Origin of the sequence: Pseudomonas sp. MYb185 (assembly GCF_002979975.1) — a bacterium.
Lineage (GTDB): Bacteria > Pseudomonadota > Gammaproteobacteria > Pseudomonadales > Pseudomonadaceae > Halopseudomonas.
The window spans coordinates 1-57,193 of sequence record NZ_PCQD01000010.1 but is presented as its reverse complement, the minus strand read 5'-3'; the positions used below and the strand labels follow the sequence as shown (position 1 = coordinate 57,193).

General features: G+C 61.9%; 51 protein-coding genes and 2 tRNA genes (1 of these 53 cut by a window edge). 32 read left to right on the top strand and 21 right to left on the bottom strand.

Annotated elements, in window-relative coordinates; all coding sequences use genetic code 11:
- The 3 genes in view from carB to CQ007_RS14855 are tightly spaced (at most 23 nt apart) and all read left to right on the top strand, a layout consistent with a single transcriptional unit that may run on beyond the window.
- Nucleotides 1-2,283, top strand: partial view of a carbamoyl-phosphate synthase large subunit gene (gene carB / locus CQ007_RS14865; protein ID WP_105646621.1) — the 3' portion only. Its footprint begins 933 nt before the window's first position; the window shows 2,283 of its 3,216 coding nt (coding positions 934-3,216); the start codon falls outside the window, past its left edge; it ends in the stop codon at nt 2,281-2,283.
- Nucleotide 2,284: 1 nt separating this feature from the next.
- The gene (gene greA, locus CQ007_RS14860; protein ID WP_105646620.1) at nt 2,285-2,761 is read left to right on the top strand and encodes a transcription elongation factor GreA; all 477 of its coding nucleotides are present in this window, start codon (nt 2,285-2,287) and stop codon (nt 2,759-2,761) included.
- Between the two features lie 23 nt (nt 2,762-2,784).
- Complete coding sequence (locus CQ007_RS14855) at nt 2,785-3,183, top strand: DUF4149 domain-containing protein (RefSeq protein ID WP_105646671.1); 399 nt, start codon at nt 2,785-2,787, stop codon at nt 3,181-3,183.
- Nucleotides 3,184-3,316: 133 nt separating this feature from the next.
- On the opposite strand, the gene yhbY is transcribed toward CQ007_RS14855, so the two are convergent.
- A complete protein-coding gene (gene yhbY / locus CQ007_RS14850; protein WP_105646670.1) occupies nt 3,317-3,631 on the bottom strand; it encodes a ribosome assembly RNA-binding protein YhbY in 315 nt (104 codons plus the stop codon).
- A 100-nt stretch (nt 3,632-3,731) separates the two neighbouring features.
- On the opposite strand from yhbY, the gene rlmE reads away from it, so the two are divergent.
- From rlmE to pnp, 15 genes are all read left to right on the top strand, one after another.
- Entirely contained in the window at nt 3,732-4,355 is a 624-nt protein-coding gene (rlmE, locus tag CQ007_RS14845; protein ID WP_105646669.1) for a 23S rRNA (uridine(2552)-2'-O)-methyltransferase RlmE, read from the top strand.
- A gap of 146 nt (nt 4,356-4,501) precedes the next feature.
- Nucleotides 4,502-6,439: an ATP-dependent zinc metalloprotease FtsH gene (ftsH, locus tag CQ007_RS14840; protein WP_105646668.1), complete on the top strand. Its 1,938-nt coding sequence runs from the start codon at nt 4,502-4,504 to the stop codon at nt 6,437-6,439.
- Between the two features lie 7 nt (nt 6,440-6,446).
- Complete coding sequence (gene folP, locus CQ007_RS14835; RefSeq protein WP_105646667.1) at nt 6,447-7,304, top strand: dihydropteroate synthase; 858 nt, start codon at nt 6,447-6,449, stop codon at nt 7,302-7,304.
- Nucleotides 7,305-7,358: 54 nt separating this feature from the next.
- Nucleotides 7,359-8,705 (top strand): phosphoglucosamine mutase, encoded by a 1,347-nt coding sequence (glmM, locus tag CQ007_RS14830; protein WP_105646619.1) that lies wholly within the window; start codon nt 7,359-7,361, stop codon nt 8,703-8,705.
- A gap of 66 nt (nt 8,706-8,771) precedes the next feature.
- Nucleotides 8,772-9,530 carry a triose-phosphate isomerase gene (gene tpiA / locus CQ007_RS14825; RefSeq protein ID WP_105646618.1) on the top strand — a complete coding sequence of 253 codons (759 nt, stop codon included), beginning with the start codon at nt 8,772-8,774 and terminating at the stop codon, nt 9,528-9,530.
- The gene (secG, locus tag CQ007_RS14820) at nt 9,530-9,904 is read left to right on the top strand and encodes a preprotein translocase subunit SecG (RefSeq protein WP_105646617.1); all 375 of its coding nucleotides are present in this window, start codon (nt 9,530-9,532) and stop codon (nt 9,902-9,904) included. The genes tpiA and secG overlap by 1 nt, the downstream gene beginning before the upstream one ends.
- Nucleotides 9,905-9,916: 12 nt before the next feature.
- Nucleotides 9,917-10,001: transfer RNA gene (locus CQ007_RS14815), tRNA-Leu, on the top strand.
- 102 nt (nt 10,002-10,103) lie between these two features.
- Nucleotides 10,104-10,180, top strand: a tRNA-Met gene (locus CQ007_RS14810).
- Nucleotides 10,181-10,297: 117 nt separating this feature from the next.
- Nucleotides 10,298-10,753, top strand: coding sequence for a ribosome maturation factor RimP (rimP, locus tag CQ007_RS14805; protein WP_158256783.1), 456 nt, complete (start codon nt 10,298-10,300; stop codon nt 10,751-10,753).
- Nucleotides 10,754-10,805: 52 nt separating this feature from the next.
- Complete coding sequence (nusA, locus tag CQ007_RS14800; protein WP_105646616.1) at nt 10,806-12,287, top strand: transcription termination factor NusA; 1,482 nt, start codon at nt 10,806-10,808, stop codon at nt 12,285-12,287.
- Between the two features lie 64 nt (nt 12,288-12,351).
- Nucleotides 12,352-14,883 carry a translation initiation factor IF-2 gene (gene infB, locus CQ007_RS14795; protein WP_105646615.1) on the top strand — a complete coding sequence of 844 codons (2,532 nt, stop codon included), beginning with the start codon at nt 12,352-12,354 and terminating at the stop codon, nt 14,881-14,883.
- 98 nt (nt 14,884-14,981) lie between these two features.
- Nucleotides 14,982-15,368, top strand: coding sequence for a 30S ribosome-binding factor RbfA (gene rbfA / locus CQ007_RS14790; protein ID WP_105646614.1), 387 nt, complete (start codon nt 14,982-14,984; stop codon nt 15,366-15,368).
- 2 nt (nt 15,369-15,370) lie between these two features.
- Nucleotides 15,371-16,291 (top strand): tRNA pseudouridine(55) synthase TruB, encoded by a 921-nt coding sequence (gene truB / locus CQ007_RS14785; protein ID WP_105646613.1) that lies wholly within the window; start codon nt 15,371-15,373, stop codon nt 16,289-16,291.
- Between the two features lie 147 nt (nt 16,292-16,438).
- Entirely contained in the window at nt 16,439-16,708 is a 270-nt protein-coding gene (gene rpsO, locus CQ007_RS14780; protein ID WP_105646612.1) for a 30S ribosomal protein S15, read from the top strand.
- 95 nt (nt 16,709-16,803) lie between these two features.
- Nucleotides 16,804-18,912: a polyribonucleotide nucleotidyltransferase gene (gene pnp, locus CQ007_RS14775; protein ID WP_105646611.1), complete on the top strand. Its 2,109-nt coding sequence runs from the start codon at nt 16,804-16,806 to the stop codon at nt 18,910-18,912.
- Nucleotides 18,913-19,004: 92 nt separating this feature from the next.
- Here pnp and CQ007_RS14770 read toward each other — a convergent pair whose 3' ends face one another.
- A complete protein-coding gene (locus CQ007_RS14770) occupies nt 19,005-19,490 on the bottom strand; it encodes a hypothetical protein (RefSeq protein WP_146114593.1) in 486 nt (161 codons plus the stop codon).
- A 132-nt stretch (nt 19,491-19,622) separates the two neighbouring features.
- Between CQ007_RS14770 and CQ007_RS14765 the strand changes: the two genes are divergently transcribed.
- Nucleotides 19,623-19,988, top strand: a complete 366-nt coding sequence (locus tag CQ007_RS14765) for an STAS/SEC14 domain-containing protein (RefSeq protein WP_105646609.1) — start codon at nt 19,623-19,625, stop codon at nt 19,986-19,988.
- On the opposite strand, the gene CQ007_RS14760 is transcribed toward CQ007_RS14765, so the two are convergent.
- Both CQ007_RS14760 and CQ007_RS14755 read right to left on the bottom strand, forming a co-directional pair.
- Complete coding sequence (locus tag CQ007_RS14760; protein WP_105646608.1) at nt 19,989-20,558, bottom strand: hypothetical protein; 570 nt, start codon at nt 20,556-20,558, stop codon at nt 19,989-19,991.
- Between the two features lie 137 nt (nt 20,559-20,695).
- On the bottom strand, nt 20,696-21,391 hold the full coding sequence (locus CQ007_RS14755) for a pseudouridine synthase (protein ID WP_105646607.1): 696 nt from the start codon (nt 21,389-21,391) through the stop codon (nt 20,696-20,698).
- Between the two features lie 44 nt (nt 21,392-21,435).
- Here CQ007_RS14755 and thpR point away from each other — a divergent pair, with 44 nt between their 5' ends.
- On the top strand, nt 21,436-21,966 hold the full coding sequence (gene thpR, locus CQ007_RS14750) for an RNA 2',3'-cyclic phosphodiesterase (protein WP_105646606.1): 531 nt from the start codon (nt 21,436-21,438) through the stop codon (nt 21,964-21,966).
- Nucleotides 21,967-21,975: 9 nt separating this feature from the next.
- On the opposite strand, the gene CQ007_RS14745 is transcribed toward thpR, so the two are convergent.
- The 11 genes from CQ007_RS14745 to dksA form a co-directional block, all read right to left on the bottom strand.
- Complete coding sequence (locus CQ007_RS14745; protein ID WP_105646605.1) at nt 21,976-23,157, bottom strand: acetyl-CoA C-acetyltransferase; 1,182 nt, start codon at nt 23,155-23,157, stop codon at nt 21,976-21,978.
- 73 nt (nt 23,158-23,230) lie between these two features.
- Nucleotides 23,231-25,174 carry an acetate--CoA ligase gene (gene acs / locus CQ007_RS14740; RefSeq protein ID WP_105646604.1) on the bottom strand — a complete coding sequence of 648 codons (1,944 nt, stop codon included), beginning with the start codon at nt 25,172-25,174 and terminating at the stop codon, nt 23,231-23,233.
- Nucleotides 25,175-25,351: 177 nt separating this feature from the next.
- The gene (gene panC / locus CQ007_RS14735) at nt 25,352-26,203 is read right to left on the bottom strand and encodes a pantoate--beta-alanine ligase (protein WP_105646603.1); all 852 of its coding nucleotides are present in this window, start codon (nt 26,201-26,203) and stop codon (nt 25,352-25,354) included.
- A 4-nt stretch (nt 26,204-26,207) separates the two neighbouring features.
- Nucleotides 26,208-27,002 carry a 3-methyl-2-oxobutanoate hydroxymethyltransferase gene (gene panB / locus CQ007_RS14730; RefSeq protein ID WP_105646602.1) on the bottom strand — a complete coding sequence of 265 codons (795 nt, stop codon included), beginning with the start codon at nt 27,000-27,002 and terminating at the stop codon, nt 26,208-26,210.
- Between the two features lie 151 nt (nt 27,003-27,153).
- A complete protein-coding gene (gene folK / locus CQ007_RS14725; RefSeq protein ID WP_177424371.1) occupies nt 27,154-27,654 on the bottom strand; it encodes a 2-amino-4-hydroxy-6-hydroxymethyldihydropteridine diphosphokinase in 501 nt (166 codons plus the stop codon).
- Nucleotides 27,654-29,036: a polynucleotide adenylyltransferase PcnB gene (locus tag CQ007_RS14720; RefSeq protein WP_105646600.1), complete on the bottom strand. Its 1,383-nt coding sequence runs from the start codon at nt 29,034-29,036 to the stop codon at nt 27,654-27,656. Before CQ007_RS14720 ends, folK begins: the two co-directional genes overlap by 1 nt.
- 918 nt (nt 29,037-29,954) lie before the next feature.
- Entirely contained in the window at nt 29,955-31,370 is a 1,416-nt protein-coding gene (locus CQ007_RS14715; protein WP_105646599.1) for a sigma-54 dependent transcriptional regulator, read from the bottom strand.
- A 32-nt stretch (nt 31,371-31,402) separates the two neighbouring features.
- Entirely contained in the window at nt 31,403-34,345 is a 2,943-nt protein-coding gene (locus tag CQ007_RS14710) for a sensor histidine kinase (RefSeq protein ID WP_305888514.1), read from the bottom strand.
- Nucleotides 34,335-34,511, bottom strand: a complete 177-nt coding sequence (locus tag CQ007_RS14705; RefSeq protein ID WP_036993100.1) for a hypothetical protein — start codon at nt 34,509-34,511, stop codon at nt 34,335-34,337. Before CQ007_RS14705 ends, CQ007_RS14710 begins: the two co-directional genes overlap by 11 nt.
- 51 nt (nt 34,512-34,562) lie before the next feature.
- A complete protein-coding gene (gluQRS, locus tag CQ007_RS14700) occupies nt 34,563-35,459 on the bottom strand; it encodes a tRNA glutamyl-Q(34) synthetase GluQRS (RefSeq protein ID WP_105646597.1) in 897 nt (298 codons plus the stop codon).
- Between the two features lie 65 nt (nt 35,460-35,524).
- A complete protein-coding gene (dksA, locus tag CQ007_RS14695; protein WP_105646596.1) occupies nt 35,525-35,968 on the bottom strand; it encodes an RNA polymerase-binding protein DksA in 444 nt (147 codons plus the stop codon).
- Between the two features lie 313 nt (nt 35,969-36,281).
- Between dksA and CQ007_RS14690 the strand changes: the two genes are divergently transcribed.
- On the top strand, nt 36,282-37,460 hold the full coding sequence (locus tag CQ007_RS14690) for a pyridoxal phosphate-dependent aminotransferase (RefSeq protein WP_105646595.1): 1,179 nt from the start codon (nt 36,282-36,284) through the stop codon (nt 37,458-37,460).
- Nucleotides 37,460-38,164 carry a DNA/RNA nuclease SfsA gene (sfsA, locus tag CQ007_RS14685; RefSeq protein ID WP_105646665.1) on the top strand — a complete coding sequence of 235 codons (705 nt, stop codon included), beginning with the start codon at nt 37,460-37,462 and terminating at the stop codon, nt 38,162-38,164. Before CQ007_RS14690 ends, sfsA begins: the two co-directional genes overlap by 1 nt.
- Before the next feature lie 12 nt (nt 38,165-38,176).
- On the opposite strand, the gene CQ007_RS14680 is transcribed toward sfsA, so the two are convergent.
- Together CQ007_RS14680 and CQ007_RS14675 are read right to left on the bottom strand one after the other, a co-directional pair.
- A complete protein-coding gene (locus CQ007_RS14680) occupies nt 38,177-38,515 on the bottom strand; it encodes a Rieske (2Fe-2S) protein (RefSeq protein WP_105646594.1) in 339 nt (112 codons plus the stop codon).
- A 101-nt stretch (nt 38,516-38,616) separates the two neighbouring features.
- Nucleotides 38,617-39,261 (bottom strand): TetR family transcriptional regulator, encoded by a 645-nt coding sequence (locus CQ007_RS14675; RefSeq protein ID WP_105646593.1) that lies wholly within the window; start codon nt 39,259-39,261, stop codon nt 38,617-38,619.
- Nucleotides 39,262-39,483: 222 nt separating this feature from the next.
- Between CQ007_RS14675 and CQ007_RS14670 the strand changes: the two genes are divergently transcribed.
- From CQ007_RS14670 to CQ007_RS14660, 3 genes are read left to right on the top strand one after another with little or no spacing between them, the layout of a single operon-like run.
- On the top strand, nt 39,484-40,626 hold the full coding sequence (locus CQ007_RS14670; RefSeq protein ID WP_105646592.1) for an efflux RND transporter periplasmic adaptor subunit: 1,143 nt from the start codon (nt 39,484-39,486) through the stop codon (nt 40,624-40,626).
- 6 nt (nt 40,627-40,632) lie between these two features.
- Complete coding sequence (locus tag CQ007_RS14665; RefSeq protein ID WP_105646591.1) at nt 40,633-43,764, top strand: efflux RND transporter permease subunit; 3,132 nt, start codon at nt 40,633-40,635, stop codon at nt 43,762-43,764.
- On the top strand, nt 43,761-45,194 hold the full coding sequence (locus tag CQ007_RS14660; protein ID WP_105646590.1) for an efflux transporter outer membrane subunit: 1,434 nt from the start codon (nt 43,761-43,763) through the stop codon (nt 45,192-45,194). The genes CQ007_RS14665 and CQ007_RS14660 overlap by 4 nt, the downstream gene beginning before the upstream one ends.
- 217 nt (nt 45,195-45,411) lie before the next feature.
- Here CQ007_RS14660 and CQ007_RS14655 read toward each other — a convergent pair whose 3' ends face one another.
- The 3 genes from CQ007_RS14655 to CQ007_RS14645 form a co-directional block, all read right to left on the bottom strand.
- Entirely contained in the window at nt 45,412-46,209 is a 798-nt protein-coding gene (locus CQ007_RS14655; RefSeq protein WP_105646589.1) for a cyclic nucleotide-binding domain-containing protein, read from the bottom strand.
- A gap of 119 nt (nt 46,210-46,328) precedes the next feature.
- Entirely contained in the window at nt 46,329-46,595 is a 267-nt protein-coding gene (locus CQ007_RS14650; RefSeq protein WP_105646588.1) for a TfoX/Sxy family protein, read from the bottom strand.
- A 181-nt stretch (nt 46,596-46,776) separates the two neighbouring features.
- The gene (locus CQ007_RS14645; RefSeq protein WP_105646587.1) at nt 46,777-48,324 is read right to left on the bottom strand and encodes a bifunctional aminoglycoside phosphotransferase/ATP-binding protein; all 1,548 of its coding nucleotides are present in this window, start codon (nt 48,322-48,324) and stop codon (nt 46,777-46,779) included.
- A 121-nt stretch (nt 48,325-48,445) separates the two neighbouring features.
- Here CQ007_RS14645 and mrcB point away from each other — a divergent pair, with 121 nt between their 5' ends.
- From mrcB to CQ007_RS14630, 3 genes are read left to right on the top strand one after another with little or no spacing between them, the layout of a single operon-like run.
- On the top strand, nt 48,446-50,770 hold the full coding sequence (gene mrcB / locus CQ007_RS14640) for a penicillin-binding protein 1B (RefSeq protein ID WP_105646586.1): 2,325 nt from the start codon (nt 48,446-48,448) through the stop codon (nt 50,768-50,770).
- Between the two features lie 17 nt (nt 50,771-50,787).
- Entirely contained in the window at nt 50,788-51,441 is a 654-nt protein-coding gene (locus CQ007_RS14635) for a tetratricopeptide repeat protein (protein ID WP_177424369.1), read from the top strand.
- On the top strand, nt 51,441-51,770 hold the full coding sequence (locus CQ007_RS14630; protein WP_105646585.1) for a YqcC family protein: 330 nt from the start codon (nt 51,441-51,443) through the stop codon (nt 51,768-51,770). Before CQ007_RS14635 ends, CQ007_RS14630 begins: the two co-directional genes overlap by 1 nt.
- Here CQ007_RS14630 and CQ007_RS14625 read toward each other — a convergent pair.
- Nucleotides 51,767-52,207, bottom strand: coding sequence for a DUF4124 domain-containing protein (locus CQ007_RS14625; RefSeq protein ID WP_105646584.1), 441 nt, complete (start codon nt 52,205-52,207; stop codon nt 51,767-51,769). The genes CQ007_RS14630 and CQ007_RS14625 overlap by 4 nt on opposite strands.
- Before the next feature lie 430 nt (nt 52,208-52,637).
- Here CQ007_RS14625 and CQ007_RS14620 point away from each other — a divergent pair, with 430 nt between their 5' ends.
- The 4 genes from CQ007_RS14620 to pssA all read left to right on the top strand — a co-directional run bounded on the left by CQ007_RS14620 (nt 52,638) and on the right by pssA (nt 56,890).
- A complete protein-coding gene (locus tag CQ007_RS14620; RefSeq protein ID WP_105646583.1) occupies nt 52,638-54,362 on the top strand; it encodes an acetolactate synthase 3 large subunit in 1,725 nt (574 codons plus the stop codon).
- 1 nt (nt 54,363) lies between these two features.
- The gene (ilvN, locus tag CQ007_RS14615) at nt 54,364-54,855 is read left to right on the top strand and encodes an acetolactate synthase small subunit (RefSeq protein ID WP_105646582.1); all 492 of its coding nucleotides are present in this window, start codon (nt 54,364-54,366) and stop codon (nt 54,853-54,855) included.
- Nucleotides 54,856-54,902: 47 nt separating this feature from the next.
- Entirely contained in the window at nt 54,903-55,919 is a 1,017-nt protein-coding gene (gene ilvC, locus CQ007_RS14610; protein WP_105646581.1) for a ketol-acid reductoisomerase, read from the top strand.
- A gap of 128 nt (nt 55,920-56,047) precedes the next feature.
- Complete coding sequence (gene pssA, locus CQ007_RS14605; protein ID WP_105646580.1) at nt 56,048-56,890, top strand: CDP-diacylglycerol--serine O-phosphatidyltransferase; 843 nt, start codon at nt 56,048-56,050, stop codon at nt 56,888-56,890.
- Nucleotides 56,891-57,193: the final 303 nt, after the last annotated feature.

Below are 57,193 nucleotides of genomic sequence, written 5' to 3'. Positions count from 1 at the left end.
TCCAAGGCCACCGGCTTCCCGATCGCCAAGATCGCCGCCAAGCTGGCAGTCGGCTATACCCTCGACGAGCTGCAGAACGATATCACCGGTGGCCGCACCCCGGCGTCCTTCGAGCCGTCGATCGACTACGTAGTGACCAAGATTCCGCGTTTCGCCTTCGAGAAGTTCCCCAATGCCGACGCCCGCCTGACCACCCAGATGAAGTCGGTGGGTGAGGTCATGGCCATCGGTCGTACCTTCCAGGAGTCGCTGCAGAAAGCACTGCGTGGTCTGGAAGTGGGCTCCTGCGGCTTCGATCCGCAACTGGACCTGAATGCTGCCGACGCCGCCACCACGCTGACCCGCGAGCTGACCGTGCCGGGTGCCGAGCGCATCTGGTATCTCGGCGACGCTTTCCGCTCCGGCATGAGTGTCGAGCGCATTTTCGAGCTGACCAAGATCGATCCCTGGTTCCTGGTGCAGATCGAGGATCTGATCAAGGATGAAAGCCGTATCAGTGAGATGGGCCTGGCCGAGATCGACCGTGATCTGATGTACCGCCTCAAGCGCAAGGGTTTCTCCGATATCCGCCTGGCACAGCTGCTGGGCGTGAGCGAGAAGAACCTGCGTTCGCAGCGCCACAAGCTGGGCGTGTTCCCGGTGTACAAGCGGGTGGATACCTGCGCCGCCGAGTTCGCCACCGACACCGCCTACATGTACTCGACCTACGAGGAAGAGTGCGAAGCCAGCCCGTCGACCCGCGACAAGATCATGGTGCTGGGTGGCGGCCCGAACCGCATCGGCCAGGGCATCGAGTTCGACTATTGCTGCGTGCACGCCGCGCTGGCGATGCGCGAAGACGGTTACGAGACCATCATGGTCAACTGCAACCCGGAAACCGTGTCCACCGACTACGATACCTCCGACCGCCTGTATTTCGAGCCGGTGACGCTGGAGGATGTGCTGGAAATCGTCCGTGTCGAGCAGCCCAAGGGCGTGATCGTGCAGTATGGCGGCCAGACCCCGCTGAAACTCGCCCGCGCCCTCGAAGAGGCCGGTGTGCCGATCATCGGTACCAGCCCCGAGGCCATCGACCGCGCCGAAGACCGCGAGCGCTTCCAGCAGATGGTCGAGCGCCTGAAACTGCGTCAGCCGCCGAACGCCACCGTGCGCAGCGAAGATGAGGCGATCAGCGCCGCCGCGAAGATCGGCTACCCGCTGGTGGTGCGTCCGTCCTATGTACTGGGTGGGCGGGCCATGGAGATCGTCTATCAGGAAGACGAGCTCAAGCGTTACCTGCGTGATGCGGTGAAAGTGTCCAACGACAGCCCGGTGCTGCTGGATCACTTCCTCAATTGCGCGATCGAGATCGACGTGGATGCGGTATCCGACGGTACCGACGTGGTGATCGGCGCCATCATGCAGCATATCGAGCAGGCCGGTGTGCACTCCGGTGACTCGGCATGCTCGCTGCCGCCGTACTCGCTGTCGGCCGAGATCCAGGACCAGATGCGCGATCAGGTCAAGCGCATGGCGCTGGAGCTGGGTGTGGTCGGTCTGATGAACGTGCAGCTGGCGCTGCAGGGTGACACCATCTATGTTATTGAAGTGAATCCGCGCGCCTCGCGTACCGTGCCCTTCGTCTCCAAGTGCATCGGTCAGTCGCTGGCGCAGATCGCCGCCCGCGTGATGGCTGGCAAGACGCTCAAGGAACTGGGCTTCACCGAAGAGGTGATTCCGAACTTCTACAGTGTCAAGGAAGCGGTATTCCCGTTCGCCAAGTTCCCTGGTGTCGACCCCATCCTCGGGCCGGAAATGAAATCCACCGGCGAGGTGATGGGTATCGGCGACAGCTTCGCCGAGGCGTTTGCCAAGTCGCAACTGGGCGCCAGCGAAGTGCTGCCAACCTCTGGCACCGTGTTCATCAGTGTGCGTGAAGACGACAAGCCTTTCGTCGCCGAGATGGCTGGCGAGCTGATCGAGCTGGGCTTCGAGGTAGTGGCGACCACAGGTACGGCCAAGGTCATCGAAGCGGCCGGCCTGCCGGTACGCCGGGTGAACAAGGTCACCGAAGGCCGCCCGCACATCGTCGACATGATCAAGAACGACGAGATTCGCCTGGTGATCAACACCACCGAAGGCCGGCAGTCGATCGCCGACTCCTATTCCATTCGTCGCAATGCCCTGCAGCACAAGGTCTACTCCACCACCACCCTGGCGGGTGGCCAGGCGGTATGCATGGCATTGAAATTCGGACCGGAGCGCGCTGTGCGCCGCCTCCAGGACCTGCACGAGAGATTATAAGATCATGAAATATCCCATGACCAAGCAGGGCGCCCAGGCCCTGGAAGACGAGCTCAAGCACCTGAAATCGGTGATGCGGCCACAGATCACCCAGGCCATCGCCGAAGCGCGGGAGCTGGGAGATCTGAAGGAAAATGCCGAGTACCATGCTGCCCGCGAACAGCAGGGCATGGTCGAGGCGCGCATCCGTGATATCGAGGGTCGCCTGTCGGCGGCCCAGGTGATCGATGTCACCGCCATTGCGCATACCGGCAAGGTAATCTTCGGCACCACGGTGAATATCGCCAACGTCGATACCGACGAAGAGGTGCAGTATCGGATCGTCGGTGAGGATGAGGCGGAGATCAAGGAAGGCAAGATCTCGGTGACCTCACCGATTGCCCGGGCGCTGATCGGCAAGGAAGAGGGCGATGTCGTGGCGGTGAGGACCCCGGGCGGCGTTGTCGAGTATGAAATCGTTGAAGTTCAGCACCTTTGAACTTCGCTGCCGCTCTGCCGGCCATGCGTAGCGGCAGGGTAGCCTGGCAGCTGGCCCAGACGTTATGGGTCGGTGGTATCTGGATGCTGCATTTCGTCATGCTGCCGGCGCTGGAGCGGTTCGGGCTGGCGCCACTGCTGATCGACGAGATCGCCGGTTTCATGCGTCCGCTGTTGGTCGGGTTTGCCGCGGTGTGTGCGCTACTGCAATATATGGTCGCTTGCTCGGTGCTGGGGGTGGCGATCTGGCGTGATCTGCGCGGCCAGTTGCTGCTGCTGGTGATGTTGGCAGCGGCTGCCTTCTTCCTCGTGGGCCAACTGCCTAACGGTGTCTACTGGCAGCTGTTCAGTTATCTGGTGCTGGCCTTTGCCGGGTTGGTGCTGATATTGCAGCCGCGGCCGGATGAGACAGTGTCCCGCTGAGTTTGGTGTGGTGGTTGCAACTATCTATCGCGCCGGGGTGACGCTCCTACAGCTGGATGTGCAGCTGTGTTCTGATTGTAGGAGCGCCGCCTCGGCGCGATCAGCGGTTTCGCTGTAAAGGCGGGCAGAAGGGTCAGAAATCCTTGAAACGCACCAGGTTGGACAGGTTGGGGTTGGGCTTCTTGTTGCGCCGCAGCAGGACAACCATCTTGCCGATTACCTGCACCAGTTCTGCGCCCGCGGCCTGGCAGAGTTGGCCAATCAGCGCCTGCTTGGTCTCGCGGTCGCCCACCGTGATGCGTATCTTGATCAGTTCATGATCGCTCAGGGCGCGATCGAGTTCGGCCAGAACGCCTTCGCTGGCACCCTGCTCGCTGACAATCACTACCGGCTTGAGGTGGTGGGCGATGCGTTTGTAGGCTTTTTTCTGTTCGGAGCTGAGCGCCATAATGATCCGTATGAGTTCCTGTTCGATGAGTGTCGATAGATGAGTATCGATAAAGGAGCCTAGTATAACCGGCGGCGCGATCCGCTGCATGAGGTATTCCGTGGCAAGATCAAAGACCAGCAAGGGCTGGCTGAAAGAACATTTTGACGATCACTATGTCAAACAGGCACAGAAGGACGGCTACCGCTCCCGGGCCAGCTACAAGCTGCTGGAAATCCAGGAAAAGGATCGTCTGCTGCGGCCGGGCATGACCGTGCTCGACCTGGGTTCGGCACCGGGTGGCTGGTCGCAGGTCGCCAGTCGGGTGATCGGCGAGAAGGGACGGATCATCGCATCCGACATCCTGCCCATGGACAGCATCGCGGATGTGGTCTTCATCCAGGGCGACTTTACCGAGGATGCGGTGTTCGAGGCGATCCTCGCGGCGATCGGCGGGCACCCGGTGGACCTTGTTATTTCCGATATGGCCCCCAATATGAGTGGTACGCCTGCCGTCGACCAGCCTCGCGCCATGTATCTGTGTGAGCTGGCGCTGGACATGGCCGGCAGGGTATTGCGCCCGGGTGGCGACTTCCTGATCAAGGTGTTCCACGGTGAAGGGTTCGACGAGTACTTCAGGGAAATGCGCGGCCGGTTCGACAAGATCGTCACGCGCAAACCGGGAGCATCCCGGGATCGCTCCCGGGAAACCTACCTGCTGGGCAGGGGCTTCAAGGGTGAATGACGGGCAGAGGTGACATAGCGCGTTACACAGCTGGAACTGCCGTGGTGGTGGAATCTGGTGTAAGGTAGACAGGCCGGATAAACGACGAATACAGCCAGGCTCCGATCATCCAGATGGCGGGGCAAGAGGATAGCAATTTGAACGATATGGCGAAAAACCTCATTCTGTGGTTGATCATCGCTGCAGTGCTGGTGACTGTGATGAATAATTTCAGCAGTCCCGCCGAGCCGCGTACGCTGAATTACACCGAATTTCTCGAGCTGGTGAACGATCGCCAGGTCGAACGTGTGACCGTGGACGGTTTCGTCATTACCGGCAAGCGCCGTGATGGCGAGACGTTCAAGACCGTACGCCCGGCCATTCAGGACAACGGGCTGATCGGCGATCTGCTGGACAACAATGTTGTGGTCGAAGGCAAGCAGCCGGAGCGTCAGAGCATCTGGACCCAGTTGCTGATCGCCAGCTTCCCGATCCTGATCATCATCGCCATCTTCATGTTCTTCATGCGCCAGATGCAGGGCGGCGGCGGTGGCCGCGGCGGGCCGATGAGCTTCGGCAAGAGCAAGGCGCGGATGCTGTCCGAGGACCAGGTCAAGACCACCTTCGCCGATGTCGCCGGTTGCGACGAGGCCAAGGAGGAAGTCAGCGAGCTGGTGGAGTTTCTGCGCGACCCGGGCAAGTTCCAGCGCCTCGGTGGGCACATTCCCCGCGGTGTACTGATGGTCGGGCAGCCGGGTACCGGTAAGACACTGTTGGCCAAGGCGGTTGCCGGCGAGGCCAAGGTGCCGTTCTTCACCATCTCCGGTTCGGATTTCGTGGAAATGTTCGTCGGTGTCGGCGCCAGTCGTGTGCGTGACATGTTCGAACAGGCCAAGAAGCACGCGCCCTGCATCATCTTCATTGATGAGATCGATGCCGTGGGTCGGCATCGTGGTGCCGGTCTGGGTGGCGGTCACGACGAGCGTGAGCAGACCCTGAACCAACTGCTGGTGGAGATGGACGGCTTCGAGGCCAACGATGGCATCATCGTGGTCGCAGCGACCAACCGTCCCGACGTACTGGACCCGGCACTGCTGCGCCCGGGCCGTTTCGACCGTCAGGTCGTGGTCGGACTGCCGGATATCCGTGGTCGTGAGCAGATTCTCAAGGTGCACATGCGCAAGGTGCCGCTGGGTGATGACGTGGTGCCGTCGGCGATCGCCCGCGGTACGCCCGGCTTCTCCGGTGCCGACCTGGCCAACCTGGTCAACGAGGCCTCGCTGTTCGCTGCCCGGGCCGGCAAGCGCCTGGTTGAAATGAACGAGTTCGAGATGGCCAAGGACAAGATCATGATGGGCGCCGAGCGCAAATCGATGGTCATGTCGGATAAGGAAAAACTCAATACCGCCTACCACGAGTCGGGCCACGCCATCGTTGGCCGCCTGGTGCCCGAACACGACCCGGTATACAAGGTCTCGATCATTCCGCGCGGACGTGCCCTGGGTGTGACCATGTTCCTGCCCGAGGAAGATCGCTACAGCCTGTCCAAGCGCGCGCTGATCAGCCAGATCTGCTCGCTGTTCGGCGGTCGTATCGCCGAGGAGATGACCCTGGGCTTCGATGGGGTGACCACCGGTGCCTCCAACGACATCATGCGTGCCACCCAGCTGGCGCGGAACATGGTGACCAAGTGGGGGTTGTCGGAGAAGCTTGGTCCGCTGATGTATGCCGAAGAAGAGGGTGAGGTATTCCTTGGTCGCAGTGCCGGCAGCCAGCATGCCAATGTATCGGGTGAGACCGCGCGGCTGATCGACGAGGAGGTGCGCAGCATCATCGACGAGTGCTATGCCACCGCCAAGCGCCTGCTGGAGGAGAACCGTGACAAGCTGGATCTCATGGCCGAGGCGCTGATGAAGTACGAAACCATCGATGTCGAGCAGATCAATGACATCATGAGCGGCAAGCCGGTCCGTGAGCCCAAGGGGTGGGCTGACGATGATCGCCGTGGTCCCGGCGCTGGGGCAACCTCGCAGGATGCCGCGCCGGACTCCAAGGATGAGCCCCGTGATGACGGTGTGATTGGCGGTCCTGCAGGCGAACACTGAGAGCAGCATGACACAAGCCCGCAATAACTCCCGGTTGCCTTGCGGTGACCGGGAGCTTGACCTTTCCCGTACCCATGTCATGGGTATTCTGAATATCACTCCTGATTCGTTTTCCGATGGTGGGCGCTACACGCGCCGCGATGCGGCATTGGCGCATGCCGAGCAGATGCTGGCCGCCGGTGCGACGCTGATCGATATCGGTGGCGAGTCGACCCGGCCCGGCGCTGCACTGGTCAGTGTCCAGGAGGAAATCGATCGGGTGGTGCCCATGGTGGAAGCCATCAAGGCCCGCTTCGATACCGTGGTATCGATCGACACCAGTACGCCAGAGGTGATCAGTGGCTCGGCGGCGGTGGGCGCCGGGCTGATCAATGATATCCGTGCCTTGTGTCGTCCGGGCGCGATGCAGGCGGCGGTCGATTCCGGGTTGGCGGTATGCCTGATGCACATGCAGGGCGATCCGCAGACCATGCAGCAGGCGCCGCATTATGATTCGGTGCTGGTGCAAGTGAACTCCTTCCTCGAGCAGCGGGTCCAAGCCTGTCTGCAGGCCGGGATCGAGCGCAACAAGCTGGTGCTGGACCCGGGCTTCGGTTTTGGCAAGAGCCTGCAGCACAACCTCGAACTGTTCGCTGCAATGCCGCAGCTGCAGCCGCTCGACCTGCCGATTCTGGTGGGCGTATCACGCAAGAGCATGATCGGCCAGGCCCTTGATCGGCCGGTGGACCAGCGGCTGCCGGGTGGTCTGGCACTGGCGGTGCTTGCGGTGACCAAGGGTGCGCGTATCATTCGCGTACACGATGTGGCGGAAACCGTCGATGCCGTGCGCATGGCGGAGGCGGTGATGGCGGCGGAGCAGGGTTAGCCAGCCAGCGCTGTCGGGGTTTTCACCGATTTTACTGAGTCAGGACTCTCTCATATGGAAAAGCGCTATTTCGGCACCGACGGCATTCGCGGCCTGGTCGGCACCCACCCGATTACCCCGGAATTCATGCTCAAGCTTGGCTGGGCTGTCGGTACCGCTTTCAGGCATGACGGTCAGTGCCGGGTGGTTATCGGCAAGGACACGCGGATTTCCGGCTACATGTTCGAGTCGGCGCTGGAGGCCGGGCTGTCCGCCGCTGGTGCCCAGGTCCAGTTGCTCGGGCCGATGCCGACACCGGCGATCGCCTACCTGACGCGGACCTTCAAGGCCGATGCGGGGATCGTCATCAGTGCTTCGCACAATCCCTACTACGACAATGGCATCAAGTTCTTTTCCGCCCAGGGCACCAAGCTGCCGGACACGCTGGAGCACGAGATCGAGCGGTTGGTCGATTCGCCCATGCAGGTGGTTGAGTCCAGTGCGCTGGGCAAGGTGGCGCGGGTCGAGGACGCCTCGGGCCGCTATATCGAATTCTGCAAGAGCAGCGTGCCGACCAGTACCAGTTTCAAGGGCCTGAAGCTCGTTCTGGATTGCGCCAACGGCGCCACCTACAAGGTCGCGCCGAGCGTATTCTCCGAACTCGGCGCCCAGGTCAGCGTGATCGGCGCCGCACCGGATGGATTGAACATCAATGCCGGGGTCGGCTCGACCGATCTGGCGGCGCTGGGGCAGGCGGTAGTCGAGCGTCAGGCCGACATGGGCATTGCCTTCGATGGTGACGGTGACCGGGTGATGATGGTCGACGCCGAGGGTAATCCGGTCGATGGTGACGAGCTGCTGTACATCATGACCCTGGATCTGTACGAGCGGGGGCTGCTGGAAGGCGGTGTGGCCGGCACGCTGATGAGCAACCTGGGTCTGGAATTGGCTCTGCGCGAGCGGGATATTCCCTTTATCCGTGCCAAGGTCGGTGATCGCTACGTGATGGCCGAGCTGCAACAACGTGGCTGGACGCTGGGTGGTGAGTCTTCCGGGCACCTGGTATGCCTGCGCCACACCACCACCGGTGACGGTATCATCGCCGCGCTGCAGGTGCTGCGAGCGCTACGCATGTCGGGCAAGACGCTGGCCCAGGCCTGCAAGGGCATGCAGAAGTGCCCGCAGAAGCTGATCAATGTGCGCTATCAGAACAATGGCGGCTCGCCGCTGGAATCGCCGGCGCTGAAGTCGGCGGTGGCCGATGCCGAGGGGCGTTTGGGTGATTCGGGTCGGGTACTGCTGCGCCTGTCGGGGACCGAGCCGGTGATCCGGGTGATGGTCGAAGGCCAGGATGCTGTCCAGGTCACCCGGGAGGCCGAGGCGTTGGCGGCGCAGGTACAGAAAATGTTCGCTGCCGGCTGAAAAGGCGGTTGTGTCGTGGTGGCAACTTGGTTAACATTGGCGCCCGCTTGAGCAGAGAGGTTAGGCATGCGTCGTCCGCTGGTCGCCGGAAACTGGAAAATGTACGGTACTCGGCACTCCGTTGATGAGTTGCTCTCCGGGTTGAATGCGCAGCAGTGGCCGGAACAGGTCGATCTGCTGATCGCGCCGCCGGCGCTGTATGTCCAGCAGTGCCGTGAAGCACTGGCTGGTTCGCCGTTGCGGTTGGCCGGTCAGAGCTGCGCCTACCAGGCCGAGCCCGGTGCGTTGACCGGTGAGATTTCCCCGGCTCAGCTGCGTGATGCGGGATGTGAATACGTGCTGGTCGGTCATTCCGAGCGGCGCAGCCTGTTCGGCGAGACCGATGAGGTGATTTGTCGCAAGTTCGCCGCCGCGCTGGCTTGTGGTCTGCGTCCGATTCTCTGTGTCGGCGAGACGCGTGAGCAGCATGATGCGGGTGAAACCGCGGAGGTGGTCGGGCGCCAGTTGCAAGCCGTGCTGGATACCTTTGGCGTCGGTGGGTTGGCCCAGGGTGTGGTGGCCTACGAGCCGGTCTGGGCGATTGGCACCGGTTTGACCGCTACCCCGGAGCAGGCGCAGGAAGTGCACGCGATGATCCGGGCGCGTCTGGCGCTGCAGGATGACGAGCAGGCCCAGTGTGTGCAGATCGTCTATGGCGGCAGCGTCAAGGCGGAAAATGCCGAGGCATTGTTCGGCATGCCGGATATCGACGGAGGGCTTGTAGGTGGAGCCTCTCTCAACGCAGATGAATTTGGTGCGATCGCTCGTGCCGCGGGACAAGTTTAATGATTGAAACCGTTGTTGTGATTGTGCATCTTCTGATCGCTATTGCGCTGGTGGGGTTGATCCTCATCCAGCAGGGCAAGGGCGCGGAAACCGGTGCTTCCTTTGGTTCGGGCGCGTCCGGTACGGTTTTCGGCAGTCAGGGCTCGGCGACTTTCCTTAGCCGCTTGACAGCTGTGCTGGCCACTGTATTCTTTCTGACCTCGCTGGGTCTGGCTTACTATGCCAGTCACAAGGCCGGTGAGATTCGCGATGCGGGTTTGCCGATGCCGGCCCTGCAGAGCCAGCCGGTTGCCCCGGTCAGTGAAGATATACCTGTTCTTGAAGAACAGGCTCCTCAGGCTCCCGCGACGGATGATGTTCCCGTCGTCGACTGAGTCAACAGTTTTGCGGAAGTGGTGGAATTGGTAGACACGCTATCTTGAGGGGGTAGTGCCTTAGGGTGTATGGGTTCGAGTCCCATCTTCCGCACCAATCAGACAGGGCCTGCACTATGCAGGCCCTGTTGCTTTCCGGCTGAATGTGTCAGGTTGTCTTGTTTGGCCACCGGGCGTATAATTCATGCCTCGGATTCGCCGCGGGGTGGAGCAGTCTGGTAGCTCGTCGGGCTCATAACCCGAAGGTCGTAGGTTCAAATCCTGCCCCCGCAACCAGTCAAAGGCCCCTTTTCAGGGGCTTTTTGTTAACTCCGGACTTCACCGAGGTGAAGTGGCCGGAACCAGGATGGGCTTTCAGGCCCATTTTTTATTCGTGAAAGAAAGGCGGTGAAATTGTCCGGCAAAGTTACCGAATTGGAGAGCCTGTTGGTCCCGGTTGTCGAAGCTCTGGGCTATCGTTGTTGGGGAATCGAGTTTCTCTCGCAGGGACGTCACAGTCTGCTGCGGGTCTATATCGATCACCCCGACGGCGTCAGCGTGGAAGCCTGCGCCGCGGTGAGCAGGCAAGCCAGTGCGGTGCTGGATGTGGAAGACCCGATCAGCGGTGATTACACTCTGGAGGTGTCTTCTCCGGGAATGGACAGACCGTTGTTCACTCTCGAACAGTTTGCCGCCTATGTGGGCGAGCAGGCCAAGATCAGATTGCGCGTGCCCTATGATGGCCGGCGGAATTTTCAGGGTGTCATCCGCGGGGTGGAAGGCGATGAGGTGGTGTTGCAGGTCGAGGATCATGAATACCTGCTGCCGATCGATTCCATCGACAGAAGTCATATCATTCCGCGGTTTTGAGCATTTTTCGGGCTCCAGTGGCCCCAATGGATGGCGTTAGGCGAGGCATACGATGAGCAAAGAAGTGCTGCTGGTTGTGGAATCCGTTTCCAATGAGAAGGGCGTACCGCCCGGAGTCATTTTCGAGGCTCTGGAGCTGGCATTGGCCACGGCCACCAAAAAGCGCTACGAAGACGAAGTGGATGTGCGGGTGGCGATCAACCGCCAGACCGGCAACTACGACAGCTACCGCCGCTGGACCGTGGTGGTGGATGACGACTTCGAAGAGCCCGGCATGCAACTGGCTCTGGACCAGGCCCACGAGCGCGATCCGGCGCTGAACGTCGGCGATGTGGTCGAGGAGAAGATCGAGTCCGTCGAGTTCGGCCGGATCGCCGCGCAGATCGCCAAGCAGGTCATCGTGCAGAAGGTCCGCGAGGCCGAGCGCGCCCAGGTGGTTGATGCCTATCGTGACCGCCTGGGTGAGATCATCAGCGGCACGGTGAAGAAGGTTACCCGTGACAGTGTCATCGTCGACCTGGGCAACAATGCCGAGGCGGTGTTGCCGCGTGAGGAAATGATTCCGCGCGAGACCTTCCGTACCGGTACCCGCATCCGCGCACTGCTCAAGGATATCCGCGAGGAGAATCGTGGTCCGCAGCTGGTGCTGTCGCGAGCCTGTCCGGAAATGATCATCGAGTTGTTCCGCATCGAGGTGCCGGAGATTTCCGAGGAACTCATCGAAGTCATGGGCGCCGCCCGCGACCCGGGTTCCCGCGCCAAGATCGCGGTACGCTCCAAGGACAAGCGCATCGATCCGCAGGGCGCCTGCATCGGCATGCGCGGCTCACGCGTCCAGGCGGTGTCCGGTGAGCTGGGTGGCGAGCGTGTGGATATCGTCCTGTGGGATGACAACCTCGCCCAGTTCGTGATCAACGCCATGGCCCCGGCCGAGGTGGCCTCGATCATTCTGGACGAAGACACGCATACCATCGATATCGCCGTGGCCGAGGACAACCTGGCCCAGGCTATCGGTCGCAGCGGTCAGAACGTCCGCTTGGCCAGCCAACTGACCGGTTGGACGCTGAATGTCATGACCGAAGACGATATCCGCGCCAAGCAGGAAGCCGAGACCGGCGATGTGCTGCGCAATTTCATCGACGAACTGGACGTGGATGAGGAGCTGGCGCAGATCCTGGTCGACGAGGGCTTCACCTCCCTGGAGGAAATCGCCTACGTACCCATGGAAGAGATGCTGGAAATCGACGGTTTCGATGAGGATATCGTCAACGAGCTGCGTTCCCGGGCCAAGGATCGCCTGCTGACAAAGGCGATTGCCAACGAGGAAAAACTGGAAGAGGTCCAGCCTGCGGACGATCTGCTGAATATGGAGGGGATGGATCGCGCCCTGGCATTCCAGCTCGCGGCCCAAGGCATTCTCAGCATGGAAGACCTCGCGGAACAATCCGTGGATGACCTGCTGAACATAGATGGAATCGACGAAGCCCGCGCCGGCGCCCTGATCATGGCAGCCCGGGCACCCTGGTTTGAATAAACCGGTCGGCTGGTAGCAGCATCACCCGGCGGCAACGCCAGGTCCCCGACTGAGGAGAAAGTGAATGGCGGAAGTGACGGTCAAAGAATTGGCTCAGGTAACAGGCACGCCGGTAGAGCGCCTGTTGCAACAGATGCAGGAAGCCGGGTTGACGCAGACCCGCGCGGAGCAATCCGTGTCGGATGAAGAAAAGCAGCGCCTGCTGACGTTTCTGAAAAGTGCCCATGGCGACTCCGCGCAGGAGCCGCGCAAAATCACCCTGACGCGTAAAACCGTCAGCACCCTGAAAGTGGCGGGTAGCAAAACCGTCAACGTGGAAGTTCGCAAGAAGCGGACCTACGTCAAGCGTGACGAAGTAGACCTGGAAGCCGAGCGTCAGCGCGAGCTGGAAGAGTTGCGTGCCGCCGAGGAAGCCCGTCAGGCTGCAGCCGAAGCACGTCGCCTGGCCGAGGAAGAGGAAGCCCGCAAGGCCGCCGAGGAAGCAGCCCGTCAGGCTGCCGAAGCGCAGGCTGCCCAGGCCCAGGCACAGCAGCCCGAGCCGCCAGTGGCCGCTGCCGAACCTGTGGTCGAGGCGCAGCCGGTAGCGGCAGCCGTCGCGCCGCAGCCCGCAGCTGCGCCGTCACCGGCAGCGGCAGCGAAGAAGAAGGACGAGCAGCGCCGCAAGGACCGGGCCGAGGAAGACGAGCGCAGCCGCAAGCGCGCTGGTGGTCCGGGCAAGGGTCGTGGTGGTGCGCGGGCGAGCGATGATGACGATGCTGGTGCCCGTCGTCGTGGTGGTGCCGGCAAGCTCAAGGCGCAGAAGAAACGTAATCAGCACGGCTTCGAGAAGCCGACAGGACCTATAGTGCGAGAAGTGGTAATCGGTGAAACCATCACCGTGGCCGAACTGGCCCAGAAGATGTCGGTCAAGGCGGCCGAGGTCATCAAGTACATGTTCAAGAACGGCAACATGGTGACCATCAACCAGGTGCTGGACCAGGACACCGCGACCATCGTCGCCGAAGACATGGGCCATCAGGTCAAGCACGTCAGGGAAAGCGACCTGGAAGACCGCCTGGCTGAAGCCATGCAGTTCGAAGGCGAGGAAGTCAGCCGCGCCCCGGTGGTGACCGTCATGGGTCACGTCGACCACGGCAAGACCTCGTTGCTCGACTATATCCGCCGCACCAAGGTCGCTTCCGGCGAGGCGGGCGGGATCACCCAGCACATCGGTGCCTACCATGTGCAGACCGATCGCGGCATGGTCACCTTCCTGGATACACCCGGCCACGCCGCGTTCACCGCGATGCGTGCCCGTGGCGCCCAGTCCACCGATATCGTGATCCTGGTGGTGGCCGCCGATGACGGCGTGATGCCGCAGACCGAGGAAGCCGTACAGCATGCCAAGGCTGCCGGCGTACCGCTGGTGGTAGCGGTGAACAAGATCGACAAGGAGCAGGCCGATCCGGATCGCATCAAGAACGACCTGGCTGCCCGTGACGTGATCCCCGAGGAATGGGGTGGCGACACCATGTTCGTCCACGTTTCGGCCAAGGTCGGTACCGGCATCGACGAGCTGCTTGAAGCGGTTCTGTTGCAGGCCGAAGTACTCGAACTCAAGGCCCAGCCAGCGGCACCGGCGCGTGGCGTGGTGATCGAATCGCGCCTGGACAAGGGCCGTGGCCCGATCGCCACCGTACTGGTACAGAACGGTACCCTGCGCCAGGGCGACGTGGTGCTGGCCGGGGTCAACCATGGCCGGGTGCGCGCCATGCTCGACGAGAACGGCAACAACGTCAAGGAAGCGGGTCCGTCCATTCCGGTGGCGATCCTGGGTCTTGATGGTACCCCGGAAGCCGGCGACGAGATGACCGTGGTCGCTGACGAGAAGAAGGCCCGCGAAGTGGCGCTGTTCCGTCAGGGCAAGTTCCGCGAGATCAAGCTGGCCCGTCAACAGTCGGCCAAGCTGGAGAACATGTTCGAGAACATGGGCCAGGGCGAGAAGAAGACCCTCAACATCGTCATCAAGACCGATGTGCGCGGTACCCTCGAGGCACTGCAGGGTTCGCTCAACGAACTGGGCAACGACGAAGTCCAGGTCAAGATCGTCTCCGGTGGCGTGGGCGGTATCACCGAAACCGACGCCAACCTGGCGCTGGCCTCGAATGCGGTGATCTTCGGCTTCAACGTCCGTGCCGATGCCTCGGCGCGCAAGGTGATCGAGGCCGAGGGCCTGGATCTGCGCTACTACAGCGTGATCTACGAGATCATCGATGACGTCAAGAAGGCCCTGTCCGGCATGCTGGGCAGCGATGTGCGCGAGCAGATCCTCGGTGTCGCCGAGGTGCGTGACGTGTTCCGTTCGCCCAAGTTCGGCGCGGTGGCCGGCTGTATGGTCATCGAAGGTACCGTGTACCGCAACCGTCCGATCCGTGTACTGCGTGAAGACGTGGTCATCTACGAGGGCGAGCTGGAATCGCTGCGCCGCTTCAAGGATGACGTCGCCGAAGTACGCAATGGCATGGAATGCGGTATCGGCGTGAAAAACTACAACGATGTGCGTGTCGGTGACCGTATTGAGGTCTTCGAACGGGTTCAGGTGGCACGAACCCTGTAAACGCCAGTCAGAAGTTGACAGCCGGAAGCTGGAAGTCGCCTGCGGGTGGCTTCCGGCTTTGGTGTTTTCAGCTTCACTGAATTTCCGAGTGCAATGTTATGGCCAAAGAATACAGCCGTACCCAGCGGGTAGCCGATCAGATGCAGCGTGAGCTGGCCCTGCTGATCCAGCGCGAAGTGCGCGACCCGCGTGTAGGCATGATTACCGTCACCGCCGCCGAAGTCAGCCGCGACCTGGCGCATGCGAAGATTTTCATCACCCTGATGGGCGAGGCCAGCGACGAGGATATCGCGCTGAATCTGGCAGCCCTGAAGGATGCTGCCGGTTTCCTGCGGGTGCAGTTGGGGCGAGTGATGAAGCTGCGCAGCATACCGCAGCTGCATTTTCACTATGATGAGAGCGTGCGCCGTGGCGTGCATCTGTCCTCCCTTATCGAGCGGGCGGTGGCACAGGACCGCCAGCATGCCAGGGATGATGAGGAGTAGACGTGTCGGCACCCCGCAGCAAGCGCCGTGATATCGACGGCATACTGATTTTCGACAAGCCCCTGGGCATGACCTCCAATGCCGCCCTGCAGAAGGTGCGTTGGCTGTTCAATGCCAGCAAGGGCGGCCATACCGGCAGTCTCGATCCGTTGGCCAGTGGCGTACTGCCGCTGTGCCTGGGCGAGGCGACCAAGTTCTCCCAGTACCTGCTGGATGCGGACAAGGCCTATATCACCGAAGCACGGCTGGGCATGACCACCACCACCGGCGATGCCGAGGGTGAGGTGCTGGAAATGAAGCCGTGCCAGGCCACGCTGGCCGAGGTGGAAGCGCTGTTGCCGCGCTTTACCGGTGAGATCGAGCAGATCCCGCCGATGTATTCGGCGCTCAAGCACGATGGCCAGCCGCTGTACAAGCTGGCCCGCGCCGGAGAAACAGTGGAGCGCAAGCCGCGATCTGTTACCATACGCCGATTGACACTGCTTGGTCTGGAAGGCGACCGTCTGCGCCTGCAGGTGTACTGCAGCAAGGGTACCTATATCCGCACTCTGGTCGAGGATATCGGCGCCGCGCTGGGTTGTGGCGCGCATGTTGCCGAACTGCGCCGGATCCAGGCCGGTCCCTTCGACCTGACCCGGGCGGTGACCCTGGAAACGCTCGAGGCGCTGCATGCCGACGGTGGCGCCCAGGCGCTGGATCATCTGCTGCTGCCAATCGACAGTGGGCTGGAGGACTGGCCGATAGTCAATCTCACCGAGCAGACTGCCTACTATCTCAACCACGGTCAGGCGGTACGCGTACCGGGTAGTCCGGCGTTCGGCATGGTGCGCCTGTGCGATCACGAGGGGCGCTTCATCGGTATCGGTGAGATGACCGATGACGCTCGGGTGGCACCCAAGCGTCTGATGCGCTTCAATGGCTGAATGACTTTTTGCAGGCGCTGCAGTAGCGCCTGCTGGAAGTGGACCCATGAGGGTCACAACGAGGGTGGCTGTCAACAGGCACGGTCATTGCTCGATTTAAAACACGGGACCTAAATCCCGGCCTGTTACCTCAGAGGAATAGCTGTCATGGCACTGAGCGTTGAAGAAAAAGCTGCAATCGTATCCGAGTATGCACGTGGTGAAGGTGATACCGGTTCTCCTGAAGTCCAGGTAGCTCTGTTGACTGCAAACATCAACAAGCTGCAGGGTCACTTCAAGGACAACAAGAAGGACCACCACTCCCGTCGCGGCCTGATCCGCATGGTTAACCAGCGTCGCAAGCTGCTGGACTACCTGAAGAGCAAGGATCTGGCCCGCTACAGCAGCTTGATCGGCAGTCTGGGTCTGCGTCGCTAAGACCAGCCCCGTTTGGACATGGTCGGGTCCGAAACCCGGCCGTGCCCAGAGTTTCCCGAAGGGCAAATACAGTAAATACAGAGAGAGAAGACACCGTGAAACCGGTTATCAAACAATTCAAGTTAGGCAATAACACCATTACCCTGGAGACCGGTCGCATTGCGCGTCAGGCGTCGGGCGCGGTTCTGGTCAGCATTGATAATGCAGTCAGCGTTCTGGTAACCGTGGTGGGCGCAAAGAACGCCGACACCGGTCGTGACTTCTTTCCCTTGTCTGTCCATTACATCGAGAAAACCTATGCGGCAGGCCGCATCCCCGGTGGTTTCTTCAAGCGTGAAGGCCGTCCCACCGAGAAGGAAACCCTGACCTCCCGCCTGATCGACCGTCCGATCCGCCCGCTGTTCCCCGAAGGCTTCATGAATGAAGTCCAGGTGGTTTGTACTGTCATCTCCACTGACAAGACCACTGATCCGGATGTTGCCGCCATGCTCGGCACCTCGGCGGCCCTGGCCATTTCCGGAATCCCCTTCGAAGGTCCGATCGCCGGTGCCCGCGTTGGCTTCGATGACGTACAGGGTTACGTACTGAACCCGACCTACGAGCAGTTGAAGACCTCGCGCCTGGACATGGTCGTGGCCGGTACCGAAGAAGCCGTGCTGATGGTCGAATCCGAAGCACAGGAACTGACCGAAGACCAGATGCTGGGTGCCGTACTGTTCGCCCATATGGAATTCCAGCCAGCCATCGAAGCCATCAAGGAACTGGCGGCCGAAGCTGGCAAGCCCGCCTGGGACTGGCAGCCCGCACCGGAAGATACTGCACTGCTGGAGGCCATCAAGGGCCAGTTCGGCGGCGGTATCAGCGAAGCCTATGGCATCACTCACAAGCAGTCCCGCTACACCCGTCTGGGCGAGCTGCGCGATCAAGCCATTGCCGCTCTGGCCGGTGAGGAAGAGGGCAAGCCCTCCGCCGCAGCGATCAAGGAAGCCTTCGGCGAGATCGAATATCGCACCGTGCGTGAAAGCATCGTCAACGGCAATCCGCGTATCGATGGCCGTGACACCAAGACCGTGCGTCCGCTGAACATCGAAGTCGGTGTGCTCGATCGTACCCATGGCTCGTCGCTGTTCACCCGTGGTGAGACCCAGGCGCTGGTGGTGACTACGCTGGGTACCGCCCGCGATGCGCAACTGCTGGATACCCTGGAAGGCGAGAAGAAAGACCCCTTCATGTTCCACTACAACTTCCCTCCCTATTCGGTGGGCGAGTGTGGTCGCATGGGTGGCACCGGCCGTCGCGAGATCGGCCACGGTCGTCTGGCCCGTCGCGGTATCCAGGCGGTCATGCCCGATATGGACCAGTTCCCCTACAGCATCCGCGTGGTCTCGGAAATTACCGAATCCAACGGTTCCAGCTCCATGGCCTCGGTCTGTGGTGCTTCCCTGGCGCTGATGGACGCCGGTGTGCCGCTGAAGGCGCCGGTGGCCGGTATCGCCATGGGTCTGGTCAAGGAAGGCGAGAAGTTCGCCGTCCTCACCGACATCCTCGGTGACGAAGATCATCTGGGCGACATGGACTTCAAGGTGGCCGGTACCGAGAAGGGTGTCACTGCACTGCAGATGGACATCAAGATCAACGGTATTACCGAAGAGATCATGGAAATCGCCCTGCACCAGGCGCACGATGCGCGTCTGCACATCCTCAAGCAGATGAACGAAGTGCTGCCGGAGTCGCGCAAGGAGCTGTCCGCCAACGCGCCGACCATGATCAGCATGAAGATCGATTCCGACAAGATCCGTGACGTGATCGGCAAGGGTGGCGCGACCATTCGCGGCATCTGCGAGGAAACTGGCGCCTCGATCGACATCACCGACGACGGTACCGTGAAAATCTTCGCCGCCAGCAAGGATGCCGCCAACGCCGCCAAGGCGCGGGTTGACGGTATCACTGCCGAAGCGGAAATTGGCAAGGTCTACACCGGCAAGGTCGAGCGTATCGTCGATTTTGGTGCCTTCGTCAGCATCCTGCCGGGCAAGGACGGTCTGGTGCACATTTCGCAGATCGCCAACCAGCGTATCGAGAAGGTCACCGACGTACTGCAGGAAGGTCAGGAAGTGAAGGTACTGGTACTGGACGTGGACAACCGCGGCCGTATCAAGCTGTCGATGAAAGACGTGGAAGCGGCTGAGAACAGCGGCGTCTGAATCGAGTCTTGCACCGCTGCCTGCAGCGGTGCCTGAACAACCCCGGCCAGTTAACTGCTGCGCCGGGGTTTTTCATGCCTGGGTTGTGGCGCTCAGTCGGGTTGGTCGCGATCGGGTTCGCTGTCGGGTGGGGCGGTCAGTCGTTCCTCGTCGGCTGCGGTTTCCGGTAACAGCGGCTCGTTCGGATCACCATCCCAGGGTTTGCCATCCAGTGGTTTGACCCGCCCCAGCTCCGCTTCGTCCAGCCCACCGCCACCCCCGGCGCGTACCCTGCCTACTTCACTCAGCTCCGCATCGGCGGCACCGGCATCGGTGGCCGCTTCCTGCGGTGAGCGTGAGCCATCGTCCGGCATCAGGGTTTCGGGCGTGGCGTCGTCGGCTGTCGGGCCCTGTCCCGGCATGGCGGCCTCGGTCAGTCCGGCTTCACCGGCACGCTTGGCCGACTCGGATCTGCTGGGAATATTGCCGACCGGTCCCATCGGGCGGTCATCGGGTGCCTCCCGGTTATCGGCTTCGGCCTGGCGCCGGGCAGCTTCGGTGAGGGCCTGTTCATCGGGCTCATGGGGATGCTTGTTCATCATTCACCTCCGCGTCTATGTCTCCGGTTGACGCTGGCGTCAGGTAAAAGATTCCATCTTTCGTCAGCGCCGCCCGGGGGGTGAGGCTTGTCTATACTGCTGATGAGTTTGCACACACAAAGAGGACAACCCATGTTTGAGATAACCCGCAATGGTGATGATCGGCTGGATATGGTCTTTTCCGGCAAGCTGGACAAGGAGGGCATGCGCGCCTGCCTGGATGAGCTGTTCACCCAGGCGCGTGGCATCGAGCACGGGCGCATGCTGGTGCATGTCGGCGACTTTCAGATGCCTACTGCAGGCGCTCTGGGGGTGGAGCTGTCGCATCTGCCGCAGCTGTTCAGGCTGATTCGGCAGTTCGATCGCTGCGCGGTGATCTGCGCCAAGGAATGGATCAGAAAGCTCAGCGAAATCGAAGGCGCGGTGATCCCGGGGCTGCAAGTGAAGTCCTTCACTCCGCAGCAGGAGGTGGAAGCGCAGGCCTGGCTGGCGTCCTGATCAGATCCGCCTGACCACCGCATGCGGATCGAAATCATGCCACTGGCCGTTGCGCAGGTCGCCTTCGGTCTGCTCGATATCCGCCGCGCCGGAGCGTCTCAGGGCATCGATAGCCTCTTGCTGGGATTGCTCATCGACCCGTACCGCGACCAGCACGCCGGGGGCGCGCTCGGTGACCTTGGGTTGCTCGTAGGAAGGGCGGCCGGTCTGCTCGTCCACATCGGACTCCTTGTCGGTGCTGCTGACGGCGCCGATCAGCGAACCGGTGTAGGCACCTACGCCGGCACCAATCGCTATGCCGACAGGGCCGATGATCGGCGTGGTCACCGCGCCGGCGGCGGCACCGACCGCAGCGCCTATACCACCGCCCTTGGCCGCGCCGAGACCGGAATGGCGGGCACCTGCCGAGCTTTCATCATCACCGCCGATGGGGTAGATGTCATGCTGGCCGTTGGGGTTGAGGTAGAACGCCGCCAGGGCGTCGTTGGGAAAGCCGACCTGTCGCAGCGTCGCCAGTGCGGCGTCTGCCTGATCCTGCAGCTCGAATCGTCCCGCAATGATGGTATGCATGAGCGTCGCCTTCGGATTGCTGTTGTCTCATCAGCATAGCAATTGGCTTTCAGGCAAACCAAGCGGCGTACGGCAGGCGGGGTTTTCTCGGGCAACGACATCGCAGCGGCTGAAGCTTGCGGTAAACGGGCAGGACGTTACCGCCTCACCGAATCAACCTCCGGCGCACTCAATGGTCGATATTCGCCGGGCACCAGGCTGGTATCCAGGGTGATGTCTCCCATGCTTTCACGGTGCAGGGCCACTACCCGGTTGCCGACCGCATGGAACATGCGCTTGACCTGATGATGACGGCCTTCATGAATGGTCAGACGGGCCTGGCAGGGGGAGAGCAGTTGCAGCTGTGCCGGGGAGGTGTCAACGCCTTCACGAGCCAGGTGAATGCCTCGTTCGAAGTACGCGGCGGCGTGCTCGGCGATTGGTTCGGCGGTGCTCACCAGGTACACCTTGGGGATGCGTCTGCCGGGTTCGGTCAGGCGTCGCGACCAGAGACCGTCATTGGTCAGAACCAGCAGACCGGTGGTGCTACGGTCCAGACGCCCGGCAATATGCAAATGCTGGCGCAGTGGCTCCGTAAACAGCTCCGTCACGGTGGTGTGAACCGGGTCGCGGGTGGCACTGAGATAGCCGCCGGGCTTGTACAGCATGAAGTACAGGGCGGTCTGTTGTTGCAGCAGCCTGTCGTCCAGTTGCACGGTGGTGAAGCGGTCAATGTTCTGTTGTCCGTCACGGGCGGTTTGCTGGTTGATCTGTACCCGGCCTGCGGCGATCAGCAGCCGGGCGGTTTGCTGGCTGTATTCGGTGTGTTTGGCAATGAACTGGTCGAGGCGCATGGGGCGCTATTATAGACCTGTCAGACATTTCCAATGGGGTTGCCATGCTGCGATTATTTGTCGGTATCGAATTGCCGGATACGGTCAAACAGGCCCTGGCCAAGCTGTGTGAGGCGCATCCCGCGGCCCGCTGGCATGGGCCGGAACAATTGCACCTGACATTGAACTTCATTGGCCAGGTAAGCGAGGAGCAGGCTCGCCGGATGGCCGAGGTATTGGTGGATGTGCCCGGCCCGCAGTTCGAGTTGAAGGTACAGGGCGTGGGTTATTTTGGGGCTCCCGAGAGACCGCAGGTGCTCTGGGCCGGGGTTGCCGAGACGCCATTGCTGTATCAGTTGCAGCAACGGCTGGAGGCGCGCTTGCTGCCGCTCGGGCTGGAGCCGGACGGGCGTTCCTACACACCCCACATCACCCTGGCGCGAATCCGCCACGGCATGCCGCTGCAGGCGTTTCTGCAGCGGCATGCGCAGCTGTCACTGCCCGCCTTCCCGGTCGACCACATCGGCCTGTTCCTCAGCCGTAGCGGCGACCAGGGCGTGCGCTACGAGGTGCTCCAGCGCTTCAGGTTGCTCTGAGCGGGTGATTCAGTCCCGTGCCAGCGCCAGGGCCACGCCCTGACCGCCGCCGATGCACAGCGTCGCCAGGCCCTTGCGTGCATCGCGACGTTGCATTTCATGCAGCAGGGTCACCAGGATGCGACAACCCGAGCCGCCGATGGGGTGGCCCAGGGCGATGGCTCCACCATTCACGTTGACCTTGTCCAGATCCCAGCGCAGCTCGCTGGCTACCGCCAGGGCCTGGGCGGCGAAGGCCTCGTTGGCCTCGACCAGGTCCAGCTCCTCGACCTTCCAGCCGGCCTTGTTCAGGCAGCGCTGGGTGGCGCTGACCGGGCCGATCCCCATCACCGCCGGGTCCACTCCGGAACTGGCATAGCCGGAGATCCTGGCCAGTATTGGCAGGCCCAGTTCGCTGGCTTTCTCGGCACTCATCAGCATGACGGCGGCGGCGCCATCATTCAGGCTCGAGGCGTTGCCAGCGGTGACGGTACCGTCGTTCTTGAATGCCGGGCGCAGCTTGCCCAGCGATTCGAGGGTGGTGCTGGCACGGGGTTGTTCGTCCTGGTCGATACGCAGCGGTTCGCCCTTGCGCTGAGCGACCTCGACCGGCGTAATTTCAGCGGCGAAGCGGCCGGCATCCTGGGCGGCGACGGCTTTCTGCTGGGAGGCCAGCGCAAAGGCATCCTGTTGCTGGCGGCTGATCTCATAGCGCTCGGCCAGGTTCTCGGCGGTGATGCCCATGTGGTAATGGTTGAAGGCGTCCCACAGGCCATCATGAACCATGCTGTCGACCAGTTGACCGTTACCCATGCGCTGGCCGGTACGGGATGTCGGCAGCAGGTGTGGAGACAGGCTCATGGACTCCTGACCGCCGGCGATCATGATCTGGGCGTCGCCGCAGCGGATGGCCTGGGCAGCCAGGTGCACCGCCTTCAGGCCGGAGCCGCAGACCTTGTTGATGTTCAGCGCCGGAACGCTGTGGGGCAGGCCGCCGTGGATGGCGGCCTGACGTGCGGGATTCTGACCGCAGCCTGCGGTCAGTACCTGACCAAGGATGACCTCATCCACACTGGCTGGATCGATACCAGTCTGCTCCAGCAGGGCCCGAATGACGGTTGCACCCAGTTGGTGAGCTGGGACACCGGCGAACTGGCCACCGAAACTGCCAATGGCAGTTCGGGTGGCGGCAACAATCACGACCTCTTGCATGGAGCATTACCTCTAGCTATCTGACGAACCGGCAAGAATAGAGGTCCTGCTCCGGCAGAACAACTACCTTTGCTCAGGAGCCCCGATTCAGCCGATTTTCGATCAGGCTATCCACCACCGAGGGGTCGGCCAGGGTGGAGGTGTCACCGAGGGTATCCAGCTCATCACAGGCGATCTTGCGCAATATGCGGCGCATGATCTTGCCCGAGCGGGTCTTGGGTAGGCCGGTGGTCGGCTGGATGAAGTCGGGCCGGGCAAAGGCCCCTACCTGCTGGCTGACGGCGGCCTTGAGCTCGGTCATTATCTCCTCGGTCAGGGTCACTCCCTTCATCGGCATGACATAGGCATAGATCGCCTGGCCCTTGATGTCGTGGGGACAACCGACCACCGCGGCTTCGGCGACATAGTCGTTCAGCACCAGGGCGCTTTCCACCTCGGCGGTACCGATGCGGTGCCCGGAGATATTCAGTACATCGTCGACCCGACCGGTGATCCAGTAGTCGCCATCCTCGTCGCGGCGGGCACCGTCACCGGTGAAGTAGACACCCTTGTAGGTGCTGAAGTAGGTATCGACCAGCCGCTGGTGATCGCCATACACGGTACGGATCTGGCTTGGCCAGGACTGCTTGATCACCAGGTTGCCGTCGGCCACGCCCTGCAGTTCGTTGCCGTCGTTGTCCACCAGTGCCGGCACCACGCCGAACAGCGGCCGCATGGCGGCACCCGGTTTGAGGTCGCAGGCGCCGGGCAGTGGAGCAATCAGGATCGAGCCGGTCTCGGTCTGCCACCAGGTATCGACGATCGGGCAGCGGCAGTCGCCGACCACATGGTAGTACCACTCCCAGGCTTCCGGGTTGATCGGCTCGCCGACACTGCCGAGCAGACGCAGGCTGGCGCGCGAGCTGGACTTCACCGGCTCCTCGCCGAGGGCCATCAGCGCGCGGATCGCGGTCGGCGCGGTATAGAACACGTTGACCTTGTGCTTGTCGACGATCTGCCAGCAGCGCGAGGCGTCCGGGTAGGTCGGTACCCCTTCGAACATCAGTGTGGTGGCGCCATTGCACAGCGGACCATAGACGATATAGGAGTGACCGGTGACCCAGCCAACATCGGCGGTGCACCAGTAAACCTCGCCATCGTGATAGTCGAACACGTAGTGATGGGTCAGGGCGGTGCTGAGCAGATAGCCGCCAGTGGTGTGCAACACGCCCTTGGGCTTGCCGGTCGAGCCGGAGGTGTACAGGATGAACAGCGGGTCCTCGCTGTCCATGGGTTCCGCTTCGCACTGGTCGCTGACCGCGGCACAGGCCTCGTGGTACCAGATGTCGCGATGCTCGTGCCAGGCGATATCGGCACCGGTACGCTTGACGGTGACCACGGTGTGCACGTCCGGGCAGTTTGCCAGGGCCTTTTCCACATTCGCCTTCAGCGGGATGCTTCTGCCGCCACGCACGCCTTCGTCGGCGGTGATGACCGTCTGACAGTTGGCGTTCTGGATGCGATCACGCAGCGCATCAGGGGAGAAACCACCGAATACCACGGTATGTACTGCGCCGATGCGGGCGCAGGCGAGCATGGCGAAGGCCGCTTCGGGGATCATCGGCATGTACAGGCAGACGCTGTCGCCCTTCTTCACGCCGCGGGCCCTGAGTACGTTGGCCAGGCGGCAGACCTGCTCGTGCAGTTGACGGTAGGTGATGTGGCGATCTTCGCTCGGGTCATCGCCTTCCCAGATGATGGCGGTCTGGTCGCCACGCTTTTCCAGGTGGCGGTCGATGCAGTTGACACTGACGTTCAGCTTGCCATCGATGAACCAGGCGGCATGACCCTGCTGCATGTCGCTTTCATGGACCTTGGACCAGGGCTCCATCCAGTCGACGAAGCGGTTGGCCTGCTCGGCCCAGAACGCATCCGGCTGCTCGATGGACTGGCGGTACATGCGCTCATATCCGTCGGCGTCCAGATGGGTCTGGCGGCGGGTGTTCTCGGAGACCTTGTGGTTCTCGATCTTGTACATGGATCTTCCTCTGTTGTTATTGTCGGGCTCTTGGGGCCTGAGGTTATGGTGCCTGAGGTTATACAGCTGCCAGGCTGTCTACATCACAAGGTTTGACTAGAAGGCAGGGTAATTCAACCCTGCTTTGGTCGGATATGAAAGGTACCTTGGCCAATAGCGGGTATCGGCCAAGGGGGCTTAGGCGAGGCTGAAGCGGAGGTTGTCGATCAGGCGGGTGGCGCCAAGGAAGGCCGCGGCGAGGGCGACCATGTCCTGTGTTTCGCTGTTTGCCGGCTGCAAAGTGAGGGCATCACGCAGATCCAGGTAGTCGGGCCTGAAGCCGGCCTCGGTGAGCATGATCCTAGCTTCCTCGATCACTACCGGGAAGTCGCGGCGTCCACCGACGAGCTGTTGCTCGATATGCTGCAGCGTCTGGTACAGGCGTGGTGCACTGCGCCGCTGGGTCTCATCCAGGTAGCCGTTGCGCGAGGACAGGGCCAGGCCGTCGGCGGCGCGCACTATGGGCGCGCCCATGATCTGTGCCGGCAGGCACAGGTCGTGGGCCATCTTGCGGATCACCGCCAGTTGCTGGAAATCCTTCTCACCGAATACCGCCAGATCGGGCTGGACGATGTTCAGCAGCTTGCTGACCACTGTGGATACGCCATCGAAATGCCCCGGGCGGCTGGCACCGCACAGACCCTCGGAGACCACTGGTACGCTGACCAGGGTGTGGCCGTCCATGCCCTCGGGGTACATCTCATTGACGCTGGGAGCGAACACCATGTGCGCGCCGGCATCCAGCAGCTTGCGCTGATCCTCGGCCAGGGTCCGCGGGTAGCTGTCCAGATCTTCGTTGGGACCGAACTGCAGTGGATTGACGAAGATGCTCACCACCACGTAGTCGCTACGCTGCAACGCCTTTTCCACCAGGGCAATATGCCCGTCATGCAGGTTGCCCATGGTCGGCACCAGGCCGATGCGCTTGTTTTCCTGGCGCGCGCGCGCCAGCGCAGCACGCAGCTGCGCAATCGAATGCAATGTGTTCATGCTGTCAGAACTCATGCTCGGCGGCGGGGAATTCCACGGCCTTGACCGCGCTGACGTAAGCGGCAATGGCGGAGGCGATATCCGCCTGGCCGGCCATGAAGTTCTTCACGAAGCGCGGCAGGCGGCCACTGATCGACAAGCCGAGCATGTCATGCACCACCAGTACCTGACCGTCAGTGCCGCTGCCGGCGCCGATGCCGATGACCGGGATGCTCACGGCATTGGTAATCGCATTGGCCAGTTCGCTGGGAACGCACTCCAGCAGCAGCATGGCCGCGCCAGCAGCCTCCAGGGCGATGGCATCTTCGAGCATGGCTTCGGCCTGGTCCTGCTGGCGTCCTTGCACCTTGTAGCCGCCGAGTACGTTGACGGTCTGCGGGGTCAGGCCCATATGTACGCACACCGGAATGCCATTGCGGGTGAGGGTAGTGGTGATATCGGCCAGCCAGCCGCCGCCCTCCAGTTTGAGCACATGGGCGCCAGCCTGCATCAGCCGGGCGCTGTTGACCATGGCCTGGTCCAGGGTGGCATAGGACATGAATGGCAGGTCGGCCATGATCAGGGCCCCACGGTTACCGCGCTTGACCGATGCGGTGTGGTAAGCCATCTCCTCGACAGTCACCGGCAGGGTACTGTCGTGTCCCTGAAGAACCATTCCCAGGGAGTCGCCAATCAGCAGCACTTCCACTCCTGCAGTACTTTCCAGGTGGGCGAAGGTGGCGTCATACGCTGTCAGACAGGTGAATTTCTCGCCGTTCTGCTTGAGCTTGTTCAGCGTGGTCAGGGTAATGTCAGGCATGGCAGATTCCAGTAGTTCGGCCTCCGAGAGGCAACATGGCTGTGATCGGCAGGCAGGCGGACTGTCTGTCGCTCCGATTGCTCAGGTTGATAACAGCCTCAGCAGTATAGTCTTCCTGACTTGAACGATGATGCTCCAGAAAATACATGTCTCAACCTTGTGCCGCGGTGCCGGTCAGGCGCTGCAGACCTGTCGACGGACAGGCATCCAGCAGACGTTGCAGCGGCGTGCCGTCGGGCATGGTCAGATCCGCTGCCAATTCTGCCAGCGGATACAGCACAAAGGAACGGGCGTGCATATGATAATGCGGTACCTGCAGGCGCGGGGTATCGATAATCCGGTCGGCGTATAGCAGTAGATCAAGATCCAGAATGCGTGGTCCCCAGCGCTCGGCCTTGCGCACCCGGCCGCTGCGTTGCTCGATATCCTGCAGCGCATCCAGCAGCGCCTCGGGCTGTAGCGTGGTATCGAGCATGGCCACCGCATTGATGAAGGCCGGTTGGTCCTGCGGCCCCAGCGGCGCGCTGCGGTACAGCGATGAGCACGCCAGCAGCCGCGATTGCGGCAGTGCCCGCAGTTCGGCGAAGGCCTTGCTGACCTGGGCCACAGGATCGGCCTGGTTGCTGCCCAGGGCGATGAAACAGCGCTGCATCAATGCTCGGCTCCACCGCTGGGCTTGCGTTTGCGGCGCTGGCGCGAGCGCTTGGCCGCTGGCTCGCCACTGCTCAGTTGCTGGATCATGCGGCGGCGCTCATCCGCACCCACCTCCTGGTACCGGGTCCACCAGCGGCCCAGCCCGCCGGTATCCTCACCCGCGGCTTCACGCAGCAGCAGAAAGTCGTAGGCGGCACGGAAGCGCGGATGTTCCAGTAACTGATCGGCACGCCGGCCGTTGCGCCGCTCCAGGCGCGGCTGCATGTCCCAGATTTCCCGTAGCGGCAGGCTGAAGCGTTTGGGAATGGCGGTATGCCGGCATTGCTCGGCCAGCAGCTCGTGGGCTGCCTGCTGCTGTGCGGGGATTGTTGGAATGCCTTGCTCCTCCAGCTCGCGGGTGCGCTGCGGCAGAGCCGGCCAGAGCAGGGCGGCGAACAGGAAAGCCGGCGTCACCGGCCGCTCTTCACGGATGCGTTCATCGGTGTTGCGCAGCGCCTGGCGGATCAGTTTCAGCGTGTAGTCCGGCTGCTCGTCGATGGCCTCGTCGGTATCGGGAAACAGCGGGGCGAACAGATCATAGTGCAGCAGCAGCTCGAAGGTGCGTTCGCCCTGGCCGCTGAGCAGCAATTTCAATACTTCATCGAACAGTCGCGCCGCTGGAATGTCGTAGAGCAGCTCGGCCAGTTCCGCAATGGGGGCAGCACTGTGCGGCTCGATCTCGAAATCCAGCTTGGCGGCAAAGCGCACCGCACGCAGCATGCGCACAGGGTCTTCCTGATAACGCTGCACGGGATCGCCGATCAGGCGGACCCGGGCATTGCGGATATCCTGCACGCCGTTGGCATAGTCATGGATATTGCCGGTGCACACATCGTAATACAGCGCGTTGATGGTGAAGTCGCGGCGCTGGGCGTCCTGTTCGAGATTGCCGTAGACATTGTCGCGTAACAGGCGACCGGACTCGCTCTGCAGCGACTGCTCGCGACCCAGGTCAGCGTCGTTGTCGCTGTCGTCGGCATGGCCGGCACGGAAGGTGGCCACCTCGATGATCTCGCGACCGAAATACACGTGGGCGAGCTTGAAGCGCCGACCGATCAGCCGGCAGTTGCGGAAGGTGGCACGCACCTGTTCCGGCGTGGCGCTGGTCGCCACATCGTAATCCTTCGGGTCCATGTCCAGCAGCAGATCGCGCACGCAGCCACCGACCGCAAAGGCCTGGTAACCGGCCTGCTGCAGGCGTTCGACCACGGTCACCGCATTGCGGCTGATCTGGCTGCGCTTGAGGGCGTGCTGGCTGGCAGGGATTATTGCAGGCGTGGTACGCCTGTGGGCGGGACGCCCGAAAGGAGAGGGAATCTTTTTCAGTAGCTTGCGAATCATATGAGCGGGTAGTCCACCGGCGTATCCAACCCCAGGCCTGTAAACCTGGGAAAATGGCGGCCCAGGTGCAGCCGGGAATCCTGCCGGTCATGCGCATCTACTATAGTACATGCCGCTGGATCGCTGGATTCGCCTATGTCCCTGGCTGGGTACACTTTACCGAGGCTTCAGAAAGCCGAAGTTAACATGCATGAATGTCATGGGCAAAGCACTGGATAGACGCACGTTTGGGTTCGAATACCGTGTTGCCTGTATCAACAGGCGCCCATTCTAGCGTGAATGGCCGGGGAATTGTAAGGAAGGTGAAGCAGGAGGGGGGGAAAGCTCAAGGGGAGTATTCACTCCCCCTAATGGTTTTTGTTTTTATTTTCTGAGCTGTTTCTTGTTCTTTTGGGCTGGGTGACAGTGCCACCCCGTTAAACCCATCCCGGGTTGCCTAAAGCAAGCGGATTGCTTTGGACGCTTAGGAGACAGCAGTGGCCAAGGTTGGCATCGGGACCGGTAGGTTGCTTGAGCAACTTTTATTTTTCTCGGTACCCTTTCGGGTATCCCGTCGAACAGTTCGTTCGCTTGCTGTGTTCCCATTCTCCAAAAAAATCAGTTTGCTGCACTCGCACGTTTTGTTCTTGTTATGTGTGGAGCTGAATCTTGTTTTTGTTATGGGGTCTTGCCAGTTTTTATTCTTGTTGTGTCTGTAATAAAGCATTTGCCGTGCCATGTTTTAAAATGTCTTTAAAAACAATAAGTTAATGTTTTTCGTGGTGAGCTTGCCGAAGCGGGAAGGGGGAGGTGTTACCGTATGCCTCGTTAAAGTGTTACCTCATTTGGACTAGGGGTAACAGTTTGTTCCCGAGGGCTGGGTAACGGGTAACACTTCATGGGGTAACGGCCCTCCACCGAGGAGGACCGGGAAGGTCTTCAGGAATTGGCGGTTTTCTTGCGCGGAATGCCCAGGCGCTGACGCCGTTCCCACAGGCACTTGCGGCTGATACCGAGCTTGTTCGCCAGCTCGGTTTCGGTCATGTGTTCCTGGTGTTCGAGCACGAAGTGCTGGAAATAATCTTCCAGTGACAGGTTCTCGGCCGGCTCGCTGCTGACGGTGTCCGGGCTGCGCATGGATTCCAGGGCGGTAGTGGCATGTGAGGTGCGTTCCTGCTCGATGTCCGGCTCGATGCCCAGCAGGTCGGTGGATATCTCATCTTCGTCGCACAGGATGGCTGCCCGTTCGATGGCATTTTCCAGTTCGCGGACGTTACCCGGCCACTGGTAGTGGCTGATGGACTCGGCGGCTTCACGGCTGAAGTGCAGCGTTGGGGTATTCATGTTGTGACCGATGCGTGCCAGCAGTGCCTCGGCGATCAGCATGACGTCGTCGCCGCGCTCGCGCAACGGCGGCAGGCGCAGTTCGATCACGTTGAGGCGGTAGTACAGATCCTCGCGGAACAGCCCCTGGCGCGCCAGCGCCTTGAGGTCGCGGTGCGTCGCTGCAACCAGCCGTACATCGACCTTCTGCGACTGTACCGAGCCGACCCGGCGGATTTCGCTTTCCTGCAGCACGCGCAACAGGCGCGCCTGGGCTTCCAGTGGCAGCTCGCCGATCTCGTCGAGGAACAGGGTGCCGCCATTGGCTGCTTCGACCAGGCCGGTGCGTCCGGCCACCGCGCCGGTAAAAGCGCCCTTTTCATGGCCGAACAGTTCGGACTCGATCAGGGTTTCCGGGATCGCCGCGCAGTTGACCGAGATCATCGGGGCGTGGGCGCGGGGCGAGTTCTCATGCAGGGCCCGGGCGACCAGCTCCTTGCCGGTGCCGGACTCACCCTGGATCAGCACCGTGGACATGGTCGGGGCGACCTTGCGGATGCGCTTGAACAGCGTCAGCATCGCCGGGCTGGCGCCGATGATGCCCATGTCCTGATTGTCGGTCTGGCCGTCAGCGGTGGTGCCAGCCGCAGTCACCGGTTCGCCCGCGGGTTGCTTGCGCTGTTGGCTCGCCTCGATGATGCGCGCCACGGTCTGCAGCATTTCCTCATGATCGAAGGGCTTGGCTATATAGTCCACGGCGCCGAGCTTCATCGAATCCACTGCCGAGCGCAGGCTGGCGTAGCTGGTCATGATCAGCACCGGGGTATTCTCTGCGCGGCGAATCAGTTCGGTCCCGGGTTCGCCGGGCAGGCGCAGGTCACTGATGATCAGGTCGAACTGGTCCAGGTCATGCTTTTCCACTGCTTCATGAACGGCGCCGGCCTCACTGACCTGGTATTGGTGGCGTTCCAGCAGCCGTCGTAATGCGGAGCGGATGATGGGTTCGTCTTCAACAACCAGAATATGCGACATATCTACCTCTTGCGGTGACCGTCCGACATCCATCAAGCGGAGGTACCAGAACTAAAGACGCCATAGCGCGGCAGGGTGATGGTGAATCGGGTGCCCCGCTGCGTGGCCTCATCGATGGGACTGTCTACCGTGATCTGACCATAATGCTCCTCGATGATCGAGTACACCAGTGCCAGTCCCAGCCCGGTTCCCGTCCCTGGAGCCTTCGTCGTGAAGAACGGTTCGAACAGGCGGTCCATCAATGCCCGGTCGATGCCGCTGCCTTGATCCTCCACGCTCAGCAGAATCTGATGTTCATCCTGAACCGTCCGCACGGTAACGCTGTCACCGTCGCTGCTGGCGTCGCGGGCATTGCCCAGCAGGTTGATCAGCACCTGCACCAGACGCTGGCTATCGCCGGCGACGCGATGGGTGGCGTCACACAGGTTAACATAATTGATCTCCGGTCCCTTGCGGCTCAACGACAGAAGGTGGATGGCCTCGTTGGTACAGGCGGCCAGGTCCACTTCATCGTTGGCGTTGTTGTGCCGGCTGCCGACATGGGCGAAGTTGACCATCGATTGCACGATCCGCGATACCCGGCGGGTCTGCTCGAGGATCTGTTCGGCCGCCTCGTGTGCCTCCGGTTGCTCGGACTCCTCGCGCAGATTCTGCGCCAGGCAGGCGATGCCGGTGATCGGGTTGCCGATCTCGTGGGCCACGCCGGCAGCAAGCCGGCCGATCGAGGCCAGGCGCTCGGAGTGAATCAGTTCATCCTCGAGCAACTGGGTGTCGGTCTGGTCCTCGATCAACAGTACCAGACCACCGCGAGCATTGCCCGGCTCGTCGATCGCCGCCTTGTGCAGGCTGAGCCACTGGGTCTGGCCGTTATTCAGCAGCTTCTGCTTGTGCAGGTGCGCTGATTCGTCGGCGACGAAGCGCTGCAGCAGTTCGTTCCAGGGGGCTGGCAGGTTTTCCAGGCGCGAGCCGATCACGCTGTCGGCGGCGATCCCGGTCAATGTCTGCAGTGCCCGGTTCCACATCAGCACCTCGCTGTCCTCGGCCAGCGAGCAGACACCCATCGGCAGGTCCTGCAGGGTCTGGCGGTGGTAGCGGCGCAGCGCATCCAGCTCGGCGGCCAGGCCGGTCAGCCGCGAGTGATAGTCTTCCAGGCGGTTCTCGATGAAATGGATATCCTCGGTGACGTACCCGTTGCTTGCCAGCTTGAAGGGCAGGAAGGTCTCGATCATTTCCTGTGCCACCGCCGGGCCCATCAGACCGGACAGGTTGGCCTCCAGCCGGTCACGCAGGCGGCGCAGGGCATAGGGACGGCGCTCGTCGAACGGCAGCTTGAGGTCGCGCAGCGCCTGTTCTACTTCCTGCTGCGCGGCCCGGTTGCCCAGGGGCTTGGCCAGTTGCTGGGCGAACTCCTGCGGTGAGCTGGCGACCAGCTCCATGCGTTGAGGGCGCCTGACATTGTCCACCAGGCAGGCCTCGGCAGCGCTGATCTCGTCGGTGGAGCGCTGGGTGAACAGCGAGACCAGGGTGAACACGACGATATTGGTGGTCAGCGATACGATCGCAGCGATATGCCAGGACTCGGAATCCAGCGAGACCTGCAGTCCCATCATCTGCAAGGTATCGATACCGGTGATCATCGGCAGCAGCAGGGTCGCTGCCCAGACTGCCATGCCGGCGACCAGGCCGCAGATGAAGCCGCGATGATTGGCCTGCGGCCAGTACAGCACCGACAGCGCGCCGGGCAGGAACTGCACGGTGGCGACGAATGAGGTGATGCCCAGGTTGGACAGGTGCTGGTCGCTGCCGAGCAGGCGATAGAAGCCATAGCTGGCCATGATGATGGCGGCGATCAGGCTGCGGCGGGTCCACAGCAGCCAACGGTAGATGTTGTTGTCGGCACTGGGTTGATAGACCGGCAGCACCATATGGTTGAGCACCATCCCGGACAGCGCCAGGGTGACCACGATGATCAGCCCGCTGGCGGCGGAAATGCCGCCGATGAAGGCGACCAGGGTCAGCCAGTCGGCGCCGGCGGCGACACCGAGGCCAAGGGTGTAGTACTCGGCGTTGGTCGGCACGTCAAGGTACAGGCCGGCCCAGAGAATCGGTGGCACCGCCAGGCTCATGAGCAGCAGAAACAGTGGCAGCCCCCAACTGGCCGAACTCAATGCCCTGGGGTTGAGGTTCTCGGTGAAGGCCATGTGGTACATGTGCGGCATGACGATGGCGGCGGCGAAGAACACCAGCAGCAGTGTCCGCCACGGCCCCTCCTGCAACGGGCTGTGCAGGGTCTTCAGCGCTTCCTGGTTATGGCTGAGCCACAGCTCCAGCCCGGAGGGGCCTTCGAACACCACGAACAGGGCATACAGGCCGACCGCCGACAGGCACACCAGCTTGACCACCGATTCGAAGGCGATGGCGAACACCAGCCCTTCGTGCTTTTCCCGGGCGGAGATGTGGCGGGCACCGAACAGGATGGCGAACAGGATGATCAGCAGGCAGAAGCCCAGCGCTACCGGTCGCTGGCGCGGATCGTGGGTGAGGATCTGCACCGAGTCGGCGACCGCCTGAATCTGCAGTGCCAGCAGCGGCAGCATGCTCAGCAGCATGAACACGGTGGTCAGGGTGCCGGCCCAGGTGCTGCGGAAGCGGAAGGCGAACAGGTCGGCCAGGGACGACAGCTGGTAGGTGCGGGTGATGCGCAGGATCGGGTTGAGCAGCACCGGGGCCAGCAGGAAAGCGCCGCACACGCCGAGGTAGTAGGTAAGGAAGCCGTAGCCGTACTGGTAGGCCAGGCCGACGGTACCGTAGAACGCCCAGGCGCTGGCGTACACACCGATGGACAGGGTGTAGATCGCCGGGTGGCGCACCAGCGAACGGGGCAGCAGTCCGCGCTCGGTAGCCCAGGCGACGCTGAACAGGATGACCAGATAGGTGACGCTGAGCAGTATCAGCAGACTCAGTTCAAAGCTCATCGGTATCCCTTGGGCTCTGCAGCAGCATGCCGGCGATGATCAGGATCAGCCACAGCACATAGGGTCGATACCAGGCGCCCATGGGTTCGATCCACCAGTCCATGATGGCGGGTGAAAACAGGTAGATGCCGATGACCAGCAGCAATACCAGTCGGTAGATATACATGGGAGTTGTCCTCGGGCAGTGCAGCGATGGTAATCAGGCCCGGTTGGCTTGTCACCCCTGGGTGCTCTCCAGTATCTGGCGCACGGCCGGCAATCGCTGCGGTTGCCAGTGGGCGATGGCCCATTGCAGCTGCTCGGCGACCGGTGCCGCGCCCAGCTCGGCAGGGGGCTGCGGGGTCAGAATGCGCAGTGCCCGATGCAGTGTGGCCGAGGCCTGCTCCGGTTCCAGCGGGGTCGAGCCGAGGCGCTTGCTGAGCTTCTCGCCTTCATGGCGCATGATCAGTGGCACATGCAGATAGCGCGGCGCCGGCTGCTGCAGCAACCGGTACAGCCACAGTTGCCGCGGCGTGGAGTCCAGCAGGTCGGCACCGCGCACGATATCGGTGACGCCCTGGGCGATATCGTCGACCACCACCGCCAGTTGATAGGCGATGATGCCGTCACGCCGGCGAACGATGAAGTCACCCGAGCTGCTGGCCAGATTCTGGCTGAAGCGGCCCTGCAGTCGATCGTCGAAGCCCAGTTCCTGCGGGCTGACCTTGACGCGCACCGCATGGTCACTCGCCGCCGGCAGCTGGCGCTCGCGGCAGGTGCCGGGGTAGACGCCATCATGGGCGATGATCTCGCGGCGCGAGCAGTCGCAATGGTAGGCCTGGCCAGTGCTCAACCAGTGATCGATCACGTCCTGATACAGCACCAGGCGCTCGCTCTGCCGGACCACCTCGCCATCCCAGTGCAGCCCGTAGGCCTCGAGGGTACGCAGGATATGCTCGCTGGCACCGGGGATATTGCGCGGGGTATCCAGATCCTCGATGCGGACCAGCCAGTGTCCCTGATGGTGGCGGGCGTCCAGGTAGCTGGCGACGGCGGCGAGCAGGGAGCCGAAATGCAGATAACCACTGGGGGTGGGGGCGAAGCGCCCGGTGTAGGCAGAAGGGGGTATGGCCATGGTGTTTGGCGCAGAGGGGCGATCGGCGGCAGACGTTGGGCTGTCTATCGCCGATCGGACGCAGATCAACCGCCGATCTGCTTTTCCTTGATCTCGGCCAGCGTTTTGCAATCGATGCAAAGGGTGGCCGTAGGGCGGGCTTCCAGGCGGCGGATGCCGATTTCGACGCCGCAGGAGTCGCAGAACCCGTAGTCATCATCCTCGATGCGCTGCAGGGTCTGATCGATCTTCTTGATCAGCTTGCGCTCACGATCGCGGGTACGCAGTTCCAGGCTGAATTCCTCTTCCTGGCTGGCGCGGTCGGCGGGGTCGGGGAAGTTGGCCGCCTCGTCCTGCATATAGGACACAGTGCGATCGACTTCTTCCATCAGCTCGCGCTTCCAGCTGTTCAGGATGTCGGCGAAATGGGCGAGCTGACGCTCGTTCATGTACTCCTCGCCTTTCTCTTCCTGATAGGGAACAAAGCCGCGAATCAACAATGAGTTCTTTTCTTTCGTATTGCTGGGCATAGAACAGCCTCACTCTTAGCTCAATCATCCTGTGCCAGGTCGAAACCACTGCTGACCGGCGGGGGTGCGGCCTGTGGCCTGCAAGCGGGCAAAACTACCAGAACCCGATCAGCGAAGCTACTTTTTGCCGACTTAAAGATCATTTCATGATGTCAGCATAGCTCGAAATGGATTGGGGCAGCCGAGCTTTCGCACAGCGCATGTTGCGCCCGCGTTTTGGTCTGCGCCCAGCGCCAGTTCGGCGAGACCAGGCCAATCTTCGCCGGGGCAGGTATCATGGCGCTTTTTGCCGCTGTCGGTAACGGAGGTAGGCATGTTGAAACAGCGCTGGGCGCAGCGGATCGGGGATATCGAACCCTTCCATGTGATGGCGGTACTGGAACGGGCCAAGGCGCTGCAGGCGCAGGGCCATGATGTCATTCACATGGAAATCGGCGAGCCGGATTTCACCACCCCCGAGCCGATCATGCGTGCGGCCCAGGCTGCCCTGGCGGCCGGGCATACCAGCTATACACCGGCGCTTGGCCTGCCAGCGTTGCGCGAGGCGGTGGCCGCCTTCTACCAGCAGCGCCATGGCATCGATCTGGACCCGCGGCGGGTGGTGATCACGCCCGGCGGCTCCGGCGCGCTGCTGCTGGTCAGTGCACTGCTGGTGGATGCCGGCGCCAGGGTGCTGATGGCCGATCCGGCCTATCCATGCAACCGCCATTTCCTGCGTCTGGTCGAAGGGCGCGCGACGCTGATCCCTACCGGGCCGGACAGTGACTACCAACTGACGCCGCAGATGATCGAGCAGCACTGGAGCGCCGACAGCGTCGCGGTACTCAGTGCCTCGCCGGCCAACCCCTCGGGTAGCGTACTCAGTCGCGAACAGCTCAGGGCCATGGCTGACACCACTCGGCGCCTGGGTGGCCAGTTGATCGTCGATGAGATCTATCACGGGCTGACCTATGGCTGCGAGGCCGCCTCGGTGCTGGAAGTGGCCCCCGATGCCTGGGTGCTGAACAGTTTCTCCAAGTACTTCGGCATGACCGGCTGGCGGCTGGGCTGGCTGGTGGCACCGGAAGAGGCTGTGCCCGAACTGGAGAAGTTGGCCCAGAACCTGTACATCTGCGCGCCGCATCTGTCGCAGCAGGCTGCATTGGCTGCCTTCAGCGAGGAAACGCTGGCCATCTGCGAAGCGCGCCGCGAGGCGTTCCACCAGCGCCGCGACTTTCTGCTGCCGGTGTTGCGCGAGCTGGGCTTTCGCATTCCCAATACCCCGGCGGGGGCCTTCTATCTGTACGCGGATAGCAGCGCCTTTGGTGCTGACAGTCAGCAGCTGTGCCGGCACCTGATCGAAACCGAGCATGTGGCAATCACCCCGGGGCTGGATTTCGGGCAGCACCGGGCCGCCGAGCATGTGCGTTTCGCCTATGCCAACTCGCTGCCGCGCCTGGAACAGGCGGCGGAGCGTATCGCCCGGGCCCTGGGGAGCTGGCCGGGATGCTGATTCCGTTTTCACAGCCGCTGCTCGGCGGCACGCTGATCCGTCGTTACAAGCGGTTTCTGGCGGACATTCGACTGGATGATGGTCGGGAATTGACCGTGCACTGCCCCAACACCGGCTCAATGAAGAACTGTGGTGAGCCGGGCAGCCGGGTCTGGATCGATCTGCATCAGCGTCCCGGGCGCAAGCTGCCGGGGACCTGGGAACTGGTGGAAACCGCACCGGGTGAACTGGCCTGCGTGCACAGCGCGCGGGCCAATGCGGTGGTCGCCGCGGCGCTGGCCGAGAGCCTGATCACCCCGCTGGCGGGCTACCCGGACATTCGTCGCGAGGTGACCCTGGCGCCGGGAGGCAGCCGTTTCGACTTTTTGTTGAGCAACACGCGGGACAGCTGCGTGGTCGAGGTCAAGAGCGTGACCCTGGCGCTGGGTAACGGGGAAGGGGCGTTCCCCGATGCAGTCAGCCTGCGCGGGCAGAAGCATCTGCGCGAACTGACTGCGCTGGCGCAGGGCGGGCAGCGCAGCTGTCTGCTGTTCTGCGTGATGCACAGTGGCATCACCCGGGTGCGGCCGGCGGATGAGATCGATCCGCTTTATGGCAGTCTGCTGCGTCAGGCGCAGGCGGCGGGGGTACAGGTGCTGGCCTGGTCGGTGCGGCCCTCGCCACTGGGACTGGAAGTGGCCGGGCAGTTACCGGTCGAATGCTGAACCTGAACGGCCTCAGCTCAGCCAGACCTGCCCAGCCTCAATGTGGCTGGGAATCGCGGTGAGGCTGGTGCCGCTGCAAGGGCCGGCCACGCACTCCCCGGATTCGGGCAGAAACAGGGCGCCATGGCTGGCGCACTGGATCAGTTTTCCGGAGCTGTCGAGAAACTGATCGGCTACCCATTCCAGTGGGATGCCACGATGCGGGCAGCGATTCTCGTAGACGAACACCTGGGGCCCCTGGCGCACGGCGAATAGTTGCCGGCCTTGTACCACGAAGCCCTTGCTGCCGGGATCGCTGAGATCGTCCAGGTGGCATAGAGGCAGGGGGCGGATATCGGGTGGCGGATTCATGTGTGCATTATCCCTGCCAGGGTGGCGCAAGACCAGTCAGGGCGTACGGTCGCCTGTCCACTGTCTATACTGGCCAGGGTCTGGCTACCAGCCGGACGGCTTCAGTCCGGCTGCGGCAGCAGCAGCGCAGGGCTGTGACGCATTATATCGATAGCGCCCTGGGCCAGGCGGTCGGCACGCTCGGCCAGGGAAAAATCCTCGGGACGCAGCAGCCAGGTGTCCAGTGTGCCGATGACATAGGCATGCAGGCAGCGGGCAGCCATGGGGACGTCCAGTTGCTCCGGCAGTTGCCCCCTGGAGATGGCGTTGCACAATGTGCTTTCCAGCTTTTGCAGAGATTGCAGGCGCAATAGACGCATATGTTCACGCAGATCACACATCTGGTCGGTATATTCGCACTTATGAAATATGATTTCGTTGATGCGGCGGGCGGATGGGTCGCATTCAACCTGGCGAAATATCTCCGCCAACAAGGCATGCAGGCGTCCCAGAGGGTCGGGTTCGTCACTGCTGCGGCTGGCTTCTTCCAGGTGCTGGACCGGTGTCTTGGCCCGCAGCAGCAGGGCATCGAGCACCTCGCCCTTGTTCTCGAAATGCCAGTAGATGGCGCCGCGCGTTACCCCGGCGGTCTTCGCGATCTCCGCCAGCGAGGTCTGCGAAACGCCCTTTCTGAAAAAACAGATCTCCGCTGCGTCGATGATCTGCGCACGGGTTTCCAGGGCTGCCTGTTTAGTACGTCTGGCCATGTAACTCTCTGATTGAATGAAGGCCATCTCGACAATGGAGGCCGGCCGAAAGGAAGGTCGGTGAAGGTGGAAAATGAATGCCAAACAAATGTTAGCCAATGTGAAAACAACTTACAAACATTCGTGAATGTAAGTATTATTGCATGCCTTGAAAGAGCTGTTTCCTGTTTTTGTCACTTGTCTATTTGCTGATCCACTGTATCCCCAAGAGGTGCTTCGCCCATGTCAGTCAAGCCAGCCCGCGCTGCCCTGATCCCCCTGTTTGCCATGATGGCCCTGCTCAGCGCCTGCTCTGAGCCGGATTCTGCCGATGCCACCGCCTCGCAGGTACCGCAGGTTGGGGTGGTGACCATCGATGCCGAGCATTTTCTGCTGACCTCCGAACTGCCGGGGCGTACCAAGGCCTATCGCGTGGCAGAGGTACGCCCGCAGGTCAACGGTATCATCCAGAAGCGCCTGTTCGACGAGGGCAGCGAGGTCGAGGCCGGCCAGCAGTTGTATCAGATCGATGCTGCGGTCTATGAAGCGGCGGTGAAGAGTGCCGAGGCCACTCGCTTGTCCACCGGTACCCTAGCCGAGCGCTATGAGGTGCTGGTCAAGGATAGAGCGGTCAGCCAGCAGGCCTACGACGAGGCTCGGGCGGCCAGGTTGCAGGCCGATGCAGCACTGGAGCGGGCCAAGATCGATCTGCGCTATACCCGCGTGTCGGCACCGATCTCCGGGCGAATCGGTCGTTCCGAAGTGACTGAGGGTGCGCTGGTCAGCAATGGGCAGGCGCAGGCGATGGCCACCATCCAGCAACTGGACCCGATCTATGTCGATGTCACCCAGCCGGCGCGGGATCTGCTGGCGCTGCGCCGCGACCTGGACAGCGGCCGACTGCAGAAGGCGGGCGACAACGCGGCCAGGGCGCTGCTGCGGCTGGAGGACGGTTCCGAGTATGAGCATGAGGGGCGCCTGGAATTTTCCGAGGTATCGGTCGACTCGAGCACCGGATCGGTGACCCTGCGTGCGGTATTCCCCAACCCCGACCGCCTGCTGCTGCCGGGTATGTTCGTTCATGCGCAACTGGTTGCCGGTGCCCGCAGCGACGCGATTCTCGCTCCGCAACAAGGGGTGACGCGCAATCCGCGTGGCCAGGCGGTGGCGATGCTGGTGAACGAGGAAAACAAGGTCGAGCAGCGCATCATCAAGACCGAGCGCACGGTCGGCAATCGCTGGCTGGTCAGCGAGGGACTGAATGTGGGTGATCGGTTGATCACCGAAGGCCTGCACATGGTCCAGCCGGGCATGCAGGTCGAGCCGGTGCCGGCAGCCAATGTCGACAATACCGGTACCGTCAATACAGCTGAACAGGAAGGATAATCCCGCATGCCACGCTATTTTATCGACCGCCCGATCTTTGCCTGGGTGCTGGCGATCCTGGTCATGCTGATGGGTGGCCTGGCCATCGTCGGGCTGCCGGTCAACCAGTATCCGAGCATCGCGCCGCCGGCGGTCAACATTGCAGTCAGCTATCCAGGTGCCTCGGCGCAGACCGTGCAGGATACGGTAGCCCAGGTCATTGAACAGCAGATGAACGGTATCGATGGGCTGCGTTACATCAAGTCGGAAAGCGGTTCCGATGGCAGTATGCGCATCACCGTCACCTTCGACCAGGGCGTCGATCCGGACATTGCCCAGGTGCAGGTGCAGAACAAGCTGCAGCTGGCGACGCCGATGTTGCCGCAGGAGGTACAGCAGCAGGGTATCCGGGTGACCAAGGCCTCGGCCAACTTCCTGATGGTCGTTGGCCTGATCTCGACTGATGGCACGATGAACAATGAAGACCTGTCCGATTTCATCATCTCCACCGTGCAGGATCCGATTTCCCGCACCAATGGTGTTGGTGACTTTCAGGTGTTCGGTTCCGCCTATGCCATGCGCATCTGGCTCGACCCGGCCAAGCTGAACAAGTACCAGCTGACGCCGGTCGATGTGCGTACCGCGATCTCGGCGCAGAACGTCCAGGTTTCCGGCGGCCAGTTGGGCGGTGCCCCAGCGGTGCCGGGCCAGCAGCTCAACGCGACCATCATCGGCAAGACCCGCTTCGAGACACCGGAGCAGTTCAGCAAGATTCTGCTGAAGGTCAACAACGACGGCTCCCAGGTGCGCCTGGCGGATGTCGCCCGGGTCGAACTGGGTTCGCAGAACTCGGCGTTCCGCGCGCTGTATAACGGTCAGCCGGCCACCGGTATGGCGATCCAGCTGGCTACCGGTGCCAACGCACTGGAAACCACCAAGGCGGTCAAGCAGACCATTGCCGATCTGCAGCCCTTCTTCCCGCAGGGTGTGGAGGTGGTGTATCCGTTCGAGACGGCGCCGGTGGTGTCCGAGTCCATCTCCGGGGTAGTGCACACGCTGATGGAAGCGATCGTGCTGGTATTCCTGGTGATGTACCTGTTCCTGCAGAACTTCCGGGCCACGCTGATTCCGACGCTGGCGGTACCGGTGGTGCTGCTGGGTACCTTCGGCGTGCTGTCGATGTTCGGCTTCAGTATCAACATCCTGACCATGTTCGCCATGGTGCTGGCCATCGGTCTGCTGGTGGATGACGCCATCGTGGTGGTGGAGAACGTCGAGCGGGTGATGGCCGAGGAAGGACTGTCGCCGGTCGAGGCGACCCGCAAGTCGATGGATCAGATCCAGGGGGCACTGATCGGTATCGGTCTGGTGCTATCGGCCGTATTCGTGCCCATGGCCTTCTTCGGCGGGTCAACCGGGGTTATCTATCGGCAATTCGCCATTACCATTGCCTCGGCGATGACGCTGTCGGTGCTGGTGGCATTGATTTTCACGCCAGCCCTGTGCGCCACCATCCTCAAGCCGATCCCCAAGGGGCACAACCATGAGAAGCGCGGCTTCTTCGGCTGGTTCAACCGCACCTTCGAGCGTGGCGTGCACCATTACGAAAAAGGGGTTGCCGCCGTGCTCAGGCGCAAGGCGCCCTACCTGCTGCTGTACGTGGTGATTGTCGGCGCGATGGCCATGCTGTTCACCAAGCTGCCCAGCTCGTTCCTGCCGGATGAGGACCAGGGCGTGATGTTTGTCCAGGTACTGGGGCCGGCCGGTTCGACCATGGAGCGTACGCAGAAGACCGTGGATGCAATGCGTGAACATCTGCTCACCGAGGAAGGCGATATCGTGCGGTCGGTGTTTACCGTGACCGGCTTCAGTTTCGCTGGCCGCGGCCAGAATGCCGCCATCGCCTTCGTCGGCCTCAAGCCCTGGGGCGAGCGGGCCGATGCCGATATGAGCGTGTTCGCCCTGGCTGAGCGGGCGCAGGAGCACTTCGCCGGATTCCGCGATGCGGCGGTGATGGCCTTTGCGCCGCCGGCGGTGATGGCGCTGGGTAATGCCACCGGCTTCAACTTCTTCCTGCAGGACAATGCAGGACTGGGGCATGATGCGCTGATGCAGGCTCGCAACCAGCTGCTCGGGCTGGCCGCCCAGAGCGACATACTGACCGCAGTGCGCCCCAATGGCCTGAACGACGAGCCACAGTACAAGCTGCTCATCGATGACGAGAAGGCCCAGGTACTGGGTGTGTCGCTCAGCGACGTCAACAGCACCCAATCCATCGCCTGGGGTTCGAGCTACATCAATGATTTCATTGACCGTGGCCGGGTAAAGCAGGTGTATGTGCAGGCTGAGGCGGATGCGCGGATGAACCCCGAGGATATGGACAAGTGGTTCGTACGCAACAATGCGGGTGACATGGTGCCGTTCAGCGCCTTCGCCACTGGCGAGTGGATCTATGGCCCGCCGAAACTCGCCCGCTACAACGGCGTGCTGGCCATGGAGATCCAGGGCGAGGCCGCGCCGGGCTACAGTACCGGTGACGCCATGGCGGAAATCGAACGCCTGGCCCGGCAACTGCCGGCGGGTGTCGGCGTGGACTGGACCGGTCTGTCCTATGAGGAGCGCCTGTCGGGCGATCAGGCGCCAGCGCTCTACGCCTTGTCGCTGCTGGTGGTATTCCTCTGCCTGGCGGCCCTGTATGAAAGCTGGTCCATTCCGTTTGCGGTGATGCTGGTAGTGCCTCTCGGGGTGATCGGTGCACTGCTGGCGACCATGGGGCGTGGGCTGTCCAATGACGTGTTCTTCCAGGTGGGGCTGCTGACCACTATCGGTTTGACGGCGAAGAACGCCATTCTGATCGTGGAGTTCGCCAAGGATCTGCACGAGCAGGGCATGTCGTTGTTCGATGCTGCGGTGGAAGCCTGCCGTATGCGTCTGCGCCCGATTGTGATGACCTCGCTGGCCTTCACCCTGGGTGTGGTACCCCTGGCCCTCGCCAGCGGCGCGGGTGCAGGCAGCTCGCATGCCATCGGCACCGGGGTGATTGGCGGCATGCTCACGGCTACGGTGCTGGTGATTTTCTGGGTGCCGTTGTTCTATGTCACGGTGTCCAAGCTGTTTTCACGCAAGGTCACCTATACCGATGAGGAGAAAGCACAGTGAAGCGTTCATTGATTTGTCTGGCTGTGCTGGGGGTGTTGAGTGGCTGCTCGATGATCCCCGAGTATGAACGTCCCGCGTCGCCGGTGGTGGATGTCTGGCCGGCAGGCGAGGCCTACGGGCCGCAGAGCGCGCAAACCCAGGCGATGGATCTGGGCTGGCGTGAGTTCTTCAAGGATCAGGCGCTGCAGCGCCTGATCGAGGTGGCCCTGGAAAACAACCGCGACCTGCGCATCGCGGCGTTGAATGTCGACGCCTACCGCGCCTTGTATGGTATCCAGCAGTCGGCGCGGTTCCCGGAGCTGTCGGCCGATGGCAGTGGCACCCGCACCCGGACGCCAGAGACGCTGAGCCCGACTGGTGATGCGACTACCAGCAGCCAGTACAGCGCAACCCTGGGCGTATCCTGGGAGCTGGATCTGTTCGGCCGGCTGGGTAGCCTCAGCGAACAGGCGCTGCAGGAGTATCTGGCCAGTGAAGCGACGCAGCGCAGTGTGCAGATCAGTCTGATCGCCAGCGTTGCCACCAGCTACCTGACCTGGCAGGCCGACCGCGAATTGCTTGCGGTCACCGCGCAGACGCTGGAAGCCTACGAGAACAGCCTGGCGTTGGTGCAGCGCAGCTATGATGTGGGGGTGGCTTCCACCCTGGAGCTGACCCAGGCGCGTACGGCGGTGGAAACCGCGCGGGCGGCCCTGGCGCAGTACCGCAGGCTGGTGGCGCAGGACCGCAACGCGCTGACCCAATTGCTGGGGCAGAACATCCCGCTGGATGAGATCGACATCGGTGGTGTGGACATGGATCTGCTGGCAGGGCTGCCGGTCGGTCTGCCCTCCGAGTTGCTGTTCAAGCGGCCCGATATCATCGCCGCCGAGCACCAGCTGCAGGCAGCGAATGCCAGCATCGGTGCGGCACGTGCCGCGTTCTTCCCGAGCATCCGGCTGACCGGTGCCGCGGGGAGTGCCAGCAGTGATCTGTCCGACCTGTTCGACAGCGGATCCGGCTACTGGAGCTTCATGCCGAGTATCAGCGTGCCGATCTTCAATGCCGGCCGCCTGCGGGCCAACCTGGATTACACCGAAATCTCCCGGGATATTCGGGTGGCCGAATACGAGCAGTCGATACAGGACGCCTTCCGCGATGTGGCCGACGGCCTGGCGGCGCATGCCACCTACGCCGAGCAGGTGCAGGCGCAGCGCAATCTGCTGGAGGTCAGCGAAAGCTATTACGTGGTCGCCGAACAGCGCTACCGGACCGGTGTGGACAGCCATCTGACCCTGCTCGATGCGCAGCGCCAACTGCTCACGGCGCAACAGCAACTGGTCAACGACCGGCGCAACCAACTGGTCAGCGAGGTGAACCTGTTCAAGGCGCTGGGTGGTGGTTGGCAGGTAGGCAATACGGCGGCGGCTTCAGCGGTTCCGGAAGCCTGAGCAACTGGCCCGCGTCAGTCTGACTGGCGCGGGCCAGCCCCGGATGACAGGATTTCAGGCAAAAAAAGGGCCCGCTCAGAGAGCGGGCCTAAATCCGTGATTAGCCTGATGAGGAGATAACCGTCCGTCTCGCGACATTCCGTTATCAAAGCCACCTCGCGATGACTTGTGGGTAATAATAATCGTTATCATTTGCATGTCAAGCACAATTGGCAAATTAATTTATCGCCAGCTGTTTGTAGTGAGTTAATTCCTTGTTCATCAGATCGATCCGCCGTGCCATGCTTTCGATCAGGCTATGGGCGATGCGCGGATTACTCTGCATCAGAGCCAGAAACTGTTCCTTGGGAATCATCATCACCGTGGTCGGCATGCTGGCAATCACGGTGGCGGAGCGTTTTTCCCGGGTGAACAGTGCCATGGCACCGAAAATCTCGTCCTTCTGTACATCGCCGACCTTTATCCCGCCGACGAAGGCTTCGGCATGCCCTTCGGTGATGATGAACACGTGACCGGCATCATCGCCCTGGCGGATCAGTTCCGTGCCAGGGGCGAAATGCTGGAAGCCGGTCACCGGGCGTACCTCGACCGGCTTGCTGCGCGCCAGGGCATCGGACATCAGCGCGGCCTGGCCGAGGATATACTGGGTGAACTGTTCCTGGCGGTCATTGCTGGCATGGATATGGCGGAACAGCGCTTCGCGATCATAGGGCACCAACACCAGTGGCTCCTCGCTCATGTACACACAGGGCGCGGTATTCAGGCCTTGGCGCAGTCCGATGAGGTCGCCTTCCTGGACATAGAACAACGGCTTGCCGTCGATCAGCGCATGCAGCAGACCGGTTTTGAGCAGGTACAGGTTTCGGTTGCCGATCACGCTGTAGAGATCATCGACCGCCTCCAGGCTGATCGGTGCAGCGCAGGGCTCGAGACCAGCCAGCAGCTGTTCGGGTATGCGCTGCAGAGTGTTGATCAGCTTTTCCGCATAGAGGGGCTGGTCGCCGATGAGATACATGATGAATTCCTTTTTTTCAAATCCTGAGCTGTCGATACCATACTGCAATTGCTTTCACCCCCGCCAATGGAAAAGCGCGCAGGCGTTGGCAAAATTGGACACTCGTCAGCCTTGACGCGCTATTGCTGCTGGTGCTCCTTCAACTGTTGCAGCAGTTGTTCCTTGTAGGCCGGGTCGAGCTGGTTCCAGTGGATATCCTGCAGGGCACCGGCGATGGCGAACAGCAGCGTCTTGGAGGCGCGGAAACCGCGAGAGCGAACGGCGCAGTAGGCGGAGACCGGCCCGCGCCGGCGCAGTTCTTCGGCGCTGTGGATGCCGGTGGCTCGCAACCACTGTACGGAGGTCTTGCCGAGGTTGCGCAGGGTGATGAGTTCATTGTCGGACATGCTCACCCCGCTGCCTGAGTGAACGAACGGCGGCCATGGCGCGCAATGAACCCGCAAGGCGGGTGCCGACCGGGACGGTCGGTAGCGGATCGATTCTGGGCATGATATCGGGCTTCTTTTTATTGGTTCCCGATAGCCAGTGTAGTTGTCGCCGGCTGATCCGTACAGCCGGCGGACGGAGTCACAGGCGCTGGCGCAGCTGTTCCGTGAGTTGGTCGATATTGCCGCGCTGCTCGGTGGCGACGGTCAGGGTGATCTGTTGTTCCTGTTCGTCCAGCGGCTCGAGCTGCTCCAGTTGATGACGCACCACATGGATATCGGCATCGGATGGGTCGCCACCCTTGCGCTGACGCTCGTTCAGCCAGATCTCGATGGTATCCAATGGCGCTTGGCAATGCAGGATCAGGCAGGGTGCGCCCTGATCCTCGATGGCCTGGCGAACCAGTTGGCGCTGCGCCCGCAGCAGGTGGGTGGCATCGACTACCACCGGATAGCCGGCCGCCAGCACCTGCGCCGCCAGCATGGCCAGGCGCGCATAGGTCTGTTGGCCCTGCTCGGGAGCATACAGGTCCTGATCCAGCTGGCCGCTGCCGTTCTGCCCGAACAGGCGTTTGCGCTCGACATCCGAGCGCACGCGGATCATGCCCAGGCGTGATACCAGTTGCACACTCAGGGTGCTCTTGCCGGAGCCGGATACACCGTGTGTGAGCAGGCCGAAGCGCCGTGGAATTTGCGTATAGCTTTCGGCCAGAGCGGTATAGCCATGGTAACGGGCCAATACTTCATTGCGCTGCTGCTCGCTCAGGTCGCGTTGGCCGAGACCCAGCAGGGCGACCTTGGCGCGGACCATGGCGCGGTACGCCTTGTAATAATTCAATACGATGAGGCCGGCATAATCGCCGGTATGCTCCAGCCAGGCATTGACGAAGCGCTGGGACAGATCCGGCAGGCCGCGGTCCTCCAGATCCATGGCCATGAAGGCGACGTCGCTCATGACATCGGTCCAGCGGAAGGCGTCATTGAACTCTATGCAGTCAAACAGGGTCACTTGTCCGTCAATCAGTGTGACGTTGTCCAGATAGATGTCGCCATGGCATTCACGGATCAGCCCGTCGGCTTTACGTTGTGCCAGTTGGGGAATCAGCCGTTGGAAGGTAGTATGCGCCCATTGTTCCAGTTGCTCGAGCTGTTCCAGGTCGGCCGGGTCGCTCAGCAGTGGGCGGATTTGCTCGAAGTTCTGCGCTACCGGAGCATGGACCTGATCGGGCTCGCCCCAGATGGCATCCTGCGGTGCCTGGTCGATGCGCTGGTGAAATCCGGCGAGGGTCGCAGCCAGCGAGTCGATATGCTCGGCTGCGAGGGTGCCGGCACGCTGCATGTTGCCGAGCAGATCCTGTTGCCGGAACTGCCGGGTCTTGACCATGTATTCGATGATCGGCCCGTCGCCGGTCAGGCTGGGTGCGCTGTCGCTGCCGTGAATGGCGATCACGTCCAGGTACATGTCGGGCGCCAGGCGTCGGTTCAGACGCAGTTCCTCGGCACAGTAGTGTGCCCGCTGTTCGAGACTGGAGTAGTCGAGGAAGCCGAAGTTGACCGGCTTCTTGATTTTGTAAACGAAGTCGCCGGTGAGTATGACCCAGGAAATATGGGTTTCCATCAGCGTAAAACCGCTAACCGGATGGTCGTACAAGGCCGGGTTTTGCAGGGCATTCAGCAGTGTCTGGCTCACGTCGGATCCTGTGGTGGACTGGCAATCCGGGCATTATGAAGGCTGGTCGCAACGAGGCCAACCGTTGTCGCGCCTGCCAGGGGCAGGCGCTGCTTCCCGAAACGTGGGGTAATCAGGGAATATGGGTAGAAAACGCAGTAAACGGGCAGCCCGCAAGGTCGGGTTCTGGCGACGCTGGTCGGGCCTGCTGTGGAAGCTGGCGCTGGTCGGTCTGGTCGTGCTGGCGGCGCTGACCATCTATCTGGATGCAGTGGTGCAGGAGAAGTTTTCCGGCAAGCGCTGGGCGGTACCGGCCAAGGTGTTTGCCCGGCCGCTGGAGCTGTATGCCGGGCAGAAGCTCAGTCGTGATGATTTCATTACCGAGCTGTCTGCCCTGGGCTATCGCTCGGTGAACTCGATCAGCCAGCCCGGCCAGATGTCGGCGGCCAGTGGCCGGGTGGACGTGTACACCCGCGGCTTCCAGTCCTTCGAGGGCTCGGAACCGGCGCAACGCATCAGCGTACGCTTCAATGGCCAACAGGTATCCGGCCTGTCCGGCAGTGGTGACCTGGTCATGGCACGACTGGAGCCGTTGATGATCGGCGGCATCTATCCGGCGCACAACGAAGACCGCATCCTGGTGCGTCTGGATCAGGCGCCAGCCTATCTGGTGGAAGCGCTGGTGGCGGTCGAGGATCGCGAGTTCTTCCAGCATTTCGGCGTTTCACCCAAGGGCATCGCCCGGGCCGCCTATGTCAATGTCGCCGCCGGTGGCGTGGTGCAGGGCGGCAGCACCCTGACCCAGCAGTTGGTGAAGAACTTCTATCTCAGCAGTGACCGCAGCCTGATTCGCAAGGGCACCGAGGCGATCATGGCGGTGCTGCTGGAGCTGCACTATTCCAAGGAAGAGATTCTCGAAGCCTATCTGAACGAGGTGTTCCTCGGCCAGGACGGCCGCCGGGCGGTACACGGCTTCGGCCTGGCCAGTCAGTACTACTTCGCCCAGCCGCTGCATGAACTGGAGCTGCACCAGGTGGCACTGCTGGTGGGCATGGTCAAGGGGCCGTCGCTGTATAACCCGCGGCGTCAGCCCGAGCGCGTCAAGAAACGCCGGGATCTGGTGATCCAGATGCTCGAAGAGCAGGGCGTGATCACCGGTGAGCAGGCGCAGGCGGCGATCGAGCGTCCGCTGGATGTAACGGTGCGCGGCAGTATGGCCGATACCAGTTATCCGGCGTTCATGGATCTGATCAAGCGTCAGCTGCGTGAGGACTACAAGGATGAGGATCTGACCAGCGAAGGGCTGCGGATCTTCACCAGTTTCGACCCACTGCTGCAACTGAAGGCCGAAAAGGCGGTGGAAACCGCATTCAAGCGCCTGGGCGAGCGTGCCGGCAGTGAGATGGAGGCTGCCATGGTGGTCACCGGGGCGCAGACCGGTGAGGTGCTGGCCCTGGTCGGCGGTCGTAATCCGCGTTTCTCCGGCTTCAATCGCGCGCTGGATGCGGCGCGGCCGATTGGCTCGCTGGTCAAGCCCGCGGTATTTCTGACTGCGCTGGAACAGCCGCAGCGCTATTCGCTGATCACCCCGGTGGACGACTCGCCGATCACCCTGACCGCCGAGCGTGGCAGGACCTGGACGCCGCAGAACTACAGCCGCCAGAGCCATGGCCTGGTGCCGCTGCATGAAGCACTGTCGCGTTCCTACAACCAGGCGACCGTGCGGCTGGGTGTGGAGGTCGGGGTCGACAAGGTATTGAATACCGTTGAGCGCATGGGTGTGCGACATGGCTGGCCGGCTTACCCGGCGATGCTGCTGGGGGCCGGGGCAATGACGCCGCTGCAGGTGACGGACATGTACCAGACCCTGGCCAGTGGTGGCTTCAATACGCCGCTGCGAGCCATTCGCAACGTGCTGACGGCGGAAGGTGAGCAACTGCGCCGCTATCCGTTCGAGATCGAGCAGCGCTTCGATTCGGCGACCATCTATCTCATGCAGGAGGGGTTGAGTCGGGTCATGGCGGAAGGGACCGGGCGCTCGGCCTATAATCAGATACCATCGAGCATTCGCCTGGCCGGCAAGACCGGCACCACCAATGATCTGCGCGACAGCTGGTTTGCCGGCTTCTCCGACGATCTGCTGGCGGTGTCCTGGCTGGGGCGCGATGACAATGGCCAGACCCGGCTGACCGGGGCGACAGGTGCATTGCAGGTGTGGAGCGCCTTCATGGCGCAGGCGCATCCGCGCAGTCTGTCCGAGGTGCCGCCGGAAGGCATTGTGTATGCCTGGGTTGACCGGCTGACCGGAGAAGGCAGCGATCCCAGCTGTCCGGATACGGTGCAGGCACCCTTCCGCGAGGGCTACCAGCCGTTGCCCGGGCCGGGTTGTCGACCGCTGATTGACACCGAGCCAGTGAAGGAAGGGGCTGGTCGAGTGATGGATGTCATCCGCGGATGGCTGCAATGAACATGAGGAACAAGGCGATGGATACTAAGCGAATTGGCCTGCTGGTCGGTTGCATGATGGTATTGGCCGGCTGCGCCGGCTCGGGCGGCTCCATACCGGTAGTGGACTCTGGGCGCCCTGTGTCCAATGAGGATATGCAGAGCGGTGCCGGCATTCCGACGCAGACGCCTGCTCCGGCGCAGCAGCCTGAGGATAGTGGTGTGGTGGTATTGGTGCCGGATGGGGAGGGGGGATCGAGTGCGATCGAATCCTACCCGCTGGACAGCGCACCGGTCAGCAGTCAGCCCTCAGGGTCGGCGCCAACCAGCAGTGGTAGTGGCAGTGGCAATCTGCAGGACGATGAACAGCTTGATGGGCCGGTGCTGGCGCTGCTGACCTCGGCGCGCCAGCAGGAGAGCAGCGGCGATCTGAACAGTGCTTCGGCCAGTCTTGAGCGTGCGCTGCGCATTGCCCCGCGGGAACCCCAGGTGCTGTACCGGTTGGCCCAGGTGCGCCTCGACCAGGGTGATGCTGCCCAGGCTGAACAACTGGCCCGCCGCGGCCTGTCCTACGCGGCCGGTCGTCCGGCACTGCAGGCCGGGCTGTGGGGTCTGGTGGCCGATGCGCGTGAGCGCCAGGGTGATGCCGAAGGTGCCGCGCAGGCTCGCCAGCGGGCCAAGGTATCCCTGTAATGCAGCGCTGGCACGGCTTGGCCGATGCGCTGCTGGAGCTGGAGCGTGAACTGCGGGCGCTGGATATGTGGTCGATGCAGCCGCCTTCGATCGCCGCTCTGTCCAGCCGCGAACCCTTCTGTGTGGATACGCTGTCCTTCGAGCTGTGGTTGCAATGGGTGTTCATCCCACGCATGGTGCAGATCATCGAGAGCGATGGGGTAGTCCCGCCGGGCTGCCATATCCAGCCGATGGGCGAGGAGGCATTTGCTCCTCTCGGCCGGCGGGGGCACGGCCTGCTGGTAATAATCGGGCGTATCGACCAGCAGGCCGCGCGACTGGCGGGCTAGCCCTGGCAGTGTTCCTGCACACCTTCCCGCGTGGTGCGGATCAGCTCCTGACGTTCATCCTCCCCGATACGCTCGACTTCGCCGGCCTCGTTGGTGCGGCGCAGTCGAGGGTTGTCGAGCAGGGTCTGCAACTGTTCACGCAGTGTCTGGCAGGTGGCAGCGCGCTGCTCGGCCTCGGCACGTGCCGTGCGACGTTGCTCGGTTGCTGTCTGTTCCTCTGCGGTAGTGGCGCTGGCCGTGGGCGGCGTGGCGGGCGTGCGCAATTGGCCGCCGGGCGGCGGTGCAGCCTTGATGTCGAGTGAGCGGTACTGGCTGTCGGCGGGTGGCAGCTGACCGTATTGCACTGTGCCGCGCTCGTCAGTCCATTGGTATATCTGCTGTGCCATGCTGGCGCAACTCAGCAGACTCAGCGTCAATGCAGTGAATAACTTTCGCATAGTATCTTCATCCCTGTTTCGTGCATCTAATTACCGGCCTGGCTACTATAGCCGTTTGCCGGGTGGACGGTACACGGCTGTTGATAGGATGAAACGTTAGGCTTTCGTCTTAACTTGGCTTGACTTGTAGCCTTCGAGTGTAAACAATTCGAGGTTCTCATGAGCATGCTGTGATCGGCGCCTACTCGGCTGCCGGGGCAGTCTGCTTTGTTGCTCAATCCGGGAGGCGACAACCCGCCATCTCCCGGCCTGGCCCCGCACGCGCTACCTCGCGCTGGGTGAAGCTGTACCGGCTATCTGCCGGGGCATGCTTCCATTGCACGCAGTCAAGCTGTTGCATGACAACCACCGTTGCCAATGCACTGCCGAGCAGTAAACAGGTATCCTGCCGCTCGCCTGGGGTGAACGGTATGCTAGAGGTGATTCAAAAGTGGAACTTTTATCCGGCGCTGAGATGGTCGTCCGCTCCTTGCGTGACGAGGGTGTAAAATTTATCTACGGGTACCCCGGTGGTGCCCTGCTGCATGTATACGATGCGATCTTCCGCCAGGATGATGTGGTGCACGTGCTGGTACGCCACGAACAGGCTGCGGCGCATATGGCCGATGGCTATGCGCGTGCCACCGGCAAGCCCGGCGTGGTGCTGGTGACCTCCGGTCCCGGTGCCACCAACACCATCACCGGCATCGCCACCGCGTACATGGACTCCATTCCGATGGTGGTCATTTCCGGCCAGGTGGCCAGCCACATGGTCGGCACTGACGCCTTCCAGGAAACCGACATGGTCGGTATCTCCCGTCCGATCGTGAAGCACAGCTTCATCGTCAAGGACCCGCGCGAGATTCCGGAAATCGTCAAGAAGGCCTTCTATCTGGCGCAGACCGGTCGTCCCGGTCCGGTAGTCATCGATATTCCCAAGGACATGACCAACCCGGCTGAGAAGTTCGAGTACAGCTACCCGAAGAAGGTCAAGCTGCGCTCCTACAACCCGGCGGTGCGCGGCCATTCCGGCCAGATCCGCAAGGCGCTGGAGCTGCTGGTCGAGGCCCGTCGTCCGATCATCTACTCCGGTGGTGGGGTGATCATGGGTGGCGCTGCCAAGCAGTTGACCGAGCTGGGCAAGGAACTGGGTGTTCCGGTGACCAATACCCTGATGGGGCTGGGCGGCTTCCCCGGTACCGACCGTCAGTTCGTCGGCATGCTCGGCATGCACGGCAGCTATACCGCCAACGTGGCGATGCACCATGCCGATGTGGTCATGTGCGTCGGCGCCCGTTTCGATGACCGTGTCATCAACGGCGCGGCCAAGTTCTGCCCGAACGCCAAGGTCATTCATATCGACATCGACCCGGCGTCGATCTCGAAAACCATCAAGGCCGACATCCCGATCGTTGGCCCGGTCGACAGCGTGCTGACCGAGATGCTGGCCATTGCCCGTGAGCACAAGCTGCGTCCGAATGCCGACGTGCTGGCGGCCTGGTGGAAGCAGATCGATGAATGGCGGGGCGATGGCAAGATGTTCCCCTATGATCAGGGCGACGGTTCCATCATCAAGCCGCAGAGCGTCATCGAAACCCTGTGGGAGGTCACCAAGGGTGATGCCTACGTGACCTCTGATGTCGGTCAGCACCAGATGTTCGCTGCCCAGTATTATCCATTCGACAAGCCCAATCGCTGGGTCAACTCCGGTGGCCTGGGCACCATGGGCTTCGGCTTGCCGGCGGCCATGGGTATCCAGTTGCACCATCCGGATGCCACCGTCGCCTGCGTTACCGGTGAAGGCAGTATCCAGATGAACATTCAGGAGCTGTCGACCTGTCTGCAGTACGACCTGCCGGTGAAGATCATCACCCTGAACAACCAGGCCCTGGGCATGGTGCGTCAGTGGCAGGACATGCAGTACAACAGTCGCTACTCGCATTCCTACATGCAGTCGCTGCCGGACTTCATCAAGCTCACCGAGTCCTATGGTCACGTTGGCATGCGCGTGGAGAAGCCGGAAGACCTCAAGCCGGCGATGGAAGAGGCGTTTGCCCAGACCAAGCGACTGGTATTCATGGATATCCGCGTGGACAACACCGAACACGTCTACCCGATGCAGATTGCGGGTGGCTCGATGCGTGACATGTGGCTGAGCAAGACGGAGCGTACCTGACATGAGACACATCATTTCCGTACTGCTGGAAAACGAGCCCGGTGCACTGTCCCGCGTAGTGGGGCTGTTTTCCCAGCGCAACTACAACATCGAAACCCTGACCGTGGCGGCCACCGAGGATCCGACCCTGTCGCGTCTGACGCTGACCACCATCGGCCAGGAAGATGTCATCGAACAGATCACCAAGAACCTCAACAAGCTGATCGAGGTGGTGAAGCTGGTCAATCTGTCCGAAGGGGCGCATATCGAGCGTGAGCTGATGCTGGTCAAGATCAAGGCCACCGGTGCCCAGCGCGCCGAGGTCAAGCGGACCACCGATATCTTCCGCGGCCAGATTGTCGATGTGACCAGTAGTGTGTATACCGTCCAGCTCACAGGTACATCTGATAAGCTGGACAGCTTCATCGAAGCGGTTGGCCCGGCGACGGTACTGGAAGTCGTGCGCACCGGCGTGTCCGGCATTGCGCGCGGTGAAAAGGTTCTGAGCATTTAAACAATTGAGTAGTGGTCCGGCGGGACCCGCATAGAAAGGGGATTTACATGCACGTTTTTTATGACAAAGACTGTGATCTGAGCATCATCCAGGGCAAGAAGGTCGCTATCATCGGTTACGGCTCCCAGGGCCATGCCCACGCCTGCAACCTGAAGGATTCCGGCGTTGACGTTACCGTGGGCCTGCGCCCGGGTTCGTCCTCTATCGCCAAGGCTGAAGCCCATGGTCTGAAAGTCTCCGACGTACCGGCTGCCGTAGCGGCTGCCGACGTGGTCATGATCCTGACTCCGGACGAGTTCCAGTCCCAGCTGTACAAGGACGAAATCGAGCCGAACCTGAAGCAGGGCGCGACCCTGGCTTTCGCCCACGGTTTCGCCATCCACTACAACCAGATCGTACCGCGCAAGGATCTGGACGTGATCATGGTTGCCCCCAAGGCGCCGGGTCACACTGTACGCTCCGAGTTCGTCAAGGGCGGCGGTATTCCCGATCTGATCGCGATCTTCCAGGACGCTTCCGGCAATGCCAAGAACGTCGCTCTGTCCTACGCCAGCGGTGTGGGCGGTGGTCGTACCGGTATCATCGAAACCACCTTCAAGGACGAGACCGAAACCGACCTGTTCGGTGAGCAGGCGGTGCTGTGCGGTGGCGCGGTAGAGCTGGTCAAGGCTGGTTTCGAAGTGCTGACCGAAGCCGGTTACGCGCCGGAAATGGCTTACTTCGAGTGCCTGCACGAGCTGAAGCTGATCGTCGACCTGATGTACGAAGGCGGCATCGCCAACATGAACTACTCCATCTCCAACAACGCGGAGTATGGCGAGTACGTGACTGGCCCTGAAGTGATCAACGATGAGTCCCGCGCAGCGATGCGCAATGCGCTCAAGCGCATCCAGTCTGGCGAGTACGCCAAGATGTTCATCGCCGAGGGTGCGCACAACTACCCGTCGATGACTGCGGCCCGTCGCAACAACGCTGCCCACCCGATCGAGCAGGTTGGTGAGCAACTGCGTGCCATGATGCCCTGGATCGCGTCCAACAAGATCGTGGACAAGTCCAAGAACTGATCGTGGTTCGATGATCAGGAAACGCGGCTTCGGCCGCGTTTTTTTATTGCTGTGCGGCGACGGGACTGGTCATTTGCAAGGCAAGTTGCGACACTGCATCACTCGGCCCCAGTGGTAAGGTTTAGCATATGAAAGACGATCTGCAGCACGAATCCAATTTCGAAGGCGATGGTCCGCACACCCTGTTGCCCATCGATGAGCACATCGAGGAAGTACCCGGGCCTGACGGCAAGAAGGTCCGTCATCGTGGTATCTATCTGCTGCCCAACCTGTTCACGACGGCAGCGCTGTTCTCTGGTTTCTATGCCATTGTCAGCGCCATGAACGGCAACTTCTCGCACGCTGCCATCGCCATCTTCGTGGCAATGGTGCTGGATGGCCTGGATGGGCGTGTGGCGCGCCTGACCAATACCCAGAGCGCCTTCGGCGCCGAATACGACTCGCTGTCGGACATGGTCGCCTTCGGCGTGGCACCAGCGCTGGTGGCCTTCACCTGGGCGCTGGCTGATTTGGGCAAGGTCGGCTGGATCTTTGCCTTCATCTACGTGGCCGGTGCGGCCTTGCGCCTGGCGCGCTTCAATACCCATATCGGCTCCGCCGACAAGCGTTACTTCACCGGCCTGGCCAGTCCGTCAGCGGCCGGCCTGGTGGCGGGCATGGTCTGGGCATTGAGTGATTTCGGGGTGGACGGCGGCGATATTTCCTTGCTGGTCGGTATATTGACCGCCCTGGGCGGCTTGCTGATGGTCAGCAACGTGCGTTATTACAGCTTCAAGGACCTGGATATGCGTGGCAGGGTACCCTTTGTGGTGATCCTGCTGGTGGTGCTGGTGTTTGCGATCATCTCCACCGATCCGTCGCGCATTCTGTGGTTCATCTTCATCGCCTACAGTGTTTCCGGGCCGCTTCAAGCCCTGTGGCGCTGGCACCGCCGGGACAAGACGCCAAGCGAGTCGGAGAAAGTTGAATAAACCGCTTGACGGCAAATCTGAGCGGCCTATAATGCGCGCCTTGCTTGTCGCGGTGGGGTTGCAAAACTCCAGTGCAATCAAAGGGTTATCCTTGTTGTGGCAGTAAAAGACAGGATGATTTAGCGGTTGACAGACAAGCGAAACGGCGTAGAATGCGCCGCTCACCGCCAGGGCGGTTCGGACGACAGTCCGGGCAGAACAGGCCGGTGAAAACGGATTGAAAGGAAGGCGTTGACAAGGGGCTAGGCTCCTGTAGAATGCGCCTCCCTGGCCCGGAACGGCAGCACGGTTTCAGGTCGGAGA

Excerpts from the sequence above, each read along its gene's own strand:
- folK (WP_177424371.1), bottom strand. The coding sequence starts at position 27,654 with ATGCAGCGCTGTTTCATCGCCCTGGGCAGCAACCAGGCCGATCCTGTG.
- folP (WP_105646667.1), top strand. The coding sequence starts at position 6,447 with ATGACACAAGCCCGCAATAACTCCCGGTTGCCTTGCGGTGACCGGGAG.
- CQ007_RS14705 (WP_036993100.1), bottom strand. The coding sequence starts at position 34,511 with ATGTATATCTACCGACTGGTATTGCTGCTGGTCATCGGCATCTACCTG.
- secG (WP_105646617.1), top strand. The coding sequence starts at position 9,530 with ATGATTGAAACCGTTGTTGTGATTGTGCATCTTCTGATCGCTATTGCG.
- mrcB (WP_105646586.1), top strand. The coding sequence starts at position 48,446 with ATGGGTAGAAAACGCAGTAAACGGGCAGCCCGCAAGGTCGGGTTCTGG.
- CQ007_RS14675 (WP_105646593.1), bottom strand. The coding sequence starts at position 39,261 with ATGGCCAGACGTACTAAACAGGCAGCCCTGGAAACCCGTGCGCAGATC.
- CQ007_RS14690 (WP_105646595.1), top strand. The coding sequence starts at position 36,282 with ATGTTGAAACAGCGCTGGGCGCAGCGGATCGGGGATATCGAACCCTTC.
- ftsH (WP_105646668.1), top strand. The coding sequence starts at position 4,502 with ATGGCGAAAAACCTCATTCTGTGGTTGATCATCGCTGCAGTGCTGGTG.
- glmM (WP_105646619.1), top strand. The coding sequence starts at position 7,359 with ATGGAAAAGCGCTATTTCGGCACCGACGGCATTCGCGGCCTGGTCGGC.
- CQ007_RS14745 (WP_105646605.1), bottom strand. The coding sequence starts at position 23,157 with ATGCAAGAGGTCGTGATTGTTGCCGCCACCCGAACTGCCATTGGCAGT.
- CQ007_RS14655 (WP_105646589.1), bottom strand. The coding sequence starts at position 46,209 with ATGTATCTCATCGGCGACCAGCCCCTCTATGCGGAAAAGCTGATCAAC.
- panC (WP_105646603.1), bottom strand. The coding sequence starts at position 26,203 with ATGAACACATTGCATTCGATTGCGCAGCTGCGTGCTGCGCTGGCGCGC.
- CQ007_RS14855 (WP_105646671.1), top strand. The coding sequence starts at position 2,785 with ATGCGTAGCGGCAGGGTAGCCTGGCAGCTGGCCCAGACGTTATGGGTC.
- CQ007_RS14670 (WP_105646592.1), top strand. The coding sequence starts at position 39,484 with ATGTCAGTCAAGCCAGCCCGCGCTGCCCTGATCCCCCTGTTTGCCATG.
- CQ007_RS14665 (WP_105646591.1), top strand. The coding sequence starts at position 40,633 with ATGCCACGCTATTTTATCGACCGCCCGATCTTTGCCTGGGTGCTGGCG.
- CQ007_RS14680 (WP_105646594.1), bottom strand. The coding sequence starts at position 38,515 with ATGAATCCGCCACCCGATATCCGCCCCCTGCCTCTATGCCACCTGGAC.
- CQ007_RS14625 (WP_105646584.1), bottom strand. The coding sequence starts at position 52,207 with ATGCGAAAGTTATTCACTGCATTGACGCTGAGTCTGCTGAGTTGCGCC.
- CQ007_RS14720 (WP_105646600.1), bottom strand. The coding sequence starts at position 29,036 with ATGATTCGCAAGCTACTGAAAAAGATTCCCTCTCCTTTCGGGCGTCCC.
- rpsO (WP_105646612.1), top strand. The coding sequence starts at position 16,439 with ATGGCACTGAGCGTTGAAGAAAAAGCTGCAATCGTATCCGAGTATGCA.
- thpR (WP_105646606.1), top strand. The coding sequence starts at position 21,436 with ATGCTGCGATTATTTGTCGGTATCGAATTGCCGGATACGGTCAAACAG.
- gluQRS (WP_105646597.1), bottom strand. The coding sequence starts at position 35,459 with ATGGCCATACCCCCTTCTGCCTACACCGGGCGCTTCGCCCCCACCCCC.
- CQ007_RS14765 (WP_105646609.1), top strand. The coding sequence starts at position 19,623 with ATGTTTGAGATAACCCGCAATGGTGATGATCGGCTGGATATGGTCTTT.
- nusA (WP_105646616.1), top strand. The coding sequence starts at position 10,806 with ATGAGCAAAGAAGTGCTGCTGGTTGTGGAATCCGTTTCCAATGAGAAG.
- pssA (WP_105646580.1), top strand. The coding sequence starts at position 56,048 with ATGAAAGACGATCTGCAGCACGAATCCAATTTCGAAGGCGATGGTCCG.
- tpiA (WP_105646618.1), top strand. The coding sequence starts at position 8,772 with ATGCGTCGTCCGCTGGTCGCCGGAAACTGGAAAATGTACGGTACTCGG.
- CQ007_RS14715 (WP_105646599.1), bottom strand. The coding sequence starts at position 31,370 with ATGTCGCATATTCTGGTTGTTGAAGACGAACCCATCATCCGCTCCGCA.
- CQ007_RS14650 (WP_105646588.1), bottom strand. The coding sequence starts at position 46,595 with ATGTCCGACAATGAACTCATCACCCTGCGCAACCTCGGCAAGACCTCC.
- ilvC (WP_105646581.1), top strand. The coding sequence starts at position 54,903 with ATGCACGTTTTTTATGACAAAGACTGTGATCTGAGCATCATCCAGGGC.
- CQ007_RS14710 (WP_305888514.1), bottom strand. The coding sequence starts at position 34,345 with ATGAGCTTTGAACTGAGTCTGCTGATACTGCTCAGCGTCACCTATCTG.
- CQ007_RS14760 (WP_105646608.1), bottom strand. The coding sequence starts at position 20,558 with ATGCATACCATCATTGCGGGACGATTCGAGCTGCAGGATCAGGCAGAC.
- ilvN (WP_105646582.1), top strand. The coding sequence starts at position 54,364 with ATGAGACACATCATTTCCGTACTGCTGGAAAACGAGCCCGGTGCACTG.
- CQ007_RS14770 (WP_146114593.1), bottom strand. The coding sequence starts at position 19,490 with ATGAACAAGCATCCCCATGAGCCCGATGAACAGGCCCTCACCGAAGCT.
- infB (WP_105646615.1), top strand. The coding sequence starts at position 12,352 with ATGGCGGAAGTGACGGTCAAAGAATTGGCTCAGGTAACAGGCACGCCG.
- dksA (WP_105646596.1), bottom strand. The coding sequence starts at position 35,968 with ATGCCCAGCAATACGAAAGAAAAGAACTCATTGTTGATTCGCGGCTTT.
- acs (WP_105646604.1), bottom strand. The coding sequence starts at position 25,174 with ATGTACAAGATCGAGAACCACAAGGTCTCCGAGAACACCCGCCGCCAG.
- panB (WP_105646602.1), bottom strand. The coding sequence starts at position 27,002 with ATGCCTGACATTACCCTGACCACGCTGAACAAGCTCAAGCAGAACGGC.
- CQ007_RS14755 (WP_105646607.1), bottom strand. The coding sequence starts at position 21,391 with ATGCGCCTCGACCAGTTCATTGCCAAACACACCGAATACAGCCAGCAA.
- rbfA (WP_105646614.1), top strand. The coding sequence starts at position 14,982 with ATGGCCAAAGAATACAGCCGTACCCAGCGGGTAGCCGATCAGATGCAG.
- CQ007_RS14635 (WP_177424369.1), top strand. The coding sequence starts at position 50,788 with ATGGATACTAAGCGAATTGGCCTGCTGGTCGGTTGCATGATGGTATTG.
- CQ007_RS14630 (WP_105646585.1), top strand. The coding sequence starts at position 51,441 with ATGCAGCGCTGGCACGGCTTGGCCGATGCGCTGCTGGAGCTGGAGCGT.
- yhbY (WP_105646670.1), bottom strand. The coding sequence starts at position 3,631 with ATGGCGCTCAGCTCCGAACAGAAAAAAGCCTACAAACGCATCGCCCAC.